The organism is Castellaniella sp. (genome assembly GCF_041677825.1).
GTDB lineage: Bacteria > Pseudomonadota > Gammaproteobacteria > Burkholderiales > Burkholderiaceae_B > Castellaniella.
Window position 1 is genome coordinate 1 of sequence record NZ_JBAYPG010000029.1, and the last position, 46,884, is coordinate 46,884.

Consider the following 46,884-nt stretch of genomic DNA (forward strand, 5'->3'; position numbering starts at 1 on the left):
TCAGTGGTACGATTTGGCATAGGCAGTCTCGTTTTGGTTGTGGTGTCGAATACCAGTAACCATAAGCCTTTGGCGCGAGATTGCCTACCCGTTTCTACAACAATAATGAAATTTCCGGGCTAGCCCCCCCTGGGGTCTGATGTCCGGCCCTGCGCGCGGGGCCATCACGGGGCAGCGGGAGGCCGACACCCGCGGGCTCATGGCCCCGCGCACGAGCTATGCGCGCGGGACGACACAGGTGCGCGCCCGCACCCACCCCTGCATGTCATCGACACTGAAGGCCAGGGCCGTGGGCCGGGCGGTTTCGAGTTGCTCGGGGCGATGAGCGCCATAGGCCACTGCGAGGCTATCGACCCCGGCGGCATGCGCCATGAGCACGTCGTGGGTGGTATCACCCACCATGAGCACGCGGCCGGGATCCAGCCGCAGTTCGTCGAGCAATTGCAGCAGCATGTCCGGATCGGGCTTGCCACGCGCCTCGTCCGCTGTTCTGGTCGCCTGAAACAGCGCCTGCAAGCCCAGCTGGTCGAGACTTGCATCCAGACCGACCCGGCTCTTGCCGGTGGCCACCCCAAGCACCACGCCGGCGGTGTGCAGCTCGTGCAGCAAATGGTCCTGCCCGCTGAACAACTGCACCTGGTGCAGCATGCGGGTGTGATGCACGCGATAGCGGGCAATGAACTGGTCCACGCGATCGGCCCCGAGCTCAGGTACCAGACGGTACAGCGCCGCCTGCAGGGACAGGCCGATGACCCAGCCTGCTTCGTCTGCAGGTGGCACGCGCAAGCCCAGATCGCGGCATGCGCCCTGCAGGGCGCCCACGATGTGGGCCGTGGAATCCATCAGGGTGCCGTCCCAGTCGAAGATGACTGCATCATAGGTCGCGACGGGAAGCAGGTCGGTGTCGTCGTGGGTGTTCATGGGGCATGGGCTCCGGTGGGATGCTCGCGTTCGAGCCGTTCGAGCAGGGCCTGGCAATCGGCCGGCAGAGGCGCCCGCAGAAGCAATGGCTGACCACTGACCGGGTGGGGAATGTCGAGCCGTGCGGCATGCAGGAACATGCGGCGAAACCCCTGGGCAAAGAGGGCCTGGCGCACGGCATCGGGGCCGTATTTCTCGTCTCCGGCAATCGGATGGCCATTCGCCGCAAGGTGCACACGGATCTGGTGCGTGCGGCCACTGCGCAACTCGGCATCGAGCAGGGAGTAGGCCCCCCCGTAACGCCGCTGCAGCGTGATGATGGTATGCGCCGCCTTGCCCTGCGCATCGACCCGGACACGCCGCTCGCCGGTGCGTGTCAGGTACCTGAGCAGGGGCAGGCGGATGTGCTGGCGCTGGTTGACCCAGTCGCCCACCACCAGCGCCAGATAATGCTTGCGCCCGCCGCCGGCACGCATCATCTCATGCAGGGCAACCAGGGCCCTGCGGCTGCGGGCGATGAGCAGCACCCCCGAGGTTTCGCGATCGAGCCGATGGGCCAGTTCGAGCATGCGTTCGGCCGGGCGCGCAGCCCGCAACTGTTCGATGACCCCGAACGAGATGCCGCTGCCGCCATGCACCGCAACGCCAGCAGGCTTGTCGATCACCAGCAGATGCTCATCTTCGTACAGGATGGGAAAATGGCCCGGGGGCACCGGCGCGCGCAGCCCGGCAGCCGGCAGCCGCAGGGGCGGGACCCGCACCTGATCACCCTGCACCAGGCGGACATCGGCCCGGCTGCGCCCCTTGTTCACCCGCACCTGACCATCCCGAATGGCCTTGTACAGATGGCTCTTGGGCACCCCCCTGCACTCGCGCAGCAGAAAGTTGTCGAGCCGCTGGCCCGCCTGTTCAGATCCGACCAGGAGGTGTCGTACGACCGGTTTGTCTGCCGTGGGGACGCCCATTTTGCGCATGTGGAAAAGCAGCCTATAATTGCATCAGCCTTGAATGGCCTGAAGTCGCCAAACGTAGAGACGCAGATCCTGTATCTCCGTTGTGCAGCAGTCTCATTGTACTGCCCGGCTTTCGGCCTACGGGTTCCGGGTCGCCGGCATGGTTCCGCGTCTGTCAAAGGTGGCAGCGGCAACCGTCAACCTGTCGTGTGCGACACTGCAAGTTTCTGCTCGCTCTTCTGCACCGGGTGCCGCTTTTACAGGGCATCCGTCGTTCCCAGCAAACAAGTTCCGTCAACCATCACCATCGTGACCCTGACCATCCTCCTGCTGACCGAACCCGGCGACTCTGTGCGCCGTGTGCCCCCACCCCTGATAGCGGGCACGGTCTGATCCTGCCCGCCTGTCTGTTGCAGACTGCCGTGTTTCACACCCCGTGACCCGTGGCCGTGCGTCGAACCCGACGTACCCTGACCACGGAGAATACCGCTCATGAAACGCATGTTGTTCAATGCGACGCACCAAGAAGAACTACGCGTCGCCATTGTCGATGGCCAGAAACTGATTGATCTGGATATCGAAACAGCCGGGCGCGAACAGCGCAAAGGCAATATATACAAAGGGGTGATCACTCGCATCGAGCCGGGCCTCGAGGCCTGTTTCGTCAATTATGGCGAAGAGCGCCACGGTTTCCTGCCGTTCAAGGAAGTGGCGCGCAGCTACTTCAAGGAAGGCGTCGATGTGCGCAACGCCCGCATCCAGGACGCCCTGGTCGAAGGCCAGGAACTGATCATCCAGGTCGAAAAGGAAGAGCGCGGCAACAAGGGGGCGGCACTCACCACCTTCATCTCGCTGGCTGGCCGCTATCTCGTGCTCATGCCGAACAACCCGCGTGGCGGTGGCGTCTCGCGCCGCATCGAGGGCGAAGAGCGCCAGGAACTGCGCGAGACCATGGACCAGCTCGAAATCCCCTCGGGCATGAGCATGATCGCCCGTACGGCAGGCATCGGTCGCAGTGTCGAAGAACTGCAATGGGACCTGAACTACCTGCTGCAACTCTGGAATGCCATCGACGCCGCAGCGCGCGAGAACCAGGCCCCCATCCTGATCTATCTCGAATCCAGCCTGGTCATCCGTGCAATCCGCGATTATTTTTCGCCCGACATCGGCGAAATCCTGATCGACACCGACGACATTCATGATCAGGCCGGCGCATTCATGAGCGTGGTCATGCCCGACAACGTCAGCCGCGTGAAGCGCTATCGCGACGACATCCCGCTGTTCTCGCGATTCCAGATCGAGCACCAGATCGAAACCGCCTATTCGCGTACGGTACAGTTACCTTCGGGTGGTGCCGTCGTCATCGATCACACCGAGGCCCTGGTCGCCATCGACGTCAACTCGGCGCGCTCGACCCGGGGTGCCGACATCGAAGAAACCGCGCTGCGCACCAATCTCGAGGCCGCCGACGAAGTGGCCCGTCAGCTGCGCCTGCGTGACCTCGGCGGGCTGATCGTGATCGACTTCATCGACATGGAAGACAGCAAGAACCAGCGCGCAGTCGAGCAGCGCCTGCGCGATGCCCTGCATTTCGACAGGGCGCGGGTGCAGATGGGCAAGATCTCGCGCTTCGGGCTGATGGAACTCTCGCGCCAGCGTCTGCGCCCGGCGCTCAATGAAGGCTCGCACGTCACCTGCCCGCGCTGCACGGGTACCGGGGTGATCCGCGATGCCGAATCCAGCGCGCTGCACGTGCTGCGCCTGCTGCAGGAAGAAGCCATGAAAGAAGGCACGGCGGCGCTGTACGCACAAGTGCCTGTCGATGTGGCCACCTTCCTGCTCAACGAAAAGCGGCGCGACATCAGCCAGATCGAAAACCGCCTCAAGGTCAATCTGGTGCTCATCCCCAACAAGGCACTCGAGACCCCGCACCACGAAATCGAGCGGCTGCGCCACGATGACCCGCGCCTGGACGAATCCAGGGCCAGCTTCGAGCGTGTTCAGGAGCCCGAACAGAGCACCCTGTGGCAACCCCATCGGGCGCAGGATACGGGCACCCGCCAGGAGGCCCTGGTCAAGAGCATACAGCCCGCCCAGCCCGCCCCGCCACACATCGAGCGCGCGGCGCGCCAGGCGCCGGCCGCCAGCAGCCAGCCAGCCGCTGCTGTGGCGGCCCCGGCCCCCGGCAGCAGCCTGATCCAGCGCATACTGGGCTGGTTTACAGCCGCCCCGGCCACACCGGCGCCTGCGGCAGCCGACGCGCCCGCCCCGAGCATCGAGACGCCCGCACGTGAAGCCACGAACGGCCAGCGCAGACGCAATTCAGGGCAACGCGGCGGGCGCCGCAACGAACGGCGCGACAATCGCCATGAAGGCCGCGCCGAGGCGGATGAGGCCGTCGCAACCCGTGACGCCGCCGGCAAGCCCCCTGCAGGCCGGCGCAGCGCGGCACGCCGCAGCCACCCGGAGGATGCCACCGAGCAGCATGGCACCACTGGCAACGGCAGCGCAGGCACCGCGCCCGACGCCGCAGCGGCATCCGAAACGGTCGGCGAACCCGCACGCCGTTCACGCGGCCGCCGCGGCCGCGGGCGTACGCGCCAGGACGAAAACGCGCTGGCAGGCACCCAGGGCTCGGCGGCGGTCACCCCCGAAGACGCCACGGCCGCCAGCGTCCTTGCCGCCACAGTCACGGCGGATGCCGTATCCACACCCCCGGTGGCGCAGGCCACTGGGCCAGCGCCAGAGACCGACATCATCCAGGCCGACGTGGCCGATGAAGCCACCGAGGTGGCCGGGCCCGCGCTGGACAACGATACGGAATCCGATATGGCATCCGATACGGATCGCAGCAAGCGTCGCCGTCGCCGCGGCCGGCGCAGCCGACGCACCACGGATGAAGCAGCCACGGACAACCTGGCCAGCACGAAAGCCGGTGTCAGCGGCAGCGAACAGCCGCTGCAGACGCACGAAACGCCATCCTTCGACCCCGAGGTGCTGCAGCCCGAACCTGCAGTGACCCACGCCGTCGCCATCATCCCTGCCGACGAGACCGCCGAAGCATCGGCAGTCGAGGCGCAGGCGAAGACCGGTGCCGACGCGCAGCGGGCAATCCCGGCCGAAGGGTCCGAAGACACGGCAGCCCAGGCGTCCCCTGAAACGGACTCCAGCGTGCCCGAAGACGCCGCAGCCGCAGTGCCAGTCACCACGGCCGAAGCCAGTGATGACCACGCCGACCGTGTCGTGACGGCGCACCGGGATGCCGTTCAAGAAGCGCCGGCAGCACCCGCGCCCGAAACAGTCGCTGCAGGTCCAGAAGTGGCGGTTCCTGCAGATGCTGCGCCTGCATCGGGCCAGGCCGAGATGCAGGTGGCGATGGTGGCAGAGGCCACGGAGCGGGCTGCCGCAGAAGTGGCTATCGCAGACGCGGCTGTTCCAGGCGCTACAGTGCAGATTGCGGCCGAAGCGGTCGTTGCAGACACTACAGAGCAAATCACGGCCGAAGCGGTCACCGCAGAGGCCACGGCAGGCGTCGAGGACGACGTCATGGCGGCCACCTCGGCTGGCGATGCGCCCGAGCAGGCTGAAGAGCCAGGCACCGCGCACAGCGATCCGAACGGCCATGCGGCCATCGTTGTCGACCAGCTCGAGTCCGTGCTGGCGGCAGCCGGCATGGAGATGGTCGAGACCCGCGAGGTAGCCTACGTGCCAGCGCCCCCTGCAAAGCCATTGGGTCGGGCGCGCAAACCCGCAGTCACGGCCCATGAAGAGCCCCTCGAGCAAGTGGAAACAACCCACTGAGGCTGCACGGGCGCCCGAACCCCGGCAGCAGGGTGACCAGAGCCTGGATGCCTTCCTGGACACCCTGTGGCTGGAAGACGGGCTGGCCGCCAATACACTGGCGGCCTACCGTCGCGATCTGAATACCTTTGCCCGCTGGCTGGCCGCCAGCGGACGGGGCAAGCTGGCACAGGCCCGCACACACGACATCCAGGCCTGGCTGGCCGCCGAACATGCCCATACCCGTACCAGTACGGCCAACCGGCGCCTGGCCACCCTGCGGCGCTATTTTGTCTGGGCCCTGCGCACCGGCCGCTGTGCGCAGGATCCCTGCCAGGGCCTGCAGGGCGCGCGCCAGGCCACCCGCTTCCCCAGGACCCTGTCCGAAGCCCAGGTCGAGGCCTTGCTGAACGCACCCGATACCGCGACCACACTGGGCCTGCGCGACCGGGCCATGCTGGAGACGCTGTATGCCACGGGCATGCGGGTCAGCGAGCTGGTCCAGCTGCAGGTGCAGCACACCAGCCTGAACGACAGCGTGATCCGCGTGGTCATGGGCAAAGGGGCAAAAGACCGGCTGGTGCCCCTGGGCGCGGAAGCGCGCCACTGGATCGAACAATACCTCGCCGCATCCCGCCCGGCACTGCTGGGCGCCCGATCCTGCGAGGCGCTGTTCGTGACCGCCCGGGCGGCTGCCATGACGCGGCAGGCGTTCTGGTTGCTGGTGCGCAAGTACGCCAGCCAGGCCGATATCCACGTCCCCTTGTCACCCCACGTGCTGCGCCATGCCTTCGCCACCCACCTGCTCAATCACGGGGCCGACCTGCGTGTCGTACAGATGCTGCTTGGCCATGCGGATATTTCCACCACGCAGATCTATACGCATGTGGCGCGCGAGCGGCTCAAGAGCCTGCACGCCCGGCATCATCCTCGTGGCTAGACACCGGCATGCAAGGCGGCCATCTGAACCGTCCATCGTCTGAACCGTCCAGCATGCACAACGCCCAAGACCCGACTGACACTCGAACATCATGCGCAAGTCCAATCACGTGTCCGAAACCCCTGCGAGCCACTGGTTGCGCCAGCAGGCAATCCCGTTCGATGAATTTCCCTACGACTACGTCGATCACGGCGGTGCCCATGAAGCCGCGCGACAATTGGGCCTGCCCCTGCACCAGCTGGCCAAGACGCTGATCATGGAGGACGAACGGGCGCGTCCTTTGATCGTGCTGATGCACGGCGACTGCGAGGTCTCGACAAAGAACCTCGCGCGCCAGATCGGCGTGAAAAAAGTGACCCCATGCAGCCCGCAGACCGCACAGCGCCACTCAGGCTATCAGGTGGGCGGAACCTCGCCATTTGCCACACGCAAGCACATGCCGGTCTGGGTCGAGGCCAGCCTGCTGGACTTCGACCAGATCTATCTGAATGGCGGCCGGCGGGGCTACCTGATCCGTGTGGCGAGCGCCGTATTGACCACGGCCCTGGGCGCACGTACCGTGCAGGTTGCCTTGCCCTGAAAACATCTGCCCGCCCCGGGCACGCCCCACGCTGCGCATGGCCGGGCGTGCCGCGAGGCCGGGCCATCGGGGTGCGTCACTTGACGTTGCGCTGGGTAAACGCCTTGAACTCGCTGGTCTTCGGGTTCGAGAACATCGCCTCGGGTTCGCCTGTTTCCCAGATAGTGCCCTCATTCATGAAAACCACCGTGCTGGCCACCCGCCGCGCGAAATTCATCTCGTGCGTCACCAGCATCATGGTCATGCCATCGCGCGCCAGTTGCTCGATGACCTCGAGCACCTCTTCGGTCAGTTCGGGATCGAGTGCCGACGTGACCTCGTCGAACAGCATCACGCGCGGCTCCATGGCCAGTGCCCGGGCAATGGCCACACGCTGCTGCTGCCCGCCCGACAGGCTGTCGGGGTATTCATCGATCTTGTCGAGCAGGCCGATGCGCTCGAGCACCTGCTCGGCCAGGCGGCGGTTGGCTGCCTTGTCGACCCGCTTGACCAGGCCGGGCGCCAGCATGATGTTCTCGGCCACGGACAGGTGCGGAAACAGGTTGTAGCTCTGGAACACGATGCCCACGTCTTCGCGCAGCGCACGCAAGCGGGCGGGTTCATAGCTCATCTCGTGGCCGGCCACCTCGATGCGCCCGCTGTCGATGACCTCGAGGCCGTTCAGGCAGCGCAGCAGCGTGCTTTTGCCCGAACCGCTGCGTCCCAGCAGCGCCACGACCTGACCGCGCTCGACCCGGAGGGACACCCCCTTGAGCACCTCATTCTGCCCGAACCGCTTGTGAACATTCTCAACCGTTACGATAGACACGCGACTTCCCCTCCAGGTAGCGACTGGCACGTGACATCGGATAGCAGATTGCCAGATAGATCAATGCCACAATGATGAAAACCTTGAACGGCTCGAAGGTCACATTGTTGACCAGCTGGCCGGCGCGCGTGAGCTCGATCACGCTGACAATGGACACGATCGAGGTATTCTTGACCAGCTGCACCAGAAAGCCCACCGTGGGCGGCAGGGCGATCTTGACGGATTGCGGCAGAATGACGTAGCGGTATTGCTGCATGCGGGTCAGCGCCAGCGACGCAGAGGCCTCCCATTGCTGCCGATGGACCGACTGGATCGCCCCACGCCAGATGTCACCCAGATAGGCGCTGGCATAGATCGACAGGGCCACGGAGGCCGCGATGACTGGCGGCAGGTCCAGCCCCGCCTGGGCGAGCCCGTAATACGACAGGAACAGCACCATCAGCACCGGAATCCCTTGTATCACCGAAATATAGAGCCGGGCGACCTCTTTGAGCACGATGTGGACAGAGACGCGCGCAATGGCCAGGCCCAGCGCCAGCACACCGCCAAGAATGGAGGCGATGAGGGTCAGCAGCAGCGTCCAGCCGGCGGATTCGATCAGGAACAGGAACTCCTGCATTCCAAAGGGCCGTATCATGACGATATCCTCTTCTGGGCGGTGCCTGCGGGCCACCAGGTTCGGCGCTGCCGGCGAGGCGTGAACAGGTAATGCCCCAACACGGTCAGCATGCCCTTGAGCAGCAGCGACAGCGCCAGATACATCAGTGAAGCGACAATGTAGATCTCGAAGCTGCGGTAGGTCAGCGACTGGATGGTGTAGGCCTCACCGCTGATCTCCTGTACCGAGATGAACGAACAGATGCTGGAGCCCAGCATCGTGAGGATGATCTGGCTGACCAGCGATGGCCAGATGCGCGCCACGGCCGGCTTGAGCATGATGTGCATGAAGACTTGCCAGCGGGTCAGCGAGAGCGACATGCCGGCCTCGATCTGCGAGCGGTGTATGGATTCGATCCCCGCCCGGAAGATTTCCGTACTGTAGGCGCCCAGATTGATGGTCAGTGCAAGCAGACCCGCATACACGGCCGAAAGCCGTATGCCGACCACCGGCAGGGCAAAGAAGATGATGTAGAGCTGTACCAGCAACGGGGTGTTTCTGATGGTCTCCACGTACAGGTCGACCAGCCATCGGCTGTAGCGCGGCAGCATGATGCGCGCCGTGCTCGCCAGCAAACCCAGGGCGCAGCCCAGGAACACCGCACCAAAGGACAGCTTGAGTGTCAGCCAGAAGGCATCCAGCAGCGCTGGCGTGTGCGCCAGAATGGGCGCGAATTGAAGATCGAAGGCCATTGGTAGAGATGCTCTGGATCGGTTGGACGGATTGCACGCCGCCTGCGGCAGACTGAAGGGCACCGCAATGCGGCGCACCCCGGAGAATGCTTCGTACAGAATGCGGGCCGGGATGCCTCTTTCGGTATCCCGGCCCCTGCGGGCATCAGAAGACCGGCATGTCCTTGGGCATCGGACGGCCGACCCATTTCATGGCAATGGCATCCAGCTCGCCATTGTTCTTGACGTACGACAGTGTCGTGTTGAGCCATTGCAGCAGTTCGAACGAACCCTGGCGCACAGCGATCGACTGGAAGTCATTGTGGAAGGAAAATTCGACCTTGATGTCGGCATCCGGCCGGGACTTGAGGACTTCGGTGTAAATCGTCTCCGGGATGGCCACCGCATCCACCTGCTGGGTCAGCAAGGCCTGCGTGGCGGTCAGGTCGTCATCGAAACGGGCCAGTTGCACGCCTTCCGGAGAGGCCTTGACCAGCGCGGACTCTTGCGGAGTGCCGCGCGCAATGGCCACCTTCTTGCCGACCAGGTCATCCATGCTGCTCATCGAATCGGCTTTGTGAGCGGCGATCACCAGGGGGAACACGTTGTACGAGCCCGTGAACCAGACGACCTTGGCGCGTTCGGGCGTGGCGCCCAGCGTGGCGATCATGAAGTCGGTCTTGCCGGCTTCGAGGGCCGGAATGCGTGCTGCCGTGGTATAGGTGGAAATCTCGGCCGGCACCCCGATGTATTCGGCGATCAGGTTGGCCAGGTCGACATCGAGGCCGCGTGGCGTGCCATCGGTATCCACGAAGCTGAACGGAGGCGCGCCACTGTTGACGCCGATCAGCACCTTGCCGCGCTTGACGATGTCGTTGATGGACTGCGCATTGGCCGCCGCACTCATGATCAGCATGACCGCAGCGACCATGGCCCCCAATGCGATATTCTTGATTGGTTTCATTGATGTCTCCTGAGAGAAACGTGTGGATGTGTTTCGTGGATCCGTCGAGTGATCCGGACCGCATGTTCAGTGTTCGATAGGCCATCCTCCATGACAGTATCGTTGGCTGCTGCTGCGCCCGCGCCTGCGCCTGCGCGCGGCGCGGCCAGCTACAGCCTGGGAATCATCAAGCCGCCGTCGATACCCAGAGAAATTCCGGTGGCAAATGGAATGGCCCCCGTGGCCAGACTGACCACCGTCTGGCCAATGTCTTCGGGCTCCCCCCAGCGCCGTACGGGCGATGCGCCCTCGTCGATGATCCTGCCGTATTTTTCCCGCACTTCAGCGGTCATGTCGGTACGAATCAGACCAGGCTGGATCTCGTACACCATGATGCCGGCTTCGGCCAACCGGACAGCAAAGAGCTTCGTCATCATGGACAGCCCCGTCTTGGAAATACAATACTCTCCTTTCTCGACCGAAACCAAGTGTGCGTTCGAAGAAGACAGGACCACGATGCTGCGATGGCGCCCCGCGGCTTCATCCGCCAGCATGCGCCGTGCCGCCAGCTGCGTCAGAAAGAAATTGCCGCGCAGGTTCACGCCCAGGATCTCGTCGAAGCGCTCTGGCGTGACCTCGAGCAGATCGCCACGCTTGCGCACCTGGACACCGGCGTTGTTCACCAGGCAATCGAGGCGGCCGAAAGCCCGATACGCCTGCTCCACGATATGCGGGTGCGAGCCCAGATCCGCGACATCGGCATGCACGAATTCGACCCGGGCACCCCGGCTGCGAACGCCATCCAGCGTGGCGGCGCCCGCCTCGTCCTGGACGATGTCGTTGAGCACCAGATCAAAGCCCGCACTGGCCAGACCATACGCAATCGCGCGCCCGATGCCGCGCCGGGCACCGGTGACGATCGCCACCCTGCGGTTTTCGGTTAATGTAGTCATTGGACCCTGCCAACAGGTATCTCATCGGCCTTGGGCACCGTGGTGACGTTGCTGGCCACGAAGCCATCGATTTCGTCCTCACCGTAGCCCAGCCGGGCCAGGATTTCGCGGCTGTGCTCACCGGCCGCCAAAGCGACCGTGTGCAGCGCGGGCACCTGCCCGTCATAGCGCAGCGGATGGTTGATCAACGTACCGGCCTGGCCATTGATCTCGATGTGGCGGAATACCTGGTTATGCAGGGCCTGGGGATCGTTGCGCAGATCGTCGTAATCCTGAACCGGGGCATACCACAGCCCCAGCGGATCGAAGGCGGCGCTGAGTTCGGCGAGCGAGAAACCCGCCACGGCCTGAGCGACCAGTTGGGCGTAGTGGTCGCGCGCCTGGAAGCGGTCGGTGTCGGCCAGCGCGAGCAAGGCTTCGCTCTGCAAGGCCTTGGCCAGCGTCACGGGATCCGAGTTGGAAATGGCCACAAACCCGTCGCGCGCCTTGTAGATGCCGTAGGGCGCCTGATGGAACCACGTCGCCAGGTGTTCGTCGTGCTCGAGCCTGTCGCGCCTGAAGCCCCCGGAAAGATAGCCCGTGAGCGCCTCTGCCTGCAGGTCTATGCCGGCGTTGAACAGGCTGCCTTCGACCCGAGTGCCCTGGCCGGTGGACAGACGCCGCACATAGGCCCCGAGTATGCCCATGGCCAGCAGCGCAGCCCCGTGCTGATCGACGGCGGCGCAGCCCACTGCGGTGGGCCGTGACGGCACGCCCGTGACCGCCATGAGACCCGTACGCGCCTGGATGAGGAGATCCTGCCCGGGTTTGTCTACCATGGGGCCGGTGCTGCCGAAACCGGTGGCTGAGGCATAGATCAGATCAGGCTTGCGCTGGCGCAGTTGTTCGTAGCCCAGACCCAGGCGGTCGAGCACGCCCGGGCGAAAGTTCTCGACCAGTACATCGACCGTCTCGATGAGGCGAAAGAAGATTTCGCGCCCTTGTGCCGACTTCAGGTTGAGGGTGAGACTGCGCTTGTTCTTGTTGGCGCACAGGTAGAACGCGCTGACGCCACCCACGTAGACATCGGCCCCCGACCAGTCACGCTCGTAGGCGCCCCCCAGGGGTTCGAGCTTGATGACGTCAGCCCCCATGTCGGCAAGATACTGCACAGCCCCCGGGCCCTGCAGATAGTGACAAAGACTCAGGATTTTCATTTCACCCAACATGGGATGGCCTCGCAATCGAAAATGTGGACTCAGGCTGTACAGGTATGAAGATAACTGCAATCGTTTTCATGTAACGATCATATTATTCTGAAATCATGCCAGTCAATATAGGGTTTTTCCTAGGAGATGCTCAGGAATGGATTAGGGAATAAAATGTAATCGATCACACATCTGCTATGCTTCATCGCAGAACATTGCCCCCGCCATGCCGCAATGAACGACCGGCGATGGCCACAGCCCCCAGGAGAACACCATGTCGTCCAACCCGACTCAAAGCCCGGCAGCCCTGCTGAACATCGGCGACCACGTCCGCTTTTCCAAGACCATCAGCGAAAGCGATGTCTATCTGTTTGCCGGCATCACGGGCGACCTGGCGCCCGTGCATGTCAATCAGGCGTACATGCAGGATTCCTTCTATGGCCAGCGCATCGCCCACGGTGTGCTGCTCATGGGGTTCATGTCCACGACCTCGTCCATGATGGTGGCGCGCTTGCCCAGCGAAGGGAAAACCGCCGTGCCGGTCTCGCTCGGCTATGATCGGGTGCGTTTCCTCAAGGCGGCCCTCATCGGTGACACCGTGACGGTCGATTACCGGATCATCGCCACCGACGAGAGCCGCGCGCGTACTACGGCCGAGATCAGCGTGCGCAACCAGCACGGCGATACGATTGCGGTTGCGCAGCACATTCTCAAATGGGTATCGAATGACCGCACGGACTGAATCTGCCGCCAGAACCCACCGGCCGGACACCCGGCGCACGTCTCTGAAAGATGTCGCCAGAGCGGCGGGGGTCTCCGTGGCCACGGCCTCGCGCGCGCTCTCGCAACCTGACATCGTCAATGATGCCACGCTCAGGCGGGTCCACGATGCGGCCAATGCGCTGGGCTATATGCCTGACGGGGCTGCGCGCGCCCTGCGTTCACGTCGCTCGCGGCTGATCGGCACGGTGCTGCCGACTCTGGATTACGCCATCTACAACAACTTGATTGCTGCATTGCAACAAATCCTGGGCGAGCACGGCTATTCCCTGCTGGTCACCTCGTCGGGCTACAACCACGCTGAAGAACTGCGGCAATCGCGCACCTTGATCGAGCGAGGCGTCGAGGGTCTCGTGCTGATCGGCGGCAATCATCATCCCGACCTCTGCAGCCTGCTCAAGGCCCGCAGGATTCCGGTGGTCGATACCTACGTCTACAGCCCCGACTCCGAGCGTTCCTGCGTGGGGTTCGACAACGAAACCGTGGTCGTCAAGGTCATCAACCATCTGGTGGACATCGGTCACACGCGCATTGCAATGATCGCCGGCATCACGCACGACAATGACCGCGCCAGCGACCGTGTCGAAGGCGTGCGCAAGGCACTGGCGGCACGCGGTCTGGGTCTGCCCGATCGCTACCTGATCGAAAAGCCCTACAAGATTGCAGCCGGGCGTCAGGCCCTGCGCTCGCTGCTGGCCGCCGACCCCATGCCCACGGCCGTGTTCTGTGGCTCGGATGTGCTGGCCTTCGGGGTGCTGGCCGAATGCGCCGAACAGGGCATCCGTGTGCCTGATGAACTGTCCGTGGTGGGCTTCGACAACCTGGAGTTCTGTGCCCATTTTCATCCCGGGCTGACCACGATCGAAGTGCCCGCAGCCACCATGGGCCAGGAAACCGGCCGCCACCTGATTGCACGGCTGTCCGGCAAGCCCGAGGTCGAGCACGTCGAACTCGAGGCCAATCTCATTTTGCGTGGCACTACAGGACCTCCGCCGCGATAGCCTGCGCCCCCCTGCCTGTGCCACCCAGCCGTTCCCCTGTTTTTACCGGAGTCCCCCAATGCCCTCTTCAAACTACCTGCCGCACGGTGTCGTTCCGGCCGTGCTCATGCCCTTCGATCCCGAAATGCGCATCGATGAAGCGGCCTATCGGCAGCACGTGCGCGATTGCGCAGAAACCGAAGGTGTCACGGCCCTGACCATCAACGGCCACGCCGCCGAAGTCCATGCCCTGTCTTTCGACGAGCAGCAGCGCGCCCTGGATCTCACCATGGACGTGGTGGGCCAGCGTACGCCCATCATCTGCGGCATCTATTCCGAAAGTACCCGGCACGCGCAGCAACTGGCCCGCATGGCCGCCGCAGGCGGGGCCGCCTGCCTGCTGGCCTTTCCGCCCAATGTGCTCATGTTCCACGGGGCCGACCGGCCCCAGCTGTTCATCGACTATTACAAGGCCCTGGCTGACGCCACCGACCTGCCCATCATCCTCTTCCAGTTCCCCAAATGGACGAACCTGCAGCTTTCGCTCGATACGCTGATCGAAGTCTGCGAGCGCGTGCCCCGCATCGTGGCCATCAAGGACCTCTGTTCCGACCCGGCCCTGCACGAAACGCAGGTGCGCAGGCTGCATGCCCTGTCACGCCCGATCCGCGTCATGACCACGCACTCCTCGTGGCTGCTCGGCTCCCTGCCGCTGGGCGTGGAGGGCATCATATCGGGCGCGGGCAGCGTCATCCCCAACCTGCAGGTCGCCTTGTTCGACGCATTCCAGAGCAACGACCTGGCGCGCGCCAGGCAGATCGGAGACCGCATCTACGCAGCCGTACAGGCATTCTACGAGCGCCCGTACATCGACTGGCAGGCGCGCATGAAAGAAGCCCTGGTCGCCCTGGGCCGGCTCGAGAACCCCGCCGTGCGCCCTCCCCTGCAATCCACAGGCGACCCCGCGCGCCTTCAGCACTGGCTCGACCAGGCCGGCCTCACGCCAGAGACCGTGTACGCGACGGTGTCCTGAGACGGTGCCCTGAATGAATGACACCCCACCAACGAAGAACGGCCCTGCAGCAGGCAGCAGGCAGAGCCCGGGCGACAGCCATGACTCAGGCGACAGGCAGAGCCCGGGAGGCAGCCAGGTTTCAAGTGACGGACCGGCCCCTGGCTGCAACCCGGCGCCGGGCGATGGCCTGATCCTCGCGGATACCCCTCGCCCTGGTGTCCTCGTGCTGCGGCTGAACCGACCGGACAAGGCCAACTCGCTGAGCACGGAACTCATCGTCACGTTGTGCGGACATCTGGATGCGGCACAGCGCGATCCAGAGATCGGCGCCGTGGTCCTTACGGGCTCCGAGCGTATCTTCTCTGCAGGCGCTGATATTTCCGGGATGGTCGAACGGGGTGTGGACTGGTACCGCGATCCCGAGCGCCTGGGGCGCTGGCAGTCCATCCAGCAATTCTCCAAGCCCCTGATCGCGGCCGTGAACGGCCCCGCCATCGGTGGCGGCTGCGAACTGGCCATGCTGTGCGACATGATCATTGCGGGCGAGAATGCCCGCTTCGGCCAGGGCGAGATCAACATCGGCGTGATCCCTGGAGACGGCGGCACCCAGCGCCTGCCACGCACCGTGGGCAAGTCGCTGGCCATGTATCTGGTGCTCACAGGCGACCTGATCCCGGCGCACAGGGCCTGTGAGGCCGGCCTCGTGCTCGAGGTCGTGCCGGTCGACCAGACCCTGGGGCGCGCCATCGAGATCGCCGCACGCATCACGCGCCACGCGCCGATTTCGGTGCAGCGTGCGAAACGGTCGGTGCTGGCAGCGTTCGAGCTCCCGCTGGAAGAAGGTCTGGCCTTCGAACAGCAGCAGGTCATCGAACTTTTCAAGACGCACGACCGGCTCGAGGGAATGCAGGCTTTTCTGGAAAAACGCGCACCAAAGTATCGCGGATCGTGAGCGGGGCCGAGCATTTGGCCACCCGCGAGGCCGCAAAGCTCTACCGTGCAAGCGATTTTGAGCGGATCTGCGCAGCGATCATCAACCATGCCGCCCACTGCAGCGCTACCCGGAAATTTCGAACAACTGGGCTACTTGTCGCTGTCCTGCGAACGGTGCGCGACGCTCACGTTTTTTCCTGCAAAATAGCCACCTATGGCGCCAGAGATCAAGCCTGCACCGATCTTCATGATGTCAAGCACGAGTGCAGTGGCTCCGCTTACAATCGAGAACCCACAAAACAGCAAAATCACCACAAGGCAGACGGCCACAAAAATGTAGCGATTTTTGAGTATGCGGCTGTACTGAGCCCGGTTGTCCTGTCGATCTTTTGCTTGGGCGTCGATACTCGCTAGCGCGATCTGAAGATTTGCATCATTTTGCTGCGCTTGATTCTGCGCCTCCAAAATGCGCGCCTCCGCTTCCTTTTCCTGGGCACGAAAAAAATGCTCAAGCCCAGCTCTATCGGGCAGCTTCAGCCCAGCCTGTTGGCGCGGCTCTTGAGGATCAGCTACTTTAGACGCCTGGCACTAAACGCGCCTTAGAGAACTTGACTCGAAACGAGCCAAACGAGGCGCCGCCAGGTGCAGGCGGGCAGAACGTCGAGGAAACCACATCTTGCGGGCGTTCGCGCATAATGCGCACAAACTCCTGGGCGCTGATGACCTCTGTGTCCGTGATTTTTGCCTCAATCGGCGAGGGCGATCCTCTGGATGGCCTCACGCCAAATCCATGTGTCTTATACATGATCACCTCTCCTTGCGATTGGCACGCACTGTTGCATCACCTTCCAAATAATCATAGCCGTAAGGGAATTTTCCAGCAATGAGACAAGACCTTGTTCTGATCAGGAGCGCGGCAAACCACGTCCCTCAGGGCGTGGAAAGACACTTTTCGTTATCCCCACACCAAACAGATCAAGCTCGATCAGACCAATAGCCGCGTCTTCCTGCCCAAGTCGGGCTGGCTGCACTACCATTGGCGCCTCCTGCAGGAATCGAACCTGCAATCTTCCCTTAGGAGGGGAAAGTTATATCCATTTAACTAAGGAGGCCCAGGCTCGGTGCCAAAGCGGCGCAGGCCCGACATTATAAAGGACTGCACCGGGAAACGGCTTTCGATATACTCACAGCCTGTCCACCCACAGGATAGACATCGTGCATATCAAGAGCCAGAAGGACTTTTTCTCGGGCTTGTTGTTCATCGTGCTGGCGGCGGGCTTTGGCTGGGGTGCCCTGGGCTACCGTCTGGGGACCAGCGCCCACATGGGGCCCGGGTATTTTCCACTGCTGTGCAGCATCCTGCTGGCCCTGATCGGGCTCATCCTGTGCATCAGGGCCATTGCGCTGCGCCAGCCGGATGAACCCATCGGGCGCTGGCGCTGGTGGCCCGTGCTGCATGTGGTTCTGGCCAATGTGCTGTTCGGCATTCTTCTGGGCGGCTGGCCGGCCCTGGGGATCCCGGCCTTTGGCCTGTTGTTCGCGACCTTCGTACTGATCGTGGTCGCCGCGCGGGCCGGGCACGAATTCCGTTGGCGCGAAGCCCTGATCCTGGCCACCGCGCTCACTGCAGGCAGCTGGCTGGTGTTCGTATGGGGCCTGGGCATGCCATTTCTGACGTGGCCACCGTTTCTGGGCACCTGACGCCCCGACACACCCTCCAGGACACACCCCATGGACATCTTCGAACACCTGGCGCTCGGATTCAGCGTTGCCCTGACCTGGCACAACCTGGCCTACGCCTTCATCGGTTGCCTGCTGGGCACGCTGATCGGCATCCTGCCCGGCCTGGGGCCCACAGCCACCATTGCCATCCTGCTGCCCGGTACCTTCGCCCTCGACCCCACCTCTGCACTCATCATGCTGGCCGGCATCTACTACGGGGCAGCCTACGGCGGCTCGACCACGTCCATTCTGGTCAACCTGCCGGGTGAAATCTCGTCGGTGGTGACCGTGCTCGATGGCTACCAGATGGCGCGCAAGGGCCGGGCCGGCCCGGCTTTGACGGCGGCCGCCGTAGGCTCCTTCGTGGCCGGCTGCTTCGGCACCGTGGTCATTGCTGCCTTCGCCGGGCCGCTGACCGAGCTGGCCTTCAAGTTCGGGCCGGCCGAGTACTTTTCACTGATCGTGCTCGGCCTGCTCGGTTCGATCGTCCTGGCCTCCGGATCCATCGTCAAGGCACTCGGCATGATCGTGCTGGGGCTGTTGCTGGGCATGATGGGCACCGACATCAATTCGGGTGTGCAGCGCTACAGCTTCGGCATCCCGCAGATGGCCGACGGCATCGATTTCGTGGTCATCGCCATGGGGCTGTTCGGCTATGGTGAAATCATCTCCAACCTGTCCCAGCCCGATGTCCGGCGCGATGTCTTCAAGGTGCGGCTGGCCAATCTCTACCCCAGCCGCACAGACTGGCGCCGCATGACACCGGCAATCGGCCGTGGCACCCTGATCGGCGCCTTTCTTGGCATCCTGCCGGGCGGCGGAGCCGTGCTGTCCTCGTTCGCGGCCTATACCGCCGAGAAAAAAATCCGCCTCGAGCCGGGCGAAGAACGGTTCGGCGAGGGCAACATCCGGGGCGTGGCCGCCCCCGAATCGGCCAACAATTCGGGCTCGCAGACGGCCTTCATCCCGCTGCTCACGCTGGGCCTGCCGCCCAACAGCGTCATGGCCCTGATGGTCGGTGCCATGATCATGCACAACATCCAGCCGGGGCCCCAGGTCATGACCAGCAACCCCGAACTGTTCTGGGGCCTGATTGCATCCATGTGGATCGGCAATGCCATCCTGGTGGTGCTGAACCTGCCGTTGGTGGGCCTGTGGGTCAAGCTGCTCACCCTGCCATACCGCTGGCTGTTCCCGGCGATCGTGCTGTTCTGTGCACTGGGCGCCTATTCGCTGAGCAACAGCACCTGGGATGTCTGGATGCTGGGCTGGTTCGGGATCATCGGCTACGTGTTCATCCGCCTGGGGCTCGAACCGGCCCCCCTGCTGCTGGCGCTCATCCTCGGGCCCATGATGGAAGAAAACCTGCGCCGGGCGCTGCTGCTGTCGCGCGGCGACTGGAGCGTGCTGGTCACCCGGCCGATCTCGGCCAGCCTGCTGCTGGTCGCGCTCGCCCTGCTGGTGGCGCTTGTCCTGCCATCGCTGCGCAAGAAGCGCGCCGAGGCCTTTGTGGAGGAATGATCCGGCCCGCCCACGGCTCCGGTGCCAAGTGCATGGGCCAGACGCCTGATCCGTACACGGCCCCGTGCCCACCCTGCGGGCGCGGTACTATATGCGCTTGCACAAGCTGGTGCCGGGTCTTTCACGCGCGGGCCATGTCAGCAAGGACCACATGATGAATGCAGTCTGGCGCAAGAGCCTCTGGGTGATGCTGGGAGCCTCCCTGATCATCTTCCTCTCCATGGGCACACGCCACGGGTTTGGCCTTTTCCTGTTTCCCATGAGCCAGGAGTTCGGCTGGGGGCGCGAGGTGTTTGCCTTTGCCATGGCGCTGCAGAACCTCGCCTGGGGGCTCGCTCAGCCTTTCGCGGGCGCGCTGGCCGACCGGCTGGGCGCACGGCGCACCATCGTGCTGGGGGGCCTGCTGTATTCGAGCGGCCTGATACTCATGGGCTTTGCCGATACCCCCCTGTCACTGTCACTGAGCGCCGGGCTGCTCATCGGCCTGGGCCTCTCGGGCACCTCGTTCTCGGTCATACTCGGGGTGGTGGGCCGGGCCCTGCCACCCGAAAAACGCAGCATGGGCATGGGCATCGCCTCGGCCGCCGGCTCACTCGGGCAGTTCGCCATGCTGCCCGGCACGCTGGGCCTGATCGAGTGGCTGGGCTGGGCGGCCGCACTGGTCGTGCTGGGCGTACTCTCCACGCTCATGATGCCGCTGACCGCGATGGTCAAGGACAAGCCCCTCGCCAACACGAGCGGCCGCAAAGAGCAGACGCTGGGCGAAGCCCTGCATGAAGCCTGTCATCACTCGGGTTTCTGGCTGCTGTCGTTCGGCTTCTTCGTCTGCGGTTTTCAGGTCGTCTTCATCGGCGTGCACCTGCCTTCCTATCTGGTGGATCGCAACCTGCCCATTGTCGTGGCCACCACCGCACTGGCCCTGGTGGGCCTGTTCAATGTCTTCGGCACCTACATTGCAGGCTGGCTGGGGGGCCGCTATTCCAAGCCGCGCCTGCTCAGCGGGGTCTATCTGCTGCGGGCGCTGGTCATTACCCTGTACATCGCCCTGCCGGTCACCGCCTGGACCACCTACGCGTTCGGCATCGGCATGGGCCTGCTCTGGCTGTCCACGGTCCCCCTCACCAATGGGGCGGTAGCCACCATGTTCGGCGTGCGCAACCTGTCCATGCTGGGTGGCATCGTCTTTCTGTTCCACCAGCTGGGTTCCTTCCTGGGGGGCTGGCTGGGGGGCTATCTGTTCGACCAGACAGGCAGCTATGATATGGTCTGGTATATTTCAATCGTCCTGAGTTTCGTGGCTGCAGCACTGAACTGGCCCATACGCGAACAGCCAGTCCTCAGGCTGCAAGGGGTTCCTGCATGATGCGCAAATCATGGCTGATCGCTGCCGTAGGTACCGGCCTGGGGGCCATCGCCCTGCTTGGCCTGATCGGCTGGCGCGCCGCCGGGCTGGGTCTGCTGCAGGCGGGGCTGCCGGGCTGCGGCTGAGGGCTGGCGAATGGCTGCCCCCCTTCCCGGGCCTCGTCTTGCGGTCGCGCATGTCGTCCGTGCCGCGCTGGCCCTGCTGCTGTGCACTGTGTTGCCGGTCAGCCAGGCAGACAACGCCGGCCGTTTGCCGGCCGATGCGCCTGCACCCTTTGTCGTCCAGCCACGGGGCACCTTTCAGTACCCATGGGCCCTGGCTTTCCTGCCCGATGGCCGCCTGCTGCTCACCGAGCGCGGGGGCCGGATGCACCTGGTCACACAAGAAGGCCAGCGGCAGGCCATCGATGGCGTTCCGGCGGTCTACGCCCACGGCCAGGCCGGCCTGCACGACATCGTGCCATCACCCGATTTCAATGACGACCGCCAGGTTTATTTCACCTTTGTAGAGCCCGCGTTCCAGGGGGGCGCGCTGGTGCTGACGCGGGCCGAACTCGATGAGTCCGGGCCGGGGATCCATCTTCAGGGCGTTGAAATCCTGTGGCGCCAGAATCGCCCCGGGCGCAAGGGTCATCCAGGCGCCCGGATTGCCTTTGCGCCCGACGGCGGGCATCTGTTCCTTACGGTGGGCGAGCGCCAGGAAGCCGACACGGCACAAGAGCCTGACCTCGGGCGTGGCAAGGTCCTGCGCCTGCTGCGCGACGGTGCGGTACCCGCGGACAACCCCATGGCCGATGCCCAGGGCGTGCGCGCGCAGACCTGGACCACGGGCCATCGCAATCCCTACGGGTTGGCGTTCGCACCAAACGGCGATCTGTGGCTGCATGAAATGGGGCCACGCGGTGGCGACGAGCTGAACCTCATCGAACCCGGCAAGAACTACGGCTGGCCACTGGTCTCGAACGGCGATCACTACAGCGGCGTGCCCATTGCCCGGCACGCCACCCGACCAGAATTCCAGGCCCCCGCCCTGCACTGGACGCCGGTGATCGCGCCGGCAGGCATGGCCTTCTACACCGGCGCCCTGTTCCCCGACTGGGAAGGCTCGGCGCTGATCGGCGGCCTCATGGCCCAGGGCCTGGTGCGCGTTGCAGTGGATGCCCAGGGCGGTGCCCGGCAGGTCAACCGCTGGAGCCTGGGTGAGCGCATCCGCGACCTTGCCGTGGCCCCCGACGGCGCAGTCTGGGTGATCGAAGATGGCCCACAGGGCCGCCTGCTCCGGCTGGCCCCACCGTAGTCCAACGCCGCTGACGCCACCACAGTTCAACGCCGCTGACGCCATCGCAGTTCAACGCCTGCTGATGCCACCGCGGTTCAACGCCGGCTGACACCGCTACCGTTCAATAGAGCGACAGCTGCACCGGGGGCGCCCGACCCGTGTCCTCATGCATGGGCACCAGTTTCGAGGCCCGCACACCCAGCAGACGCATGCGCTGATCGAACTGCACGCGCTTCAGGCAGGCACGCGCTGCCTGGTGAATCGCGTCGGCGTCATGCACGGCCTCGCTCAGGGTGTGGTCACGCGTGACGATGGAGAAATCCGCAAAACGCAGCTTGATGCCGATCGTGCCGCTGCGTACCCGCTTGCGCAGCAGGTCGGCGGCCAGCCGTTCGCAGAGCTCGCGCAGGATGGCCGACAGCTGCGCGCGGTCATGGCGCACGTGCAAATCCCGCTCGAAAGTGGTTTCCCGGCTGATGGAACGGGGTTCGGAATGGGTGACCACCGGCCGCTCATCGCGCCCATGCGCCGCAGCCACCATCCAGCGCGCATACGTATGGCCAAAATGCTTTTGCAGCAAGGCCGGATCGGTGTGGGCAAGCTCGGCAATCGTCCGGATGCCCAACCTGGCCAGCCTGCCGGTGGCCTTGGGGCCGATGCCGTTGATGCGGGATACGGGCAGCGGCCAGATACGCTGTTCGAGATCACCTGGCCGAAGAATCGTGATGCCGTCGGGCTTGTCGAGATCGGATGCGATCTTGGAGAGCAATTTGTTGGGCGAAATGCCAATCGAACAGCGCAGGCCCGTCGCCTGGAATACCGCCTGCTTGAGCTGCTGCGCCAGCGCGATGCTGTCTGCCTGCAGGGGCGTGAGGTCGATATAGATTTCGTCGATGCCGCGATCCTCGACCAGCGGCGCGACGCGTGCCACGGCCGCCTTGAACAGCCGCGAATAATGACGGTAGCTGGGAAAATCGACGGGCAGCAGAATGGCATCGGGCGCCAGCCGGGCGGCCTTCATCATGCCCATGGCCGAGTGCACCCCCAATTGCCGGGCTTCGTAGCTGGCCGTGGTGAGCACCCCGCGGCCGACGTAACCCCGCAGCCGGGCATACGCGCCCGGCTCGGGCAAGCGCCCATGGCCGCCGATCACGACCGGCTGGCCCTTGAGATCCGGATAGCGCAACAGCGCCACCGATGCGAAGAACGCATCCATGTCGAGATGGGCAATACGACGGGTTTCGGCGACCATGATCAGGCACTGTATGTATCGCCAGCATTATAGCGACTGCCTGCCATGTTCATGGACGTGGCCAGGCAACACGCGCCCCCCGTCCGTCCTGCCCGGGGGGTGCAGCGATCATCGGGCGGGCGCCGCCGGGCACCAGGCGAGTAAAATGCGCTGCATACCTTCGGGCCCGCCATGGCCCCCACACACTGGAGACTCTCGCTCATGAAACGACGTACCGTGCTACTGACCCTGTCTGCACTCCTGGCCTGCCCCCTGGCCGCCAGCGCCCAGAACTGGCCGACCCAGCCCATCAAGCTGGTGGTGGGTTTCGGCGGCGGATCCACACCCGACATGGTCGCCCGTACACTGGCCGAACCGCTGTCCAAAGAATTGGGCCAGCCGGTCGTGGTCGAGAACAAGCCGGGGGCCAGCGGCAATATTGCCGCCGACCACGTGGCCAAGGCCACTGATGGCCACACGCTGGGGATCGTGATCAATGGCAACCTGACGTCTTCCCAGATGCTGTATCCCGATCTGCCCTACGATCCCCTGAAGGATTTCAGCTATCTCAGCCTGGTCACCACGGCACCGCTGCTGCTGGTCACATCGGCTGACCAGCCCGATGGCGCCGAATTTCTGGCCAAGGCCGTCCAGGAGGGCGATCGCTGGAATTACGGCTCGGTCGGCGTGGGCTCCGTATCCCATCTGGGCATGGAACTGCTCAAGAGTCGCGTGCCGGGCCTCGAAGCGATGCAGGTGCCGTACACGGGCGGCAATCCCGCCGTCGTCACCGCCCTGATCGGCGAACAGGTGCAGATGGCCATGATGCCACCGGGGGTGGCCATGCCCCAGGTCGATGCCGGCCGGCTCAAGGCCATCGGCGTGACATCCGGCGAAAAGAGCGACCTGGTGCCCGGGGTGCCGTCTCTGTCGGATGCCGGGGTCCAGGACTTCAACCTCGAAGTCTGGAACGCGGTCGTGGGCCCGGCCAGCCTGCCAGCCGACGTACAGAAGAAAGTGTCGGACACGATTGTCGAAATCCTGCAACGCCCCGAGATCCGCGAAAAGCTCTTTGCCCAGGGCTGGACCACGGTAGGCACCACGCCCGATGGCATGCGCCAGCGCGTCGAACGCGAAGCGCAATTGCTGGGCGACATCATCCGCGAGCAGAACATCAGCCTGCAATAGGGTACTTCGGCACTGTCACCCGAGGCGCCGGGCCCAGGCGCCTCAGGCGGCCGAGCCCGGGTCGCAGGGTTCGGACAGGCCCACGGTCTCTGGCGATACGGTACTGTAGAACCGCTCGAGAATCGCCAGGATTTCTTCGGCCCGATCCGCGTATTCGAACAGATGCAGATCTTCGTCTGATATATACCCCTCTTCGGCCAGGTGGTCGAAATCCACAGCGCGGTGCCAGAACTCGCGCCCCACGAGCACGACCGGAATCGGGGGCATCTTGCGGGTCTGGATCAGGGTCAGGACCTCGAACAATTCGTCCATCGTGCCATACCCCCCCGGAAAGACCACCAGGCCACGCGCATGCATCAGGAAATGCATCTTGCGCAGCGCGAAATACTGGAACCGGAACGCCAGCTCGGGTGTGATGTACGGATTGGGCGCCTGTTCATGGGGCAGCGTGATGTTCAGACCGATCGAACGTGCGCCGGCATCATGCGCCCCACGGTTTGCAGCCTCCATGATGCCCGGGCCACCGCCCGTCACCACCACGAAATCACAGCGATGTTCCTGCTGGAAACGCAGCGACACCCTGCGGGCGAAATGGCGGGCTTCTTCGTAATGGCGCACTTGCCCGATGCGCCGGCGCGCCATGGCCAGTTCTTGTTGCAGTGCCACGTTGTCCGGCTCGGCCGCCTGGCGCCGCTCGAGCGCATCGAGCTGGCTGCGCGCCGTGGCTGCATCATGGACCCGGGCGCTGCCAAAGACCACGATGGTCGAGCGCACGCCCTGATCTTCGAGGATGCGATCCGGCTTGATCAGCTCGAGCTGGAAACGCAGGGGGCGCAGATCATCCTGAGCCAGCAGGGCCATGTCTTCATAGGCCAAGCGGTAAGATGGGGACTCGAGAATGGCGCGCAAGCGTTCGTCGATCTCTGGGGATGGGTTCATCGTGGATCCGGAAGGTGGCAAAGCAGGCCGGCACAGGCTGTGGATACAGGCCCGAAACCCGTCAGGATACCACCTGGCCGTGTGTGGGTATCATGACATGCCAGCCCAGGCGCTGATGAAGCTGGTCGGCCAGGGCCTGCCCTGCGGCGGGCTCGCCGTGCACCACGTACGTCTGCGCCGGCGCCCGCTTGAAGGCCGCTGCCCAGTTCAACAGGGCGGCCTGATCGGCATGGGCGGACAGGCCATCGATGCGGCGGATCGCAGCGCGCACCGGAATGGTCTCACCGAACAGCCGGACCTGATCAGCACCATCCACCAGGCGCCGCCCGAGCGTGCCTTCGGCCTGGAAGCCGGGGATCAGCACGCTGCACTCGGGGCGCGCCAGATTGTGGCGCAGATGATGCCGGATACGCCCTGCATCGCACATGCCGCTGGCCGAAATGATGATGACACCCGAACGCACCTGATTGAGCGCCATGGATTCTTCCACGCTGGCCGTGAAATACAGGGCCGGCATGTCGGCTGCACATGCACGCCATTGCACCAGTTCGCGTGTTGGCTCGTCGAACAGATCAAGATGGCGGTACGTGAGGTGCGTCGCTTCGGTGGCCATGGGTGAATCGACGAACACCTTCAGGTTCTTCAGCCGCCCATCGCAGGTCAGCCGGTGCAGGAGATACAGCATCTGCTGCGTGCGACCCACTGCAAACGCCGGAATGATCACATTGCCGCCCTGTTCGAACAGCGTGCGCTGGATGACCTCGACCATTTCGTTCTCGGTCTCGGCCAGGGGCGGATGCAGGCGATCGCCGTAGGTCGACTCCATGATCAGGAGATCGGCCTCATCGATCACTGCGGGATCGCGCACAATGGGACGGTTGGGCTGGCCCAGATCACCGCTGAACACGAGCTTGGTGGTCCGGCCGTATTCGGTGATCCAGAGCTCTATGATGGCCGAACCAATGATGTGCCCGGCATCGCGGAAACGGCACTGGATGCCCTCGGCAGGCGAGAAGCGCTGGTCGTATTCGATGCTTCGGGTCAGTTTCAGGCTGGCCTGGGCATCCCTGAGGGTATACAGCGGCGGGCGCGTGCGGCGGTCGCCAAAGCGGCGGGCGTTGCGTGCTGCATCGGTTTCCTGGATATGTGCGCTATCGGGCAGCATGACGCCGAGCAGATCGATCGTGGCCGCGGTGGAATGGATGGGCCCCCTGAAGCCGTCACGGACCAGCTTGGGCAAAAGCCCGCTGTGATCGACATGAGCGTGGGTCAGCAACACGAAGTCGATGCCCGCTGGCGCGAAATCAAACGGCCGGTGGTTCCTGGTGAGCGCCTCGCGCCCGCCCTGGAACAGGCCACAATCCACCAGAAAGCGCACACCAGCCGCCTCCATCAGGAAACAGGACCCCGTCACCTCGCCGGCCGCCCCCAGGAAACTCAGCTTCATCGTCGTATATGCCCCACGCGTCGATCGACATGGAATAGTAAGCCACGACAAAAAAACATGCCCCCAGCGTGGCTCATGCGGATCCCGTGCCGCCGGGGCCATCGTCAAGCACCTCGAGCGCCTCGGGCCCGCCACGCAGGCAGGCCGTGGCGCGACGCGCAAGCAGTGATTCACGGCGGATGAAATCGGCGATCTCGGGCGTGGCAGGATGATGGTGCAGGCCATAGGGCGTATCCCACTGCGCCAGACACTGGCATTGCATGATCCCGATGCGGTCGGCAATGGCAAAGGCCTCGGCCTGGTTGTGCGTGACCACCAGTGCCGTGCGCCCGGCCGACTTCAGGATGTCGCGCAGCTCGTACGCGAGCTTTTCGCGTGCATCCACATCCAGATTGGAAAACGGTTCATCCAGCAGCAGCAGGTCCGGCTCCGGCGCCAGCGCGCGGGCCAGCGCCACCCGCTGCTGCTGCCCACCCGACAGTTCATGCGGATAGCGATCCCCAAGCGCCCGCAGGCCAACCAGTTCGAGCATTCGGTCGACGCACGCCTCGCGTGGCCCAGCGGCCATGCGTCGCAAACCAAAAGCCACGTTCTGCCGGATGCTCAGATGGGGGAACAGCGCATAATCCTGAAACATCATGCCGACCCGCCGGTGCTCCGGTGCGACCTGCGCGCCCGGGCTGGAGACCAGCCGCCCCGCTACGCGAATCGCGCCCTCATCGAGCGGCTCAAAACCTGCGATGGCACGCAGGACAGTGGTCTTGCCACACCCCGATGCGCCCAGCAGGCAGGCGATCTGCCCGGCCGCCAGATCCAGGCTGAGCCCCTGTATCACGTGCTGGCGGGCCCGGGCCACAGGATAACTGACAGAAATTCGATCCAGTTCAAGCATGATGTCCATGATGCGTCTGTTGTTGCAGGCGTGCAAGGGCGATGAGCGGGACCAGCCCGGCCAGGACGATGCCGAGGGCCGCGATCGCCCCTTCTTCGTACGTTCCACGGGCGGCCTCGCCATATAGCCAGGTGGCCAGCGTCTCGAAATTCATGGGCCGCAGCAACAGCGTCGCCGACAGTTCCTTCATGCTGTCCACGAACACCAGCAGCGCAGCCGTGGCCAGAGCCGGCTTGAGCAAAGGCAGATGCACACGACGCAGGGTGCCGTTCAATGTTTCGTTCAGCAGGCGGGCCGCCTGTTCCATGGACGGCGCAACCCGCATCAGACCGGCTTCTATACTGCCCACCGAAATGGTCAGGAAGCGGATGGCATAGGCGACCGCCAGCACCAGTGGGGAGCCCATCAGGACCAGGCGCATGGACTCGAGCCCCAGGTGATCACGCAACCAGGCGAGCCCATGATCCATGGCAGTGACAGGAAACAGCAGGCCGATGGCCAGTACAGTACCCGGCAGCGCATAGCCCAGCGTCGCCAGGCGCGGCAGTGCCCGCTGCCAGGGCTGTGGCCGCACCATGATGTGCGCGCTCCAGGCGACCACCAGGCCCAGAAACAACGTGATCAGCATCGCCACCAGACTGATGCCCACGGTGTTCAAACCCGCATGCAGCAATTGTGCGGACGGTGGCCCTTCCTGCAGGAGGCGGCCGACCGTCTGTTCGAGCAGATAGGCCGCGGGCACCAGGAAACCCACCACGATGGGTGCGGCAGCCAGCAAGGCGGCCAGCCAGGCGGCGGCACCGTGCAGGGGCCTGGGCTGCAGCGGATGGGCCCGCCGGCCCGCCGAATAGCGCAGCCGCCGGCGCCCCTGGCGCTCGGCAGCGATGAGCGCGATCACCAGGCACAACATCAGCAGGGCGATCTGTGCAGCACCCGCCAGATCGGACCGACTGATCCACGTCGTATAGACGGACACCGTCAAGGTCTGGATGCCGAGGAATTCGGAGGCACCGATGTCATTCAGGGTCTCGAGCAGTACGAGACTCAGCCCGACAGCCAGCGCCGGGCGCGCCAGCGGCAGGACCACCCGGAAAAAAGTGCTGCGCGGGCCATGGCCCAGCAGCCGCGACGCTTCAATCAAGCTGGCCGCCTGGGTGGCGAACATGCTGCGTGTCGTGAGGTAGACGTAGGGATACAGCACGAAGCCCATCAGAAGAATGGCGCCCGGAAGATTGCGCAGATCAGGCAGGCGGAAATCGCGCGGGCTGTCGTAACCCAGCACCCAGCGCACTGCACCCTGCACCGGGCCAATCGGGTGGAGGATATCCAGATAAGCGTAGGCCACGATGTAAGTGGGTACCGCCAGCGGCAACATCAGTGCCCATGACAAGGTGGTACGCCCCGGGAAGTCATAGGCCGTCACCAGCCAGGCCCCGCCCACGCCCAGGGCCGCGCTGAGTACGCCGACACCCGCCAGCAGGATCACCGTCTGCACGAACGCATGTGGCAGTACGTGATCCAGCAGATGTGTCCAGTGCCCAGGTGAGCCCTGGACAGCCAGCACCAGCAGGGAGAGCACCGGCGCCAGCACGGCGAGACCCGCCAGCAGCATCCCCGAATGCCACAGGCGGGCCTGCTGGCGCGAACTCCACGACAAGCGGATCAATGCATTCTGCCTCGCATGCGCTTATTGGTTGAGGCCCACCTTGTCGACCAGTTCGCTGGCCTGCTTGCGATGCCGGGCAATCTCGGTCAGGGGCAGCGTGTCGACCTGCAGAACGCCAAAGCTGGCAACGACCGGGTCCAAGGCCACGCCCGCCTTGACCGGATACTCGTAATTGGCCCGGGCATAGAGGCTCTGGGCCTCGTCGGACACCAGGTATTCGAGCAACTGCACGGCCTGTTCCGGATGTGGCGCATGGCGCGCCACGGCAGCCCCCGAGATATTCACGTGCGTGCCGCCGGACGCCTTGAACGTGGGCCGGACCACATCGATCGCCTCACCCCAGCGATACGCGTCGGTACCGGGCTCGGCGTTCTTCATGCGCCCGACATAGTACGCATTGGCGATACCGATGTCGCACAGCCCCCCCAGGATGTCGCGTGCCACATCCCGATCCCCGCCAGTGGCCGGGCGCCCCAGATTGGCCTTGACGCCACGCAGCCAGGCTTCGGTGGCTTCAAGCCCATTGTGGGCGATGAATGCCGCAATCAGGGCTGTATTGTAGGGATGCTGCCCGGAGCGGATGCAGACCTTGCCGCGCCGTTGCGGATCGGCCACCTCTTCGTAGTGCAAGGCCCCCACATCCAGATCCTTGGCCACATAGGCCACCCGGTCGCGCAACGACAGGGTGTACCAATGGCCATCCTCGCCACGCAGATGGGCCGGTATGGCCGCATCGAGCGTCTCGGAACGGATGGCCTGCGTGACACCGCCATCCACCAGATCCAGCAGATTGCCGATATCCACCGTCATCAGCACATCGGCCGGCGATTGCCCGCCTTCGGCCCGCACGCGTTCGTAGAGGCCATCCTTGACGAAGACCGTATTGACCTCGACGCCGGTGTCCTGCGTGAAGGCATCCAGCAAGGGCTGGATGAGCCTGGGCTCACGCGTCGTGTACAGATTCACCTCGGCGGCCATGGCGCCGGACGCAGCCAGCAGCGTCAGCCCGATGGACAGCCCGCCCAGCGGTCTGAGGCGTTGCAGCAGGGATGCACAGAAAAGACTCATGAAGCCCCCGAAAATCGAATCATTGAATGAGAATGAGTATCAAACAGAGTGCGATGGGAGATTAACCGAGACATCTGCACAAGTAAAGTGATCATTGACCGGCAGCAAGGCCATGAACGCCGGGCGGTGGACACGGGCGATGCGCTCGCGTGCGGTGATATGCGCCCGCGTACGGTGGTCACGGCATGCAGGACCGCCAAAGCAGGATGGGCCGCAAATGCTCCGACGCCGCCATGCGCAGATTCATCTCAGGGTTTATACCTATATTCACATATGCGGCAGGGTTGGAGTTTTATATATATAATGCAAATCCTTATCATTACCATTTAGATACTGACCATGAAACGTATCGTCCAGTCTGCTGCCCTGGGGCTCACCCTGGTACTGGCGGCCGCAAGCGCGCAGGCCTTCCAGCTCGAACACCACGACGGCGTCCTCGAGCTCGACACGGCGCCAGGCCGACTGGTCAGCTACGACCTGGGTGTTCTGGACACCCTCGATACGCTGGGCATCCCGGTCGTGGGTGTACCCAGATCCGCCTACCAGGGCAGCCTGACCCAATACAACGATGCGCCGCTCGTGGGTACATTGTTCGAGCCCGATCAGGACGCACTGCGCCGCCTCGAACCCGATCTGATCTTCGCCGGCCGGCGTTCGCTGCCCGCGATCCCCGCGCTGAAAGACCTGGCACCGACGGTCCACTATGTGGACCCCGATCGCCCATTCCTGGAGGCCCTGCGCAGCGACACCATGGCCCTCGCGCGGGCATTCGGCAAAGAGGATCAGGCCGACGAGGCGCTCCTGGCCATCGAGCGCAACGTGCACACCCTGCATGAGGGCAACCGGGGGAAGACCGCTGCGTTTCTCTTCGTGATCCAGGACAACGTCATTGCCCATGCCCCGGGCGATCGCTTCGGCTACGCCTACGAGCTGACAGGGCTGGAGTCCGTCCTGCCCGCGAATGAGCACGGCAGCGCACCGGCGGCACCCCGTCCACAGCCTGGTTCCCCAGAACACAAGGCGGCTCAGGCGGAACGAGCCCGGATCATCCATGCAGTGGCCCAGGCCGACCCCGACTGGCTGATCGTGCTGGACAGGGGCGCCATCAACAATGGCGAGAAGACCGCCGCACGCACCCTGTCCGCGCATCCCGAACTCAGCCAGACCCGCGCCTTTCGCAATGGCCATGTGTATTACGCGGACCCCAATGGGTGGTATGTGGTCACGGGTGGACTGAGCAATCTCCAGCAGATCACCGATGACTTGCTGGCCACCATGAAACCAGACCAGCCGTAATGCAGCCCCTCGATTGAAGCCGCGGGCGACAGCGAGCGCCACGGTGTTCCTGATCCCCGACTTCCGACTGAAAGGACCTTCCCATGCAGCCCCTGCCCGATCACCCACCTTCGACCCAATTGCCCCTTGCCCTGGCGGCTGCCGTGCTCTCGAGCTGTGCGGCCACGGCGGCGGCACAGTCCACCGACAGCGCCCCAGTCAAGCAGCTGGACAATATCGTGGTCACCGCCAGCGGGTTCGAGCAGATGGTGGAAGATGCACCGGCATCCATTACCGTCATACCGCGCGAGGAACTGGAAAAGAAAGCCTATCGGGACGTGACCGACGCGCTCAGGGATGTACCGGGCGTGGTGGTCACGGGGGGTGGGAGTTCGAGCGACATCAGCATACGCGGCATGGCGCCCGCCTATACCATGATCCTGATCGATGGCAAGCGCCAGAATACCCGCGAGACACGCCCGAACTCGGATGGCCCGGGTATTGAACAGGGCTGGCTGCCGCCCGTCCAGGCGATCGAGCGCATCGAAGTCGTGCGCGGCCCGATGTCATCCCTGTATGGCTCCGATGCCATGGGCGGCGTGATCAACATCATCACCCGCAAGGTCCCCAAGGCGTGGACCGGCAGCGCGCGCACCGAAGCCACCATCCAGAGCCATTCCGAGTCGGGCAACATCTATCAGGGGAACGTCTATCTGGCCGGCCCGATCGTCGAGGACAGGCTCGGCCTCCAGTTCTACGGCCAGAAATCGCGGCGCGAGGAAGACAAGTTCCTGTATGGCTTCAACAAGCAGGACACCACATCGGGCACAGTGAAACTGGCGCTGACCCCGAACAATGACCACGACATCACGCTCGAGGCATCGCGCACCCTGCAGGAGCGCCTCGCTACGCCCGGCAAGTCGGCGGTACTGGTACTGCCCAACGGTCGGCCCGCGGACGTCTCGCAGACCAAATATACCCGCAACCGCTACGCCCTCTCGCATGTGGGCCGCTGGGGTCAGGTCACCTCGAACAGCTATATCCAGCGCGACGACACCAGCAATCCGTCACGCGACATGTACCTGAAGAACACCGAGTTCAACACCCAGTGGAACATGCCGATCGGCAATCACGTGCTCAGCATCGGCGGCCAGTACCAGTACGAAAAGCTGGATGATTCGGGCAACCAGTTCAACCCCGCCGTCAGCAACCTGACCCGCTACCAGTGGGCCTTGTTTGCCGAGGATGAATGGTTCATCACCGATGATTTCTCCCTGACGGCCGGCCTGCGCATGACGCGCGATGAAAACTATGGCACGCACTGGACACCTCGCCTGTATGGCGTCTGGCATGCCACGGACAACCTGAGCATCAAGGGCGGCATCTCGACAGGCTTCAAGGCCCCGAGCCTGCGCCAGGCGGTAGCCGACTGGGGTCAGATCACGGGCGGTGCAGGTGCGGCCATACCCAGCGTCATCCTGGGCAATCCCGACCTGAAACCCGAAAAAAGCGTGAGCCAGGAACTCGGCATCGTCTGGGACAGCCGGGCAGGCTGGGTCAGCAGCCTGACATTCTTCAATACCGACTTCAAGGACAAGATCTCTGAAACGCGGCTCTGCCCCACGCCCGACAACCCCGGCCCCTGCGTGGTGGGTGGCGAAACATACAACTTCATCAGCAACCGCATCAACGTCGACCGCGCGAACATCCGCGGCATCGAGGCCACCACGACGTGGAGCGTACGCGACGACCTGCGCCTGACGGCCAACTACACCTACACCCATTCGAAGCAACTGAGCGGCCCGTTCGAAGGCCAGCCGCTCAACAAGATGCCCAGGCACATGTTCAATGCCGGGCTGGACTGGGATGCAACAGCCCGCCTCGGCGTATGGTCGCGCCTCAATTACCGTGGCAGGACATCGGATTACCTGAGCCGCACATCCATGGCCGAGGGCACGCCCTCATTCACTTTCGTCGATCTTGGCGTGAACTACAGGCTGACCAAGAACCTGGAAGCGGGCGTGGCGGTCTACAACCTGTTCGACAAACGGGTCACCAGCGAAACGTACGAATCCGTATATGACGGACGCCGCTACTGGGCGCACCTGACCGCGAGCTTCTGAACCTGCAGGCCCGCCGGGCACCGGGGGACAGGCCGGCGCCCGGCGCGCACACGGACAGCCGGCCAGGCCGTCATCCAAACAGTTCGGCGGCCTTGCGTACCACGGCGTACAACGTGACCAGAAACCCCAGCCCGAGCAGGATGATCCCGGGGTTTCGATCGCGCAGGCCAAAGCCGATGAAGGTGGCGATCACGCCAACAATGAAAATGATCAGAAGCGTGTTGTTATGAAAAAACATGGAAAGCCGCCTGTCTGAGTGCACTGCCCAAGGGCGCTGATGCGACTTCTGCAACCCCGGCCGTATCTGCCCCGAGCCAGCAGCCGCCGCCCGAAGCAGATGCGGGCACCGGTGATGGGATCACCCTGATGGAATCACCCGTATCGTAGCTCAATGCACACCCGCATGGCACCCGCTGCCCACACGCCATCAGGGCATGCGGTACTCCGGGCTCAGCATGTCATTGGTGACGACACTGAGCGGATCAAAGGGCTTGTCCAGCCCCACCAGCGTATTCACCAGTTCATAGTCGCGCTGGACCCGGTCCATGTCGAACGCCCCGAGCGCCACCGTGGTCGAGGTGTCGTCGCGCATGAGTTCCAGAATGCGGGCCCACTGGTTGCGCTGCGTATCGGCACTCAACCCGCTGACATCGGCCATCAGCGCCTGCAGGCAGGGCTCGAAGGCTTCGACACACTTCGCATACGCTTTCTGGGTGATGCCCACGAAGGTCTTGACGAGTTCGGGATGCTGTTCGAGGTAGCGGTGATTGACCAGCACTGCGTTGCCGTACACGTTGATGCCAATATCCCGCCAGGGCAGAAAGGCGAGATCGTCACCGAATTCCTGCACCTTGAGGTCATGCTCGTTGTAGAAATCGCTGATGATGTCCACACTGCCGGCCTTGAGCGCGGCCACTTTGGCCTGCGGGCTGAGGTTCACGAACTTCACCGAATCGGGCGCAATCCCCACCGCGCTGGCAAAGGCCGGCCACATCTGGCGTGACGCATCGCCAGGCGGGTTGCCGATCTTGCGGCCCGGGAAATCCTTCACATCCCGGATCCCGGAAGATTTCAGCCAGTAGAACCCTTGCGGGCTGTTGGCATAAATGATCATCACGGCATCGAGTGCGGCCCCTTTGCCCATGGCCTGCATGGCCGTGGGGAAATCGGAGATCCCCAAGGCGGCTGCCCCCGCCCCCACCCGTTGGGCGGTGGTGGACGAACCCCGGCCAGCCTCGATTTTCAGCTGAATCCCGGCGTCTTCGTACCAGCCCTGCTGTTTGGCGTAGTAGATGGGGGCGTGATCCGCAGTGGGGGTCCAGTTCAGAACCAGGTCGACCTGCTCTGCGGCGCTGGCAGTCAGGGGTGTCGCAGCGGCCGTCAAGGCCAGAAACAGGGCAAGAAAGGGTGCTTTCACGTTGTGTCTCCGTAGGTGAGTATCGATGCCTGTACTGGCATACAGGCCATGGGTATCCATCATCCATTACAATGAAGCGCACTTATCTTACCAACCGTTTGGTTGATAAACAATGAAAAAAGATCCGGATGACCACTTTGCTTCTGACCAACCCACCACCGGCAGGCCAGACACCAGACGCAGGCGCAACGCGCACGGGCGAACCACCAACGCACGCCAGGCGCTGATCGAATCGGCCATCGGAAATTTTGCCGCCAAGGGGTTCGCTGGCGCCCGTGTCGATGAAATCAGCGCCGAAGCCGGCGTGAACAAGCAACTGGTCTATCATTATTTTTCCAGCAAACAGGGGCTCTATCAGGCGGCGCTGGAACAGGTCTATGTTGAAATCCGCGCCAAGGAAAAAGCCCTGTCGCTGGAAGCCATGGATCCCCGGACGGCCATGCAGCAACTGGTAGGGTTTTCGTTCGATTACCTACAGGATCACCCGGAATTCATCGCACTTCTTGAAGACGAAAACCGCAACCGGGGCCGCTACATCCTCGAATCGGACGAACTTCGCTCGATGCACTCGCCGTTCATCCAGATGCTCCAGGAAACCCTCGACCGGGGCGTGCATGACGGCCAGTTTCCCCCCGGCTATGATGCCATCCACCTCTACATCTCGATCGCCGGGATCTCGTATTTCTTCTTCTCCAACAATCACACCCTGTCAGCCATTTTTGGCCAGCCATTGGATACTGCCGAAGCACGAGCCAAGCGCCGTGCACATGTGATCGCGTTCGTGATGAATGCCCTGCGACCCTGATCGGCCCCCATCTGCCGCTGCATGCTCAGGGATAACCCCGGGAACAGCCAAATTATCAACCAACCAGTTGATTCATTCCGAGCAGCGATCTATGATGAGCTCGACTTTCATCGATCCACAAACCCGCCAGTCATGACCCAGACCATCGCCGCCGCAGCCCAGCCCCCCGCAGGCACCGATTCCATCCAATGGAGGCGCTGGGGCACCACCGTAGGCATTCATCTGATGCTGCTGGTTGCATGGGAAGCGGCCGTGCTCTGGTTCGACATTCCCAGCTTCCTGCTGCCAGCACCGACGGCGATCCTGGCCACGCTGGCCAACACGAATTACAGCTGGTTCGACAATACACTGGTCACGGCCATCGAAATATTCGGCGGCTACGCCCTGGGCGTGGTTCTGGGGATTCTATGTGCGCTCTTGTTCGTCATCAGCCGCTGGCTGATGATGCTCGCATTCCCGCTGCTCGTCACCCTGAACATGATCCCCAAGGTCGCGCTCGGCCCGCTGATCATCGTCTGGTTCAGCTACGGCATTGGGCCGAACATCCTGATCACGTTCAGCCTGTGCTTCTTTCCCATCCTGCTCACCACGATCCGGGGTCTGAATGAATCCGAACCCGAACTGCTCGATCTGGTGCGCGCACTGAAAGGCTCCCGCTGGCAACTATTCTGGTACATCCAGCTGCCCGGCTCACTGCCCTACCTGTTCTCGGGCATGAAAGTCGCCACGATTCTCGCCGTGGCAGGTGCCGTGGTGGGCGAATTCATCGCATCCGATCAAGGCCTGGGCTATCTGATGATACAGGTCCAGTCATCGCTGGATATCGCGGCGGTATTCATGGCCGTTCTGCTCATCACCGGAATCGGGGTACTGCTGTACATGCTGGCCTTGTTGCTGGAACACTTCTTCATCACTCAGGACGCACGGATTCAATGACCATGTCTGATATGCCCCCGTATGACGGCCCCTTTCTGGAAGACCTTTGCCCACCCGAACGTTTCGCCAGCGAGGCCGAACTCGACCAGTACCTGAGTACGCCCTCGCGACGCCTGGTACAGGACCTGGACACGACCGAAGGTGACCTCATGATTCTGGGCGCCGGTGGGAAAATGGGGCCGACACTGGCCCGGTTGGCGCGCAACGCCCTGCCCTCTGGCCGCAAGGTGATCGCCGTGGCACGGTTCAGCGACCCCGCACTCAGGAAAGACCTGGAGCGCTTCGGTATCGAGACCATGGTGTGCGATCTGCTCGATCGGGCCGCCCTGGCACGCCTTCCGATGGCGCCGAACATCATCTTCATGGCCGGCCACAAATTCGGCGCCGGACAGGAAACCGCGCTGACCTGGGCCATGAACAGCCATGTACCAGCCCTGGTGGGCGAAAACTTCCCTCAGTCACGCATCGTGGCATTTTCCACAGCCTGCGTATACCCTTTTGTACCCGTGAACGGCCCAGGCGCCACTGAAGACAGCCCATTGGCCCCACCGGGAGAATACGCGAATTCCTGCGTGGGCCGCGAGCGGCTGCTGCAATATTTCTCACAGCGACACCAGTCGCCAGGCCGCCTGTTCAGGCTCAGCTATGCCATCGACCTGCGCTATGGCGTACTGGCCGATGTGGCCACGAAGGTATGGACGGACCAACCGGTGGATGTCACGATGGGCCACGTCAACGTCATCTGGCAAGGTGACGCCAACGCCCAGGCCCTGCGCTGCCTGGCACACACCACGGTGCCCACCTCCGCGCTCAACGTGAGCGGCCCGGAAACCCTTTCCATCCGCTATCTGGCGGAAGAATTCGGGCGCCGATTCGACCGGCCCGTCCGGCTGACAGGCACCGAGGCCCCCACGGCATGGCTGGTGAATACAGGCCAGGCAGAAAAACTGTTCGGCTATCCGCACATCCCGATCTCGCGCCTGCTCGATTGGACCAGCGACTGGATCCGCCGCGAGCAACGCCTGTATGGCAAACCGACCAAGTTCGAATCGCGCGATGGTCAATATTGAAACTGCGCCGCGCGTCGGGCCGACGCCGGTCTGGCTCGACAAGCTGACCCCGGCCGACATGCAGGGCCTGAACCAACTGGTCGAAGAAAGCCGCTGGAACCAGATCGAGGACGACTGGCGCCTGTTCATGGCGTTCGGGCATATCGCCGTGATCCGCGACGCTGCCGGCCGCATCATCGCCAGCGGTGCCGTCCTGCCCTTCGAGCACGAAACAGCGGCTGAGGAACAGGCCGCTGTCAGGGGGCCCCGAGCGACCGGAATGCCTGCCTGGATCAGCATGATTCTCGTGCACCCGACTCAACGGGGTGAAGGGCTGGGTTCGCTCATATTCCGTCACTGCCTGGCATTCGCCCTGAGCCAGGGCCACATACCCATGCTGGATGCCACCCCGCAGGGCGCCCCGCTGTACCAGCGCCACGGCCTCGAACCGCTCTGGTCGCTGTCACGCTGGGAACGCGCCGGGCCGGCACCGGTTCGAGGATCATCGTTTCCACCCGCCTGCACGCCGCAGCAGGGTCGCCCGCAACCGCAGGACCACCAGGCCCTGGAGCAGTTCGACCGGTCGACACTGGGCCTGTCGCGCGCCCATATCCTGCGGCACCTGCTCGCGCGCCCCGGTTCAGGCTGCATTGTCCAGCCAGATGGCTATGCCCTCGTACGCCGCGGGCGCCTGGCCATGCATATCGGCCCGATCGTATCGCTGGCACCCACGCAGGACGCAGGCCTGGTCGCACAGGCCATCGACATGCCATTTCGCCTGTTCATCGATGTGCCCGACAGCCAGTCGGCGCTGCAGCAACAGCTGCAGGCCGCGGGCTTTGTGCGCCAGCGCGGCTTCACCCGCATGGCAGGGCCAGCGCCGATCCCCTGGCCGAAAGCGGCCCTGCCCACCGTACTGGCGATTGCCGGCCCCGAATACGGCTGATGCCCTCCCGGAGAAATCATGTCACTGCACAGACAAGCGCTCGCCCCTGAACTGTTGTCCATATTGGCGGATGGCGCCGTCATCCCCGCACAACCACTGGCCTTGAATGCCCAGCGGCATTTTGACCGCCGGCGCCAACGCGCGCTCACGCGCTACTATATCGATGCCGGTGCAGGCGGGCTCGCCGTCGGCGTACATACCACGCAGTTCGCCATACGCGAGCATGGGCTCTATGAAACGGTGCTGGAAAGCGCCGTGGTCGACAGCCGCACATGGTCGTCAAGACCGCTGTTCATGATCGCCGGCCTCTGTGGCCCGACCGCACAGGCCCTGCAGGAAGCGCGGTCGGCCGTGCACCTGGGCTACCACGCCGGCCTGCTGAGCCTGGCGGCGCTCGCCGATCGCCCGGAAGACGAATTGCTGGCACATTGCGCAGCCGTTGCCGACGAAATCCCGCTGGTAGGCTTCTATCTGCAGAGCCTGATCGGCGGCCCGGTCCTGTCGAGTGATTTCTGGCGGCGCTTTGCCCTGTTGCCCAATGCGCTGGCTGTAAAGATGGCCCCCTTCAACCGCTATCGCACGCTCGACGTCATGCGCGGCATCGTCGCCGCCGCTGCGGAAGACCGCGTCTATCTGTATACCGGCAACGACGATCATATCGTGCTCGACCTGGCGCTGCCCTTCACCTTCCCGCGCGATGGCGAGATGGTCACTGTACGGGTCCGGGGCGGGCTGCTCGGCCACTGGTCTGTCTGGACCTCGAAAGCCGTCGGGATGCTGCAGCACATCAAGGGCGAGATCGCGGCCGGGGGCGCCCTGTCACCGGATCTGCTGGCGCTCGACTCGCGTGTGACCGACTGCAATGGCGCGTTTTTCGATGTGCGCAACAATTTCCGTGGCTGCATTGCAGGCTGCCATGAAGTCTTGCGCCGCCAAGGCCTGCTTGAAGGCATCTGGTGCCTGGATCCGGATGAGACCCTGGGCCCGGGGCAGGCCGACGAGATCGATCGGGTATATGCCGAGCATCCGGATCTGGCCGATGACGACTTCGTCGCCCGCAATCTCGAACGGTGGCTGTCATGAGCGATTACCCAAAGCCTACGTCCGGGCCAGCTGGTCGAAAAAACAGCGATCGGCCGTTCATCCGCATCGACGGGCTGCGCAAAAGCTATCGCAACAAAGGTCAGGAATCCGTCGCCCTATCGAATGTCACGCTGGATATCCATGCGGGCGACATGGTCTCGCTGGTCGGCCCCTCGGGCTGCGGCAAATCCACCCTGCTGAAAATACTGTCCGGCCTGTACGAGCACGATGGCGGTACGCTCGAGATCCATGCGGATGCGCAACGCAACTTCAATCCCGGCAAGGATGTCGGCATGGTCTTTCAGCAGCCATTGCTGCTGAAATGGCGCAACATCCTGGAAAACGTCATGCTGCCGGCCGACATTCTCGGGCTGCCCCGCAGCGCGGCCCGCGTGCGGGCTCTTGAACTCCTGGACATGGTGGGGCTGGGTGGCCAGGGCAAGAAGATGCCTTATGAGCTCTCGGGCGGCATGCAACAGCGCGCAGCCATTGCCCGGGCCCTGCTGCATGACCCCAGTCTGGTGCTGATGGACGAGCCCTTCGGCGCCCTGGACGCCCTGACTCGCGAAAAAATGAATCTCGAGATGCTGCGCATCTGGGAACAAAGCCACAAGACATTCGTGGTCGTCACCCACAGCATCCAGGAGGCGGTATTCCTGGGTACCCACTGTGCGGTATTGACGGCCGGGCCTGCGCGCATGGCGGATTTCTTTCCGATCGCACTGCCGGCACCGCGCACGCTGCACGTGAAAGCCACAGCTGAATTCACCGCTTACGTGAGCCGGATCTACGACCTGCTGGGCGTGGCCTGACTGCCATCGGGCGCAGTGGGCCGGCCCCGCCCGGTTGCCACACCGGTATCGACAGCCAACCCCGCAAGCTGCCACTCGGGATAGCCGATCGCGAGGCGCTGGGCCTTGAACCCCCGGGCCCTGAGCAAGGCCACGGCCTCGACCGCCAGCACGCAATACGGGCCCCGGCAATAGGCCACGATCTGCTGGTCTCGAGGTAGCCCGGACAATTCGTCACCCAAGGCCCGCAAGGGGATATTGACGGCGCCTGGCAGGTGACCGCTGGCGTATTCGTGTGCCGGCCGGACATCGAGCAGGGTGACGCTGCCCGAGCGCAGTCGAGCGAGCAGTTCCTGCTGCGTGACCGGGGCCAACTGGCCCCGATCGGTGTAATAGTCGTGCATGATCTGGCGCACCTCGGCACGATTGCGCTCGGCCAGGGTACCCAGTGCCTGCAGCAGCGCAACGACCTGCCGCGCGTTGTCGAGGCTGTACAGGACATGCTTGCCCTGGCGTTCGGCCACCACCAGCCGTGCACGCCGCAGGATCTGCAGATGCCGCGACGTATTGGCAAATGACAGTTCGCAAAGCCCGGCCAGTTCTTCCACGCTGCGCGGGGCTTGTGCAAGGCGTTCGAGCAATTCGAGCCGGTGTGGATGCGCCACGGCGTGGGCCATGCCGGCCAGATGGGCAAGAACGGCCTGCTTGGGGCCGCCGGACGGCCCCTTGGCGATGGACGGATCAGCAGGGTTCATGGCCATACAGTAACCCAAACCCTGTTTATATTCAATCATTAACGTGTATAATTGAATGAATCGTTGTTACCCAACCGGCAGCGGACGGCGATAGTCGCCAGGCCCGCCAGCCGTGACGGCTACCAAAGTAGGCTCACATGAACACGCTCCACACGACCCCTGCGGGTCAGCCATCCAGGGTGCAGGCGGCGGGCTGGCTGCAGCACTTTCCGATCGCGCTGTTTGCTTCTGTCCTGGGCCTGGCAGGCCTGTCCATTGCCTGGATGAAGGCACAGCATGTCCTGGGCGCGCCCGCCCTGGTGTCCGAAGCCATACGCGGGTTCGCCACAGTCGTCTGGTTCACGCTGCTGGGCCTTTATCTCGTCAAATGGGCCCGCTTTCCTGCAGCCGTGGAAGAAGAGCGCAGCCATCCCGTCAAGCTCAACTTCTTTGCGGCCATTTCGATCGGCCTGCTCCTGCTGGCCATCGTCTGGACCCCTTCCGCACCGCGCCTGGCCTACTGGATGTGGGTCGCGGGGGCCGTTGCGCACCTGCTGTTCACGCTCATGACCATCAGCGTCTGGCTGTTCCGGCCTCCGTTCCAGATCCAGCACCTGACCGCGGCCTGGTTCATCCCCACCGTGGGCAACATCATCGTGCCCATCGCCGGCGTACAGTATGCACCTGCAGACATCAGCTGGTTCTTCTTCAGCGTGGGGATCGTTTTCTGGCTGATCCTGATGACCGTACTCTTCTACCGCCTGTTCTTTCACGAGTCACTGCCGGGCAAGCTGCAGCCCACGCTGTTCATCCTCATCGCGCCGCCGGCCGTGGGCTACCTGGCCTACATCGCCCTGGGCGGCAGCGGTGTGGATGCCTTCGCGCGCATCCTGTATTTCACGGCGCTGTTTCTCACGCTGCTGCTGGCCATTCAGATCCGGCGCTTCCTGCGCATCCCCTTCTTCCTGTCGGCCTGGGGCTACTCGTTCCCGTTGGCCGCCATCACCATTGCCACACTCGAAATGGGCGCGCAAAGCGGCCTGGCGTTTTACCGGCTGCTGGGCAGTGGCCTGCTGGCGATAGCCAGCGCGGTCATTGCCCTGCTGCTCGTCAAGACCGTGCAGGCGCTGGTACTGGGCAGGGTGTTCGTGCCCGATTGAGCCGCCGTTCGTGACGGCTGCGCTCAATAAGGGGGCACCAGGCGACGTACGCGACACCACCACACCACGTGCTGCCGTGCGGATACTTGCGGCACTGGTTCCTGGGCCTGCACCGCCACTGGCCGCGGCCACCCGGCTGCCCGCCTGGCTGCCGACACCGGGGCCGTGGTGTGGCCGCAGGACGTCGGGGCGCTTCAGGCGCACCGACTTCCGTGCGAAGCCCGGTTGAGTGGATCCGGCCCCTAGTTGAGGCGCATCACGAACGGGTTGCCGGGCGGCTGCGTGGAGTTGTTGATCCAGACCGTCTTGGGCTGCAGATAGGCCTTGATCATTTCCTGCCCGTTTTCACGGCCCAGACCGCTGTCCTTGTAGCCGCCAAACGGTGCCATGAAATTGACCGCACGGTACGTATTGATCCATACCGTACCCGCCTGCAGGGCCTTGGACATGCGAAACGCGCGCGGCATGTCCTGGGTCCAGACCCCGGCCGCCAGCCCGTAGCGAGAACCGTTGGCGATCTGCACGGCCTCGGCCTCGTCTTCGAACGGAATCACGGCCAGCACCGGCCCGAAGACTTCCCGCTGCGCCAGCACCGACGCGTTGTCGACCGCCGTGAAGATGGTGGGTTCCACAAACAGCCCGCCACTGGGATGCTCGAGTGCCTTCCCGCCCCAGAACACCTCGGCCCCTTCTTCACGCGCCTCATTGATGCATGTGAGGACCTTGTCGTATTGCGGCCGATTGGCAATCGGGCCGATCTGGGTCTCGGGATCGAACGGATCGCCGATGCGCACACCCTGCATCATGTTGCGCAGTTTCTCGAGGAACTGATCATGCACGGAACGTTGCAGCAACAGGCGCGAACCCGCAATGCAGGTCTGCCCGGCCGCTGCAAAAATGCCCGAGGCAACACCCGCCAGGGCCGCATCCAGATCGGCATCCGCGAATACGATATTGGGCGATTTGCCCCCGAGTTCGAGGGTGACTTTCTTGAGCATGCCAGCGGCCGCCTGGTTGATGGCCTTGCCCGCGCCGTCCGACCCGGTGAAGGCCACCTTGGCCACATCGGGATGCGCGACCAGGGGCGCCCCTGTGCGCTGGCCCGTGCCGCAGACCACGTTGACCACACCCGGGGGAAAGCCGGCCTGTTCGAAGAGTTCGGCAAAGGCCAGGGTGGACGTGCTGGTGAATTCGGAAGGCTTGACCACAAAGGTATTGCCGGCCGCGAGGCCGGGCGCGATCTTCCAGGTGAGCAGCAGCAGGGGCGAGTTCCAGGCCGTGATGGCCGCCACCACCCCCAGGGGCTCCCAGGATGTGTAGACGAACTGATCTGCCTTGTCGATCGGCAGCACGGCCCCTTCGACCTTGTCGGCCAGGCCGGCATAATAGTAGAACCATTGCGGAATCGTGCGCAGCTGCAGCAGCATCTCGTTGAGCAATTTGCCGTTGTCACGCACTTCGAGTTCGGCCAGGCGCTGCGCGTTTTCGGTGATCAGATCACCCATGCGGCGCAGCAGGGCCCCGCGTGCGGTAGCCGACAGCCCCGCCCAGGCGGGTGATTCAAAGGCCTGCCGTGCCGCGGCCACCGCCTTGTCCACATCGGCTGGCCCGCTATCCGGGATTTCGCACCAGTTTTCGTTCTTGTATGGATCCAGGCTGGGCATCCACTGACCCGACACGGGCGGCGTGGACACCCCCCCGATCAGATTGTTGAATCGCTGCATGTAATGATCTCCATTGAGGTACAGGTACAGGGTTCAGAATACTCTTTTTCTTTGCACCCTGGCCTGTCGGCTGGCTGACCAGCGACCCCGTGATCAGGAGGGCATCGCCGTCGCCGGCGATGCGGCACGAGCCCGCCTGATCCTGATCACGGGGCGCACCAGAACGGCAGCCACCGCGGGCCCCACGGCCAGCACCAGCATCAATGCAAGCGCCGCGTGCTGGGTCCCGGCAAGCCCACCCGGCTCGGTCAACCCGGCGGCATTGGTCACCATGCCGCCGATGGCCGCCCCCAGGGCCAGTGCGTACAGCTGGACCGTGATGATGGCCGCTGACGCGATGTTTTCCTGGCCCTTGGGCGAATCATGAAACAGTTGCGTCAGCAAGTGGGGCCAGATCACCCCGATCCCCAGGCCGACCCCGAACAGCAGCACGCCAGCCCCCGTGGCCAGTGGCAACAGGTCCGAGGGCTGATACAGTGGCAGAACGAACGCCAGCCCGAGCAGCGACACGGTCGTCAGCACCGGACCCACCTGCATGAAGCGATTGGTCGCCGGCAATGCACGACTCGAACTGATGATGGAGCCCGTGGACCAGCCCGCCGACATCAGAACCATGAAATAGCCTGCCGCCAGGGGCGAAAACCCCTGGATGATCTGCAGGAAATACGGAATGAAGATCTCGGCGGTCATGACCAGGCTCAGCAAGGCCATGCAGGCATACAGGCTGCCCAGGTGCCCCCCGAGGCGATAGGCGCCCTTGGGCATCAGGGGTGTGGCCGACCTGTAGTCGATGCGGGCAATGTGCACGGTGATGAGGGCACCGGCGAGCACCCCCAGAATGCTCCAGATCAGCTGATCGGACAGGCTGGCCACGGACACCAGCAGAACCGCCACGACCATCCATGCCAACTGGCCCGTCGGTACGCGCACGGGCACGCTGCTGCGTTCGGTATCGCGCGCCCCGACCTGCGTGATGACCAGCACGGCCAGGCCGGCGCTGACCAGTATGACCGACCAGAACGCCCAGCGCCAGGCCCCGGCTTCGGCGAAGATCCCCCCTACGGCCGGCCCGATGAACGTGGCCACCCCCCACATGCTGGAGAGCAGGGCCATGGCCCTGGGCCACAGGCGTTCCGGAAAGAGAATCCGGGTGCTCGAATAGCTCAGGCCCAGCAGCATCCCGCCGCCAAAGCCCTGCAAGGTACGCCCCAGGATCATCCAGCCCATGAACGGGGCCGTGGCACAGACCGCGGTGGCCACCGAGAACAGCGCAATGGCCACCAGAAAGGAACGCCGCAGGCCGGCATCGTTGATGGCCTTTGGCGTCACTGCCGAGCCGACGATGGACGCCACGACGAACAGCGTCATGTTCCAGGCGTAGTACTCCAGACCGCCGATATCGGCCACCACCGACGGCAGCACAGTGGCCACGATATACACATTGACCGCATGCAGCGCGACCCCACCGGCCAGGGCCAGGGAACGCAAGCCATTGCGGCCCGACAACAGCTCGGACCACGAGCCGGATGCTTGCTGGGACACTTCACAACCAAAACTTTGCAGGACAGCGTGCAATATAGCACTATGGATTTTGCCGAACTTCGATGTCATGGCCCAGGCGGTTCACATGGCTCATGAGCGACCGCTGCGCGCTTCGGTCGCCTCAAGCCCGGCATGCAGCTTGCCGAGCACAGCGTCGACCTCGACATAGCGGATATTGCGCTTACCAAACATCTGAAGCAGGTGCTGGCGCCGTTGGATATGCGGTTGCGGGCTCACTTCGTTGTGGCAGTCTCCGAGGTGCTGTCGATGGCGGAGACGCGGCTTCCTGGCGGGGGCCACTTGCTTTACACTAAGCCTATCCACAAGGGATTTTTCTATGAGCACAACACTTTCACCTATTGTTTCGGAATTCGAAACTGAAGAACAAGCGGCCAGCCATGACCGCTGGTTTCGTGCGAAAGTGCAAGCCAGCCGTGATGACCCTCGTCCCAGCGTGCCTCATGACGAGGCCATGGCGCGCATTCGTCAAAAACTTGCGGCCAAGGTGGCGGATCAAGAAAAAACAGCTGCCAGGTCGCGTAGTCGTGACGTTTAAACAGTCGGTATAACAATACCAAGAACCGGACTGTCATGCTACCTATCATCTGGAGTGCAGCCGCACTTGATGACCTCGATAACATCATCGATTACATTGCCGATCATGACGGGCAGGCTGCCATCGCCATGCATGATCTGATCGAAAGTTCGGTGTTGCCAGCCTCGGAATATCCTTATCTCTACAAGTCGGGTCGTGTGTCTTAAAGTGGACCCATGTGTCAAGACAGATTTCACTGGGGTTTAAGCTAAGTCCGTTGCTTCGATTGCAGCTGCCCGGCGCTGCCCCGTGGTGACCGAACTGGACGGTGTTCCGGCCCGGTCAAA

The 46,884-nt window shown here is 63.7% G+C and carries 45 protein-coding genes and 1 tRNA gene; 25 read left to right on the plus strand and 21 right to left on the minus strand.

What is annotated here, in order from left to right:
* Nucleotides 1-216: 216 nt before the first annotated feature.
* Together WCY17_RS11795 and WCY17_RS11800 are read right to left on the minus strand one after the other, a co-directional pair.
* Complete coding sequence (locus tag WCY17_RS11795) at nt 217-921, minus strand: HAD-IA family hydrolase (protein WP_372702387.1); 705 nt, start codon at nt 919-921, stop codon at nt 217-219.
* Nucleotides 918-1,895, minus strand: coding sequence for an RluA family pseudouridine synthase (locus WCY17_RS11800; protein ID WP_372702388.1), 978 nt, complete (start codon nt 1,893-1,895; stop codon nt 918-920). The genes WCY17_RS11795 and WCY17_RS11800 overlap by 4 nt, the downstream gene beginning before the upstream one ends.
* Nucleotides 1,896-2,366: 471 nt before the next feature.
* Between WCY17_RS11800 and WCY17_RS11805 the strand changes: the two genes are divergently transcribed.
* The 3 genes from WCY17_RS11805 (at nt 2,367) to WCY17_RS11815 (ending at nt 7,174) form a co-directional block, all read left to right on the plus strand.
* Nucleotides 2,367-5,675 (plus strand): Rne/Rng family ribonuclease, encoded by a 3,309-nt coding sequence (locus WCY17_RS11805; RefSeq protein WP_372702389.1) that lies wholly within the window; start codon nt 2,367-2,369, stop codon nt 5,673-5,675.
* Entirely contained in the window at nt 5,638-6,594 is a 957-nt protein-coding gene (xerD, locus tag WCY17_RS11810; RefSeq protein ID WP_372702390.1) for a site-specific tyrosine recombinase XerD, read from the plus strand. Before WCY17_RS11805 ends, xerD begins: the two co-directional genes overlap by 38 nt.
* Nucleotides 6,595-6,685: 91 nt before the next feature.
* On the plus strand, nt 6,686-7,174 hold the full coding sequence (locus WCY17_RS11815) for an aminoacyl-tRNA deacylase (RefSeq protein ID WP_372702391.1): 489 nt from the start codon (nt 6,686-6,688) through the stop codon (nt 7,172-7,174).
* A 76-nt stretch (nt 7,175-7,250) separates the two neighbouring features.
* Here WCY17_RS11815 and WCY17_RS11820 read toward each other — a convergent pair whose 3' ends face one another.
* From WCY17_RS11820 to WCY17_RS11845, 6 genes are all read right to left on the minus strand, one after another.
* Entirely contained in the window at nt 7,251-7,982 is a 732-nt protein-coding gene (locus WCY17_RS11820) for an amino acid ABC transporter ATP-binding protein (protein WP_372702392.1), read from the minus strand.
* Nucleotides 7,963-8,619, minus strand: coding sequence for an amino acid ABC transporter permease (locus tag WCY17_RS11825; protein WP_372702393.1), 657 nt, complete (start codon nt 8,617-8,619; stop codon nt 7,963-7,965). The genes WCY17_RS11820 and WCY17_RS11825 overlap by 20 nt, the downstream gene beginning before the upstream one ends.
* Complete coding sequence (locus WCY17_RS11830) at nt 8,616-9,332, minus strand: amino acid ABC transporter permease (protein WP_372702394.1); 717 nt, start codon at nt 9,330-9,332, stop codon at nt 8,616-8,618. Before WCY17_RS11830 ends, WCY17_RS11825 begins: the two co-directional genes overlap by 4 nt.
* Nucleotides 9,333-9,477: 145 nt before the next feature.
* Complete coding sequence (locus WCY17_RS11835; RefSeq protein ID WP_372702395.1) at nt 9,478-10,275, minus strand: transporter substrate-binding domain-containing protein; 798 nt, start codon at nt 10,273-10,275, stop codon at nt 9,478-9,480.
* 149 nt (nt 10,276-10,424) lie between these two features.
* On the minus strand, nt 10,425-11,207 hold the full coding sequence (locus WCY17_RS11840) for a 3-ketoacyl-ACP reductase (RefSeq protein WP_372702396.1): 783 nt from the start codon (nt 11,205-11,207) through the stop codon (nt 10,425-10,427).
* Entirely contained in the window at nt 11,204-12,415 is a 1,212-nt protein-coding gene (locus WCY17_RS11845; RefSeq protein WP_372702397.1) for a CaiB/BaiF CoA transferase family protein, read from the minus strand. The genes WCY17_RS11840 and WCY17_RS11845 overlap by 4 nt, the downstream gene beginning before the upstream one ends.
* 253 nt (nt 12,416-12,668) lie before the next feature.
* On the opposite strand from WCY17_RS11845, the gene WCY17_RS11850 reads away from it, so the two are divergent.
* The 4 genes from WCY17_RS11850 to WCY17_RS11865 all read left to right on the plus strand — a co-directional run bounded on the left by WCY17_RS11850 (nt 12,669) and on the right by WCY17_RS11865 (nt 16,121).
* Nucleotides 12,669-13,136: a MaoC family dehydratase gene (locus WCY17_RS11850; protein ID WP_372702398.1), complete on the plus strand. Its 468-nt coding sequence runs from the start codon at nt 12,669-12,671 to the stop codon at nt 13,134-13,136.
* The gene (locus WCY17_RS11855; RefSeq protein ID WP_372702399.1) at nt 13,120-14,175 is read left to right on the plus strand and encodes a substrate-binding domain-containing protein; all 1,056 of its coding nucleotides are present in this window, start codon (nt 13,120-13,122) and stop codon (nt 14,173-14,175) included. Before WCY17_RS11850 ends, WCY17_RS11855 begins: the two co-directional genes overlap by 17 nt.
* A gap of 58 nt (nt 14,176-14,233) precedes the next feature.
* The gene (locus tag WCY17_RS11860) at nt 14,234-15,187 is read left to right on the plus strand and encodes a dihydrodipicolinate synthase family protein (RefSeq protein WP_372702400.1); all 954 of its coding nucleotides are present in this window, start codon (nt 14,234-14,236) and stop codon (nt 15,185-15,187) included.
* Between the two features lie 205 nt (nt 15,188-15,392).
* Nucleotides 15,393-16,121, plus strand: coding sequence for an enoyl-CoA hydratase-related protein (locus WCY17_RS11865; RefSeq protein WP_372702401.1), 729 nt, complete (start codon nt 15,393-15,395; stop codon nt 16,119-16,121).
* A gap of 131 nt (nt 16,122-16,252) precedes the next feature.
* On the opposite strand, the gene WCY17_RS11870 is transcribed toward WCY17_RS11865, so the two are convergent.
* The gene (locus WCY17_RS11870; protein WP_372702402.1) at nt 16,253-16,567 is read right to left on the minus strand and encodes a hypothetical protein; all 315 of its coding nucleotides are present in this window, start codon (nt 16,565-16,567) and stop codon (nt 16,253-16,255) included.
* 572 nt (nt 16,568-17,139) lie between these two features.
* Nucleotides 17,140-17,214 (minus strand) — tRNA-Arg (locus WCY17_RS11875).
* A 103-nt stretch (nt 17,215-17,317) separates the two neighbouring features.
* Here WCY17_RS11875 and WCY17_RS11880 point away from each other — a divergent pair.
* The 5 genes from WCY17_RS11880 (at nt 17,318) to WCY17_RS11900 (ending at nt 22,004) form a co-directional block, all read left to right on the plus strand.
* Entirely contained in the window at nt 17,318-17,803 is a 486-nt protein-coding gene (locus tag WCY17_RS11880; RefSeq protein ID WP_372702403.1) for a tripartite tricarboxylate transporter TctB family protein, read from the plus strand.
* Nucleotides 17,804-17,833: 30 nt separating this feature from the next.
* Complete coding sequence (locus WCY17_RS11885; RefSeq protein ID WP_372702404.1) at nt 17,834-19,345, plus strand: tripartite tricarboxylate transporter permease; 1,512 nt, start codon at nt 17,834-17,836, stop codon at nt 19,343-19,345.
* A 154-nt stretch (nt 19,346-19,499) separates the two neighbouring features.
* Complete coding sequence (locus tag WCY17_RS11890) at nt 19,500-20,708, plus strand: MFS transporter (RefSeq protein ID WP_372702430.1); 1,209 nt, start codon at nt 19,500-19,502, stop codon at nt 20,706-20,708.
* Nucleotides 20,705-20,833, plus strand: a complete 129-nt coding sequence (locus tag WCY17_RS11895; protein ID WP_372702405.1) for a hypothetical protein — start codon at nt 20,705-20,707, stop codon at nt 20,831-20,833. The genes WCY17_RS11890 and WCY17_RS11895 overlap by 4 nt, the downstream gene beginning before the upstream one ends.
* A 10-nt stretch (nt 20,834-20,843) precedes the next feature.
* Nucleotides 20,844-22,004, plus strand: a complete 1,161-nt coding sequence (locus tag WCY17_RS11900; RefSeq protein WP_372702406.1) for a PQQ-dependent sugar dehydrogenase — start codon at nt 20,844-20,846, stop codon at nt 22,002-22,004.
* A 103-nt stretch (nt 22,005-22,107) separates the two neighbouring features.
* Here WCY17_RS11900 and dinB read toward each other — a convergent pair whose 3' ends face one another.
* The gene (gene dinB, locus WCY17_RS11905) at nt 22,108-23,238 is read right to left on the minus strand and encodes a DNA polymerase IV (protein ID WP_372702407.1); all 1,131 of its coding nucleotides are present in this window, start codon (nt 23,236-23,238) and stop codon (nt 22,108-22,110) included.
* A 201-nt stretch (nt 23,239-23,439) separates the two neighbouring features.
* Between dinB and WCY17_RS11910 the strand changes: the two genes are divergently transcribed.
* The gene (locus WCY17_RS11910; protein ID WP_372702408.1) at nt 23,440-24,405 is read left to right on the plus strand and encodes a Bug family tripartite tricarboxylate transporter substrate binding protein; all 966 of its coding nucleotides are present in this window, start codon (nt 23,440-23,442) and stop codon (nt 24,403-24,405) included.
* Between the two features lie 42 nt (nt 24,406-24,447).
* Here WCY17_RS11910 and WCY17_RS11915 read toward each other — a convergent pair whose 3' ends face one another.
* From WCY17_RS11915 to WCY17_RS11935, 5 genes are all read right to left on the minus strand, one after another.
* Nucleotides 24,448-25,344, minus strand: a complete 897-nt coding sequence (locus tag WCY17_RS11915) for a TIGR00730 family Rossman fold protein (RefSeq protein WP_372702409.1) — start codon at nt 25,342-25,344, stop codon at nt 24,448-24,450.
* Nucleotides 25,345-25,405: 61 nt separating this feature from the next.
* Nucleotides 25,406-26,791: an MBL fold metallo-hydrolase RNA specificity domain-containing protein gene (locus tag WCY17_RS11920; RefSeq protein ID WP_372702410.1), complete on the minus strand. Its 1,386-nt coding sequence runs from the start codon at nt 26,789-26,791 to the stop codon at nt 25,406-25,408.
* Between the two features lie 73 nt (nt 26,792-26,864).
* Complete coding sequence (locus WCY17_RS11925; protein WP_372702411.1) at nt 26,865-27,692, minus strand: ABC transporter ATP-binding protein; 828 nt, start codon at nt 27,690-27,692, stop codon at nt 26,865-26,867.
* Nucleotides 27,676-29,295, minus strand: a complete 1,620-nt coding sequence (locus WCY17_RS11930; protein WP_372702431.1) for an ABC transporter permease — start codon at nt 29,293-29,295, stop codon at nt 27,676-27,678. Before WCY17_RS11930 ends, WCY17_RS11925 begins: the two co-directional genes overlap by 17 nt.
* A 75-nt stretch (nt 29,296-29,370) precedes the next feature.
* A complete protein-coding gene (locus tag WCY17_RS11935) occupies nt 29,371-30,417 on the minus strand; it encodes an extracellular solute-binding protein (protein WP_372702412.1) in 1,047 nt (348 codons plus the stop codon).
* 339 nt (nt 30,418-30,756) lie between these two features.
* Here WCY17_RS11935 and WCY17_RS11940 point away from each other — a divergent pair, with 339 nt between their 5' ends.
* The gene (locus tag WCY17_RS11940; protein WP_372702413.1) at nt 30,757-31,713 is read left to right on the plus strand and encodes an ABC transporter substrate-binding protein; all 957 of its coding nucleotides are present in this window, start codon (nt 30,757-30,759) and stop codon (nt 31,711-31,713) included.
* Between the two features lie 83 nt (nt 31,714-31,796).
* Nucleotides 31,797-33,815 (plus strand): ligand-gated channel protein, encoded by a 2,019-nt coding sequence (locus tag WCY17_RS11945; RefSeq protein WP_372702414.1) that lies wholly within the window; start codon nt 31,797-31,799, stop codon nt 33,813-33,815.
* Nucleotides 33,816-33,885: 70 nt separating this feature from the next.
* Here the strand turns inward: WCY17_RS11945 and WCY17_RS11950 are convergent, their stop codons facing one another.
* Nucleotides 33,886-34,053, minus strand: a complete 168-nt coding sequence (locus WCY17_RS11950) for a hypothetical protein (RefSeq protein WP_372702415.1) — start codon at nt 34,051-34,053, stop codon at nt 33,886-33,888.
* A gap of 189 nt (nt 34,054-34,242) precedes the next feature.
* Nucleotides 34,243-35,232 carry an ABC transporter substrate-binding protein gene (locus WCY17_RS11955; protein WP_372702416.1) on the minus strand — a complete coding sequence of 330 codons (990 nt, stop codon included), beginning with the start codon at nt 35,230-35,232 and terminating at the stop codon, nt 34,243-34,245.
* 112 nt (nt 35,233-35,344) lie between these two features.
* Here WCY17_RS11955 and WCY17_RS11960 point away from each other — a divergent pair, with 112 nt between their 5' ends.
* From WCY17_RS11960 to WCY17_RS11985, 6 genes are all read left to right on the plus strand, one after another.
* On the plus strand, nt 35,345-36,037 hold the full coding sequence (locus tag WCY17_RS11960) for a TetR family transcriptional regulator (protein WP_372702417.1): 693 nt from the start codon (nt 35,345-35,347) through the stop codon (nt 36,035-36,037).
* A gap of 132 nt (nt 36,038-36,169) precedes the next feature.
* Entirely contained in the window at nt 36,170-36,973 is an 804-nt protein-coding gene (locus WCY17_RS11965) for an ABC transporter permease (protein ID WP_372702418.1), read from the plus strand.
* A gap of 2 nt (nt 36,974-36,975) precedes the next feature.
* Nucleotides 36,976-38,043 carry an NAD-dependent epimerase/dehydratase family protein gene (locus WCY17_RS11970; protein WP_372702419.1) on the plus strand — a complete coding sequence of 356 codons (1,068 nt, stop codon included), beginning with the start codon at nt 36,976-36,978 and terminating at the stop codon, nt 38,041-38,043.
* Nucleotides 38,030-38,968 carry a GNAT family N-acetyltransferase gene (locus WCY17_RS11975; protein WP_372702420.1) on the plus strand — a complete coding sequence of 313 codons (939 nt, stop codon included), beginning with the start codon at nt 38,030-38,032 and terminating at the stop codon, nt 38,966-38,968. The genes WCY17_RS11970 and WCY17_RS11975 overlap by 14 nt, the downstream gene beginning before the upstream one ends.
* Before the next feature lie 18 nt (nt 38,969-38,986).
* Nucleotides 38,987-40,051, plus strand: coding sequence for a dihydrodipicolinate synthase family protein (locus WCY17_RS11980; RefSeq protein WP_372702421.1), 1,065 nt, complete (start codon nt 38,987-38,989; stop codon nt 40,049-40,051).
* A complete protein-coding gene (locus tag WCY17_RS11985; RefSeq protein WP_372702422.1) occupies nt 40,048-40,863 on the plus strand; it encodes an ABC transporter ATP-binding protein in 816 nt (271 codons plus the stop codon). Before WCY17_RS11980 ends, WCY17_RS11985 begins: the two co-directional genes overlap by 4 nt.
* Here WCY17_RS11985 and WCY17_RS11990 read toward each other — a convergent pair.
* On the minus strand, nt 40,839-41,597 hold the full coding sequence (locus WCY17_RS11990; RefSeq protein ID WP_372702423.1) for an ArsR/SmtB family transcription factor: 759 nt from the start codon (nt 41,595-41,597) through the stop codon (nt 40,839-40,841). The genes WCY17_RS11985 and WCY17_RS11990 overlap by 25 nt on opposite strands.
* 137 nt (nt 41,598-41,734) lie before the next feature.
* On the opposite strand from WCY17_RS11990, the gene WCY17_RS11995 reads away from it, so the two are divergent.
* On the plus strand, nt 41,735-42,736 hold the full coding sequence (locus WCY17_RS11995; RefSeq protein WP_372702424.1) for an SLAC1 anion channel family protein: 1,002 nt from the start codon (nt 41,735-41,737) through the stop codon (nt 42,734-42,736).
* Nucleotides 42,737-42,978: 242 nt separating this feature from the next.
* On the opposite strand, the gene WCY17_RS12000 is transcribed toward WCY17_RS11995, so the two are convergent.
* Together WCY17_RS12000 and WCY17_RS12005 are read right to left on the minus strand one after the other, a co-directional pair.
* The gene (locus WCY17_RS12000) at nt 42,979-44,460 is read right to left on the minus strand and encodes an aldehyde dehydrogenase (protein WP_372702425.1); all 1,482 of its coding nucleotides are present in this window, start codon (nt 44,458-44,460) and stop codon (nt 42,979-42,981) included.
* A gap of 93 nt (nt 44,461-44,553) precedes the next feature.
* A complete protein-coding gene (locus WCY17_RS12005) occupies nt 44,554-46,002 on the minus strand; it encodes an MFS transporter (RefSeq protein ID WP_372702426.1) in 1,449 nt (482 codons plus the stop codon).
* A 132-nt stretch (nt 46,003-46,134) separates the two neighbouring features.
* Between WCY17_RS12005 and WCY17_RS12010 the strand changes: the two genes are divergently transcribed.
* The 3 genes from WCY17_RS12010 to WCY17_RS12020 are packed head-to-tail and all read left to right on the plus strand — an operon-like array spanning nt 46,135 to nt 46,764.
* Nucleotides 46,135-46,383, plus strand: a complete 249-nt coding sequence (locus WCY17_RS12010) for a JAB domain-containing protein (RefSeq protein ID WP_372702427.1) — start codon at nt 46,135-46,137, stop codon at nt 46,381-46,383.
* The gene (locus WCY17_RS12015) at nt 46,340-46,558 is read left to right on the plus strand and encodes a stability determinant (RefSeq protein WP_372702428.1); all 219 of its coding nucleotides are present in this window, start codon (nt 46,340-46,342) and stop codon (nt 46,556-46,558) included. The genes WCY17_RS12010 and WCY17_RS12015 overlap by 44 nt, the downstream gene beginning before the upstream one ends.
* A gap of 35 nt (nt 46,559-46,593) precedes the next feature.
* Complete coding sequence (locus WCY17_RS12020; protein WP_372702429.1) at nt 46,594-46,764, plus strand: type II toxin-antitoxin system RelE/ParE family toxin; 171 nt, start codon at nt 46,594-46,596, stop codon at nt 46,762-46,764.
* Nucleotides 46,765-46,884: the final 120 nt, after the last annotated feature.

Excerpts from the sequence above, each read along its gene's own strand:
- WCY17_RS11795 (WP_372702387.1), bottom strand. The coding sequence starts at position 921 with ATGAACACCCACGACGACACCGACCTGCTTCCCGTCGCGACCTATGAT.
- WCY17_RS11800 (WP_372702388.1), bottom strand. The coding sequence starts at position 1,895 with ATGCGCAAAATGGGCGTCCCCACGGCAGACAAACCGGTCGTACGACAC.
- WCY17_RS11805 (WP_372702389.1), top strand. The coding sequence starts at position 2,367 with ATGAAACGCATGTTGTTCAATGCGACGCACCAAGAAGAACTACGCGTC.
- xerD (WP_372702390.1), top strand. The coding sequence starts at position 5,638 with ATGAAGAGCCCCTCGAGCAAGTGGAAACAACCCACTGAGGCTGCACGG.
- WCY17_RS11815 (WP_372702391.1), top strand. The coding sequence starts at position 6,686 with ATGCGCAAGTCCAATCACGTGTCCGAAACCCCTGCGAGCCACTGGTTG.
- WCY17_RS11825 (WP_372702393.1), bottom strand. The coding sequence starts at position 8,619 with ATGATACGGCCCTTTGGAATGCAGGAGTTCCTGTTCCTGATCGAATCC.
- WCY17_RS11830 (WP_372702394.1), bottom strand. The coding sequence starts at position 9,332 with ATGGCCTTCGATCTTCAATTCGCGCCCATTCTGGCGCACACGCCAGCG.
- WCY17_RS11835 (WP_372702395.1), bottom strand. The coding sequence starts at position 10,275 with ATGAAACCAATCAAGAATATCGCATTGGGGGCCATGGTCGCTGCGGTC.
- WCY17_RS11840 (WP_372702396.1), bottom strand. The coding sequence starts at position 11,207 with ATGACTACATTAACCGAAAACCGCAGGGTGGCGATCGTCACCGGTGCC.
- WCY17_RS11845 (WP_372702397.1), bottom strand. The coding sequence starts at position 12,415 with ATGTTGGGTGAAATGAAAATCCTGAGTCTTTGTCACTATCTGCAGGGC.
- WCY17_RS11850 (WP_372702398.1), top strand. The coding sequence starts at position 12,669 with ATGTCGTCCAACCCGACTCAAAGCCCGGCAGCCCTGCTGAACATCGGC.
- WCY17_RS11855 (WP_372702399.1), top strand. The coding sequence starts at position 13,120 with ATGACCGCACGGACTGAATCTGCCGCCAGAACCCACCGGCCGGACACC.
- WCY17_RS11860 (WP_372702400.1), top strand. The coding sequence starts at position 14,234 with ATGCCCTCTTCAAACTACCTGCCGCACGGTGTCGTTCCGGCCGTGCTC.
- WCY17_RS11885 (WP_372702404.1), top strand. The coding sequence starts at position 17,834 with ATGGACATCTTCGAACACCTGGCGCTCGGATTCAGCGTTGCCCTGACC.
- WCY17_RS11890 (WP_372702430.1), top strand. The coding sequence starts at position 19,500 with ATGAATGCAGTCTGGCGCAAGAGCCTCTGGGTGATGCTGGGAGCCTCC.
- WCY17_RS11895 (WP_372702405.1), top strand. The coding sequence starts at position 20,705 with ATGATGCGCAAATCATGGCTGATCGCTGCCGTAGGTACCGGCCTGGGG.
- WCY17_RS11900 (WP_372702406.1), top strand. The coding sequence starts at position 20,844 with ATGGCTGCCCCCCTTCCCGGGCCTCGTCTTGCGGTCGCGCATGTCGTC.
- dinB (WP_372702407.1), bottom strand. The coding sequence starts at position 23,238 with ATGGTCGCCGAAACCCGTCGTATTGCCCATCTCGACATGGATGCGTTC.
- WCY17_RS11910 (WP_372702408.1), top strand. The coding sequence starts at position 23,440 with ATGAAACGACGTACCGTGCTACTGACCCTGTCTGCACTCCTGGCCTGC.
- WCY17_RS11915 (WP_372702409.1), bottom strand. The coding sequence starts at position 25,344 with ATGAACCCATCCCCAGAGATCGACGAACGCTTGCGCGCCATTCTCGAG.
- WCY17_RS11920 (WP_372702410.1), bottom strand. The coding sequence starts at position 26,791 with ATGAAGCTGAGTTTCCTGGGGGCGGCCGGCGAGGTGACGGGGTCCTGT.
- WCY17_RS11925 (WP_372702411.1), bottom strand. The coding sequence starts at position 27,692 with ATGGACATCATGCTTGAACTGGATCGAATTTCTGTCAGTTATCCTGTG.
- WCY17_RS11930 (WP_372702431.1), bottom strand. The coding sequence starts at position 29,295 with ATGCTGCTGGCGGGTCTCGCCGTGCTGGCGCCGGTGCTCTCCCTGCTG.
- WCY17_RS11935 (WP_372702412.1), bottom strand. The coding sequence starts at position 30,417 with ATGAGTCTTTTCTGTGCATCCCTGCTGCAACGCCTCAGACCGCTGGGC.
- WCY17_RS11940 (WP_372702413.1), top strand. The coding sequence starts at position 30,757 with ATGAAACGTATCGTCCAGTCTGCTGCCCTGGGGCTCACCCTGGTACTG.
- WCY17_RS11945 (WP_372702414.1), top strand. The coding sequence starts at position 31,797 with ATGCAGCCCCTGCCCGATCACCCACCTTCGACCCAATTGCCCCTTGCC.
- WCY17_RS11950 (WP_372702415.1), bottom strand. The coding sequence starts at position 34,053 with ATGTTTTTTCATAACAACACGCTTCTGATCATTTTCATTGTTGGCGTG.
- WCY17_RS11960 (WP_372702417.1), top strand. The coding sequence starts at position 35,345 with ATGAAAAAAGATCCGGATGACCACTTTGCTTCTGACCAACCCACCACC.
- WCY17_RS11965 (WP_372702418.1), top strand. The coding sequence starts at position 36,170 with ATGACCCAGACCATCGCCGCCGCAGCCCAGCCCCCCGCAGGCACCGAT.
- WCY17_RS11970 (WP_372702419.1), top strand. The coding sequence starts at position 36,976 with ATGTCTGATATGCCCCCGTATGACGGCCCCTTTCTGGAAGACCTTTGC.
- WCY17_RS11975 (WP_372702420.1), top strand. The coding sequence starts at position 38,030 with ATGGTCAATATTGAAACTGCGCCGCGCGTCGGGCCGACGCCGGTCTGG.
- WCY17_RS11980 (WP_372702421.1), top strand. The coding sequence starts at position 38,987 with ATGTCACTGCACAGACAAGCGCTCGCCCCTGAACTGTTGTCCATATTG.
- WCY17_RS11985 (WP_372702422.1), top strand. The coding sequence starts at position 40,048 with ATGAGCGATTACCCAAAGCCTACGTCCGGGCCAGCTGGTCGAAAAAAC.
- WCY17_RS11990 (WP_372702423.1), bottom strand. The coding sequence starts at position 41,597 with ATGAACCCTGCTGATCCGTCCATCGCCAAGGGGCCGTCCGGCGGCCCC.
- WCY17_RS11995 (WP_372702424.1), top strand. The coding sequence starts at position 41,735 with ATGAACACGCTCCACACGACCCCTGCGGGTCAGCCATCCAGGGTGCAG.
- WCY17_RS12000 (WP_372702425.1), bottom strand. The coding sequence starts at position 44,460 with ATGCAGCGATTCAACAATCTGATCGGGGGGGTGTCCACGCCGCCCGTG.
- WCY17_RS12010 (WP_372702427.1), top strand. The coding sequence starts at position 46,135 with ATGCAGCTTGCCGAGCACAGCGTCGACCTCGACATAGCGGATATTGCG.
- WCY17_RS12015 (WP_372702428.1), top strand. The coding sequence starts at position 46,340 with ATGAGCACAACACTTTCACCTATTGTTTCGGAATTCGAAACTGAAGAA.
- WCY17_RS12020 (WP_372702429.1), top strand. The coding sequence starts at position 46,594 with ATGCTACCTATCATCTGGAGTGCAGCCGCACTTGATGACCTCGATAAC.